Origin of the sequence: Photorhabdus kayaii (assembly GCF_025384895.1) — a bacterium.
In the GTDB taxonomy this organism is placed as follows: domain Bacteria; phylum Pseudomonadota; class Gammaproteobacteria; order Enterobacterales; family Enterobacteriaceae; genus Photorhabdus; species Photorhabdus kayaii.
Genome location: NZ_JAJAFZ010000040.1, coordinates 1 through 44,326 on the forward strand (window position 1 = coordinate 1; position 44,326 = coordinate 44,326).

A 44,326-nucleotide genomic window follows, 5' to 3' on the forward strand; every position below is an offset into this window, starting at 1 on the left:
GATTCATGGGCGAGTATTAAAAAGAAAAATAAGGAGAATGAGATCATATAATTACGGTTCATTCAAGGGGGGGTAAAAAAGTATGCTCGCGCCCTGGGGTGATGCCAGTTGCCATTCTGTTGTCAGGAATACGATAAGGTTCAGGCACGAATAGGAGAAATTCAGGAAAAAGCCAGAATGCAGGGGCTGGATTCCCTTACGCCGGCAGAAGTACGGGAATGGGCTGATTTACGGGGTGCGATGTTGAATATTGACGCATCTCGGAATTTGGTGATCCAAACCGTTTTGCTATATTTATATACCCTATGGATTTCAAGATGGATCGCGACGGCAAGGGAACGAATCCCCGGGAGCATAGATAACTATGTGACCGGGGTGAGTGAGTGCAGCCAACAAAGAGGCAACTTGCAAGATGACGAGTATACAATTTAAGAGGTAATTTAATAGGGGTGTTTATCGGACTAATAAGTTATTGTTTTATATATTATCACCTGTATGATTTACGTAAATTAATAATCAATCTTTGGATTGAGATGACTATTTGGAGAAATTTTATGAAGTGTATTAAATGTGAAAACCCAGTATTGCATGAATCAGATTTTTGTGCAGCATGTGAAGAGAAAGAACTGAGTAGAATTGGCGGGTTTCTCTATTTTCCGGCAATAAATATTATCTTTGTAATATTAAGTTCTTTATTTAGTTCATATAAAACAATGACAACCTTGATCTTTGGTTATGATTTTCTAGGTGAATTACGTATCCTTATAGGATTTGAATTTATTTGTTTTACTATTATTTTTGGAGTTGCACTTTATACATCTATTCTTTTCTTTAGAAAAAAGAAAAAAACACCTTTATTTTATATTATCCTTTTAGTTTTTACTTCATTATTTATAATAACTGATTTATCATTGGCTCATTATGTATATGAAATAAAACTGGATTATAATTATCTCTTCTTACTTTTTAGAGCTGTGTTTTATACATGTATATGGGTACCTTACTTTATTATATCTATCCGAGTTAAAAGAACATTTATAAAGTAACGATTAAAATTAAACTATTTTGCAACTCATATTTATTCAAAAAATATGGCAATTAAAACTAGCCCGGCTTTATGAATTATTTACAAAAGTCAGGCAATTTAAATCACTCGTTCATCAAGGTCTGAGTACTGTATTTTGCTGAGCTCAGACTATTTAATTTCTACTTGATTCGTAAGCATGCGGCGGAAAAGGGTAAGCTAGCGATAATACCCTTGCGAGATTACGATGGCCCACCTATCCAGTGAGCCATTTTTACCGTTATTGCTTAGCCTTATGGCAAGTTAAATCAGGCAAATTTTCCCTTGCCAATTATGGTGTCTGCCCACGCCGTCGTAATAGCCTCTTTCGCCTTGCTGTCCAGCCCTTCGATAAAACCGTTATCACCGGCTGTTGGGGAAAAACTGCTCATTGCCTGAATTAAGGTATCAACCGCATTGTCGGAAAGTGCCGTAAATTCACGCTCTCCTGATGTATCCTTATGCTCCATCTGTGTCACTAATTTGGCACGGTTACCATTAAAGTAATCACTAAAGGTGACTGAACCCACCGATTCAAACAGGCTCTGAGCAGTTTTATCCTGAGTAGGGCGATTCACTGATAAAACCAGATCATATCCACTGCGCTGGAACCACAAGTCTTGCCAGTCAATATCGTTAAAGGCAATCATATCTTCTGCATTAATATCATCAACCTGACTGTCAATCACCTTACCACTGACCACAAAGCTATCTACTCCTGCCCCTCCTTGGAAGTGGTTCTGGTATCCCCCCAACACCAGTAGATCCTGACCCTCTCCGCCGTCAAACTGGCTGAATTTCGAAATTGAGGCCGCTATCAGGTGGTCATCACCTTCTCCGCCATTAATTACCGCATGATAGCCCATCAGTTTAATGACATCGCTACCCATGTTGCCATCAATTCGGTTGTCATTACCAAACACCCTGCTAAAGTCATTGCCTTCACCTAACTCAACCCGGTTGTTATTACCGATGGTCACGGCATAATCTTGATCTTCTCCAGTATCCACCTGGTTGTAGTTACCAGAAGTGACAACGTAGTCCTGTCCATTACCGGCATCAATAATGCCGCCTTCACCAAAAACAAATGTCTGATCATTACCCTCACCCATGAACACATGGTTAATGCGTCCGGCTACCACTGCGGTATCATCGCCACTACCACCAAACATCCAGTTTTCACGTCCCATCAGAACGCCCAAGTCATCACCTTCACCACCGGTAAAGATGTTGGAAGTACCGATGGAGTAATAAACATCATCTCCGCGACCACCCCAGAAGTTGTTGTTATCGCCCAGATAAGCACCGAGATCTTTACCGTCACCGCCCCAGTTGAAGTTATAGTTCCCTAACGAGATATGGATATCGCTATCCCCTTGCAGATGACCGCTGTTACGCAGGAAATCAAACGTTTTCTGCTCCATATTGAGCAGATCTGCCGTGAGATTCTCTTTCAGATTGGTCACTAATGACTTCATCTCTTTTTGTTTATCTTTGCTGAATATCGTCGCAAACAGGTTAGGCAAATTCAGCGAATTAAAGCCCAAAGCACGCTCTGATTTGTCATTAGCCTGACTATCCCCACTGTTGATGGCACCCGGTATACTCTTTTCCCGATTTTTATCAGGCGCTTTCTCTTTCAGCCCATGACTGACAAAAAATGACTCAATACCATCAGCACTCATATCAGCGTTCTGTTTCAAACCATTAATCAATTTATCCGGATCAGTGAAGGCACTTAGTTGATCACCACCAAACTGCTTAATCACTTCCAACATCTCTCGCAAAATCACCTTGCCATCAACCGGCTTACCAGTACGGGCAACAATCTGTCCCTCCGGCGTGTAATCCACACAAAAAATATCCGCTAACGTGGTCTCTGCATCCACACCGGCTAACCGACCCTGTAGCTTGTTTTTAAGCTGACGCGGTAAGTCCTGTAGATTGTAAGTAAATGTTGTTTTCGCCAGGCCCGTTGTTGAATATTGCTGCGTCATCAGACCAAACAGAGAACCCAGGTTGGTATCCAAAATCGATTGAATATGGTCACCGAACATAAAGTTCCAACTACCGGTTGTGACCTGAATGTCCGCCCCTTGACCACCTACCGCAAAATTGAAAGCCAGTTTCTCATTGGCCTGACGAAATTTATCCGCACGGCTCATTTTACTGGTATCAATCTTTTTACCGTGACCACTTAACCAATGGTGGTATTTTTTATTCAATGCCGCTTCTGTGTCACTTTTCAAACCACGGCTACTGCGCTCGCGCTGCGAATCCAGATCAACCAATGTCTTGTAATCCACACTACTGGTTTGGTCTAAACCAGACATGTCCCGCACAAATTTTTTCGCACCAGATAGTGTCCACTGCTGATTTTGCACCGCCAACCAATCCCACTCTTCGCCGGAATGAGCAATAGATTTCAGTACACCGGTAATACGCGCAGCGCCATCAAATGGATTAACCAACGGTGGTGTAGGGAGGGATTTATCCATCATGACAATCAGGTCATTGCTGCGACCCTGGTTGAAGCTGACGTTACGGTTGCCAATAAACATCTGCGCCCCTTCAAATGCTTGATAACCACCCAGATTAACGCTGTGCTTACTGTCACCCTCCCCGATGTGAATCATCACATTGTTGTCGCCAAAGGCCAGTGATTTAAAACCACCCGTACCCACTTTGATACCGACGTTCGAGGTTCCCCAGTTGATCGCGGTAAATTCACCGTCACCCACGTTTACCTGTATATTCCCGGCGTAACTCAGCGGCTTCGATTGAGGATTTGAACCGAGCTCAACCCTGTTTTTGCGCTTCCCTGGCACGGTGAAAACATCATGGTTATCCGCAATTGCCCCTTTGGTTGTTGAATCCGCTTCCGTGTACCCCACCCGGGCAAGGTTGATATCGCTTTCAGCCACACCACGACGCAGTTTTTCTGTTGTAGCCGTTAGTTCATCCTGTTCATTCCAACGTAACACCAGTTTGTTATCGCCCAACTTGTTAACCCACTGATGATTTTTATCGCGGGTAAATTTACGACCTGTTGCATCAACGGCCACTGTACTACGACGCGCTGAAACCTCACTACGGATACCCTGTTTATCTAAAGCGGTAATAAAATGGTAGGCAAAACCGTGCTGCTTATCATCACTAATCAGTGAACAACCCACGATGCTGATACGATCAGGTTTACCCGCTTGGTTAAAGTTCTGACTGAACTGTTTTAGTTTTATTGCCAATTCATCGGCACTGTAACCACTCAAACGAGTGTTATTTTGTGCCGATTCATCACGGCCATGACCAACAATCTGCCAACGTAATTTGCCTGATAATCTGGCAGGATCACCATAAATGACATGATATTTGCCATCAGCATCAAATTTCACCACCACGCTGGATTCCCGGTGTTTACCCGCCAGATTGATCGCGGCTTTTGCTACAATCGGGTCATCTTCCATTTGAATAATGATCTGACTATCAAAACGTGTCCCATGATTGCCACTCTTTTGCAACGAGTTCTTCACCATATCCCGATTTTTATTTTGAAAATCGGAGAGCGTAGAGACAATCCTATCAGTATATTGGCTCATTAAAGCACCGCTCTCAACATGACCATAAAAGGTTTGTTCACCCGATACGCGATAACCAGAAGCGGTCAATCTTGCACGCAGCTTTTCCCCTTCATGCCCTAAACCTTGATTGTCAGTTAACAGCATGATCGGCGTATTGATCGGCAGACCTTTGAGGTTTTTTTCTACTGAAAATTGTCCGTTCATCGCTTTTGCCAATGCCCCAATCATGCCACCAGGGTTTGGTACGTCATGCGCGGTTATGGTTTTGGTTATACTCGATATTGGCCTGTCGAGTAACAGACCTGACACGGCTTGATTATTTTGCGCTGCATATCGAGCAAGATCTGCCGCCACCGGCCCACCAACGGAATAACCATGAAGGATAATATTACCCGGCTTAATACCGCGATCTTGCACCAAATAGCGAAACATCGTCCGGGCATCCTGATAGAACTCTTGCTCACCGGGACTACCATCACTACCACCATAGCCGCGCATGTTGACAGCCAGTATATCAATGCCCTGATTTTGATAGTGGCTTTGGATGTCATGAGCTTGCTCTTCCGCGGACAAACCTGAACCATGAAGGAAAAGCACGACTTTTTTCTCTGCTGCCGTCGAGATATCATCTGGTTTTATGTCACCTTGATGATAATATCCCGTTAAACGTCCCCCTTCGCCTTTTAGGGTGATTTTGCTTGAGCTGCCATTAGCAACCGCATCATTAAGCATAGTCTGCGTCTCATCACTGATATGGCGGCGCTCTTCTTTAAAACCATACAATTCGTTGTTAAAGAATCGGGTCACTGGGTTTAAAGAGTCTTTCTCCCGTGGCGAAGTACCATCATTCTCAATTAATACCGACTCTGACGCTCTATTTTTGCCCGATAACGCCTGTAATGCTTCCACTGAAGAGTCGTTCTGTTCTCTCTCAGGGGTATTTTCTCGATAAAGATGTTGGGTTTTCTCAAATGCGCTATTTAATGCCTGATTTATCCACAGTTTCCCTTTATCTCCCGCGATATCCATCAGATCTGTATAACTGGCGGTGTAGTTTTGCAGTACCTGCCGACGTTCATCACCAGCCGTCTGCAATGCTTTGTAGACCACCAAACTTTCATTAACTGAATGACCGCCATCAAACACCAGGAACGCCAAAGTATTAAGATATGCCTGCTCCGGCGAGAAAGTGGGATCTTGACTAGCAATATGGTTATTGAGATGAACCATGATATTAGTTGATCCAGATGCCCCCGTCACCACGGAATGCCCTTGTGCCAAGGCGTTACGCTCAAGCGTTGTTTCCTGTCCAGGCGTCAGTACTCTGCCCGCCGCCACCTTTCTGCCATACAGGAAATCTTCATATTGATCACCGGATGGCTGGTAAGGCAGTGCAATACCATAATCATTGGTTTGCTGTTCAGTTAATTTCACTTTATAGGTAACATCCGCCCTATTCGTTAATTTACTACTGGTGGAACGAGCCTTATAGATCTCATCCCGATAAAAAATATCCGCTTCCGCCTTCCATTGAGATAAATGTAACCCCATACCATCAGTGTTCGACATTTTTACTGCCAGAAACGGAATTTTGATCATTTCAAAGCCGCTATCCACCTTGGTCATCATGATCTTAAAGTTATCAAAGGTCGGTTTTTGCAGGAATGCGGTCAGTTCAGGCACCCGACTGAACCAAGGACGAATATCCTTTTTAATTTTTTCGGCAAAAGCTTGCATTCTGATAGCAATCTGTCCGTCGAGTACAGGTGAGCCCGGAGTACTTTGCATATACGACTCAAACTCCTGCACCAGAAACTGACCTATCCGTCTGGAGGTCGCTCTCGCATCCGGTGACGCGTTTTTCACCAACGTATGCGCCAACTCAGAATCAAAACGACGGCCAAATAAGTTGTCAATATATTGGGTAGTTGACTTTTCTCTGTGAGCATCAGCCTGTAATGACAGTACCAAAGCATGTAACTCAGGATATGCCTGTAACTGGCTAGCAGCATCATCAAATAACTTGATAGTTTCCTTCGATGTGACTTGTCCAGTGAGCCAGAGTCTTCTAGCCCGTCCAATCAAAAGCCTCGCTTCCGGGATATTCGCGGTTTCCAATCGGCTCATAAAAGCAACCAAACTTTCACTCTCGGTCTTAGGCGCTTCCCGTTTAGCGGTTGAGTTCGTTCGAGTCAACGGTGTAATTTTCCACTCAATAAGATGATTAATTTCGTTTTGTGTTACACCGTTTTTTAAACCGACAACACGTCCAGTTCCATCAAATATGACCCGCTGCTTAAGATGTTCAGCATGTCGAGGCGCCACGGCGATCCCAAGGACGCCAGCGGATTCAGCTCGCTGAGCCTGCAAGTGCTCTATCATTCGGCCCATTTTAAAACGTACTAAGTTCACCTGATTGGTGCGTAGAGCAAATTCCTTTGGGCTATGCTGTTGCCAATCAGCTATCGCCTGCTCAAGCAGCAATATATGCTCTTCATCGAAATGGCTCATCGTTTTATAGAACATATCACGTACAGCAACCAGCGCTTTACTAAGTCGCCTTTTCCGCCCCAATGTTCGTACATTAGGGTTGATAAATAGCTTATTTCCCTCTTTCAATACATTAAATTTTGCATTGTCAAATATTGCAGAATCTTTCTGTTCTACCTTGACATCATTCCCCAACGATTTCAGATTAATGCCTGAAATCCGCGGCACTCTTCTGACTCGCTCACCTGAACTGTTCGACGTTGGTATCACCCTATCGTCAGATTGTCCTTTGGCAAACTTTGAAGTAGTTAAAACGCCAGTATTTTTCGCGCGGATACTGGCATTTATCTGTAGACGCTCAACCGCTTGTTTAGCATCATCCAACGCCTGTAGCTCTTCTTCGGTCAATCCCTTGTAGAATCTTTTTTCAGCTTCCGGTATTAATTCGGGATCAATATAGCTACCGGTTTCTCCCGCGCCTGTCGATTCGTAGGCATTACCAGACAAACCACTACCACCGGCACCGGTACGATCAGGTTTGGAATCGCCCTGTTTTGCCCCTCTAACATCTTCTTGTACCTGGGCAATTTTATTTTCAGCCGCAGCAATATCACGTTTACCCCGATATTCCGACCCCTGATAGGCGATATTTGCGTCATTTTCCGCTTCTTTAGCCCGCTGTTGCTGCAATAATGCTTCTTCTTTTCTTAACTCTGCTTTCTTCTGAGCCTCTGCAATATCTTGTTTTGCACTGGCATGATGCTGCTCACTTTGCGCTACGCCAATCTCGGATTTCTTAACCGCTTCTTTTACTTGTTGTTGGTTATCCGTAATAGATCGTTGAGCATTAGCTAATTTTTTTTGGGTAATAAATTTGGTGTAATTCAGCTCGTCCTGGGTACGGTTCAAAAATTGGGAAGCAAACTGATTACGCCACTGGTCACCTGATTGGCCGCTGTAGTTGGCATAGTCACCAAGCACATCCAAACCTTGCGTCATGGAAACCAGTTTGTCAGTCTCCGCCTGCGCTTCTGTTTCTATCGCCTTACGCTGTGTCAGCCCATTTCGGCTAACTGCTGCCTGATCCGTTAATTCCAACTGGGATTGCGATTTCGCAATTTCTGCCAGTTGTTTCTCTTTTTCCTGTTCCAACAGTTGGCGATCTTTTTCTGCTTTTTCTTTATCGCTTAACGCATTTTGCGCCGCTTTATCCTGTTTCACCTGTTCGGTAATAATATTGGCTTGTCGTGAGCGCTTAGATTTTGCAATAACGTTGTCCAGAATATAGCCTATACCATCATTCAAACCAGTTCCTTTAAACTCAATTCGATTACTGCCCGCTTTTGCTGTCAGCTCTAGTGTTTTATTTTGCCATTTCTCGGCATCGCCAAAAGTCGAGAATACAAGTTTGCCGTTCCAGAAAACATCCATACCATTGTCAGCTGAATAAGCATTGGGACGATTGGCAAAATCAAAGCTCAGCGAAATCACTTCTCCCTCAGAACGGTTTTGCAGGTCCTGGTAAATTGTGGTGTTTTTATCAACATCAAGTTCACTGACTCGTTCGCCATAACGGGTATTATTAGGTTCATCAGTACTCACTGGGCTATAGGCCGCAATATCATTGGTTGATTGCCAACCCAATTTACCTTGCTCAAGGTCACTATTGACAATCAGTGACGTCTCAGATTTCACAGCGATATTGTCTAAGATATAGCTAAATCCATCATCCTGGCCTGTACCTTTAAATTCAATCCGGTTAGTACCTGCTTTTGCCATTAAATCGAGTTTTTGAGTTCGCCATATAGCTCCCGGTCCAGAAGCTGAGAATACAGACTTACCATTCCACAACACCACTATTCCGCAGTCACTCAGATCACGGTCCACCATCTCTAAATGACTCATAAAATCAAAAGTCAGTGAAACCACTTCTCCTTCAGACAAATTTTGTAATTCCTGCCAAATTACAGTGTTTTTATCAACATCAAATTTACCGGCTCGTTCACCATCACCGGTATTATCAAGACCATAAGCACTCGCTGGGTTATATGCCTCTATGCCATGAGTTGACTGCCAACCTTGATTACCTTGCTCAAAGTCACCATTGACAATCAGATTTTCATCCTGATCTGACTCCGATAGCGTTTTTTGACTCAAAACACTTTCTATTGAACTGACGTCAGGCGTCTCCACGGCTGTTATAGCACCATTGAAACTATGGTTTAAATCTGAACTTACCGACGCAATTTCATCCATCTGAAAGCCATCAATAGCAGATACTTCCGCTAAATGAATCGCCCCTCTGCCTTCATGGGTGCCCGACGTGTTAGCTTCCTGTCCATGAACCAAATAGTTGATTGCCTGACTGCCGCCCACACCTAATGTTGTCTGTTTGATATGCTCAAAGAGGGAAGAAAGTTTGTTGCCTTCTGTAACAGAGAAGCTGTAGAAATCACCATTACCAATCTTAACCACCACGTTATTACGTGCATAACAAGCGTTGATACCCAGACCATCACCCACATGGATATTGGCATTAGCTTGACCTTTCATGACCGCAACATTGAGGCCATTGCCCACTTTGGCATTAATATTGTGCTTACCCCACGCCAGGTTAACCGAAACGCCATTACCTACATGAGTGTTAATGTTAACGTCACTATGAGCAGCGGTGATATTTAAGCCATTGCCCACTGTTGTCGTTACGTTAGCTTTCCCTTTTGCCACCGTCACCTGCATACCGTCACCCACTTTGGTGACGGCATTGCCTTCGCTCCATAAGGCATTAAAACCGTCTCCTTTACCCACCTGAGTGACAATGTTAGCCTTACCTTTCGCCAGCACCACATTACGCCCGTCACCGACTTTAGTGATCACGTTGGCTTTACCCCAGGCACCGGTGTAATCGTCACCGTTACCCACATGGGTAATGATATTGGCATCGCCCTGCACCACCGTGACTTCTTGTCCCTTCCCTACTTTGGTAATGATGTTAGCTTTACCTTTCGCAAAGGTGTAACGGTCGCCATTTCCCACCTGAGTCAGGATATTCGCTTCACCCCAAGCCGCATTCACCCCGGTGCCATCGCCAATTTTGGTGATAAGATTGGCTTTACCTTTGGCAAACCCCACTGTCGTGCCCTCGCCGACATGGGTCATCACGTTACCGACATCGGAAATAAGCAGGCCGACTGTGGTACCGTCGCCCACTTTGGTCAGGATATTACCCTTGCCAAGAAGCACGCCCGCAGTTGTTGAATCTCCCACATGCGTGATGACGTTCGCTTTCGCCGCCGCAACCACCCCCATAAAATCATCACCCACCTTGGTGACGATATTCGCCTCACCCAGTGCTAACACCCCTGTTAAGCCATCCCCCACATGAGTCATAACGTTGGCTTTACCAAACATGGCCGCCAGTGTTGTCCCCTCGCCGACTTTGGTCATCACGTTCAGTTCACCGGCAAACAAACCAATACTGACGCCATTACCCACATGGGTAAAAATATTCGCTTTCCCTATCATTAAGGCGGCGGTCTGGTCATGACCGACTTTGGTCAGCACATTAATCCCGCCAATCAGAGCCGCAAAGGTATTGCCATCCCCAACATGGGTAAAGAGATTGGCTTTGCCGATCATCGCCGCCAGGGTCATGCCATTACCCACTTTCGTGGCGATATTGCCTTTTGCCAGCATCAGCGCAACACTGGTGCCATCCCCGATGTGCGTAAACACATTGCCTGCGGCTACCATCAATGCCAGCACATTACCGTCACCCACTTTGGTAAAGACATTCACTGCACCGCCCATTAATCCCCAGGCATCCCCTTTGCCGACATGAGTAAACAGGTTGCCCGCGCCAATCAGGGCCGCAATTGATGTACCCTCCCCGACTTTAGTGAAGATATTGCCTGCCGCGGCCATCACGCCCAGTGTCAAACCGTCGCCGACATGGGTCAACACGTTGCCAACACCAAACAGGATGCCGGTCGTGTCGCCCTTTCCGACTTTGGTCAAGATATTCGTGCCACCCAGCATCACGCCCGTGGTATTGCCGTCACCGATATGCGTGAGGACGTTCGCACCGCCGCCCATGACCGCCCGCGCATGGCCTTTCCCTTTTTTAGTCAGGATATTGGCGCTACCCAACGCTATTGCTGTGGTGTTTGACGCTTCAATCTCCTCACTGAGATGGGTGATAATATTGGCACCGCCAAACATACCGGCAGCCATATCTCCCGCACCAAGCTTTGTTAGCACGTTAGCGCCCCCCCCAAATACGGAGAAGATATCCCCTGTTCCGGCCTGGGTGATAACGTTAAAACCACCCGCTCCGGACCAGTTCGCGCTACCATCACCTATTTGGGTATGAGTATTATATCCCCCCAACATCAGTACCCGGCTGTCACCGTTGCCTTTGTGAATCGAGATATTGCCATAGGCCAGAAGATGAGCCAGATATTGTCCATTCCCGACCCGTACGAGAACATTTACCGCACCACCAGCATCAACATCCATTTTCCCGTTCTGGCTCTGGTGAAGCAGGACATTGGCTAAACCCGCACCACGAAACGATAGATTGCCCTCTTCACCCTTTTTCACAATGACGTTAGCACTCCCGCCCCCTTCAAAATACGTATTACCGAATGTTGAACTGTGCAGAATAATATTAGCCACCCCCGCTCCTGTGAAATTAATATTACCGTGCGACACATTAGATGTAATAACGTTTCCACCACCAGCACCGATGAAATAAATATTACCGGAACTATCACCACCATTCTTTGATGATTTGATAAGATCTTGCTCAGAATAACCGTCAAGATCCGTCAAGCAATCAGCAACATCATCTGATATATTTAAATCATAGTGAAGTTGACTTAACGTATAACCAGCCCCAATTGATCGATAACCGCGAGGATAGGAAAAACTTTCATCCGCTAAACGGCCAGTATGGTCACCTTTTTTATACCAAGATCTTGCAATATATTTCAGCTTTCCTGTTTCATCATCATTCGCCAACTTAACCTCAACCACTTTGGTATAAGGATCCAAGAATACTGCATATACATAAGTATCCGACTGCTCGTTTGATTTCACCGGGGAGACATCGATTTTCAGCCCATTAGAAGAGATCGCGTATCCCCCCATTTTGGCACTACCCAGTGTGACATTTTTCGCTTCAATGTTAGTACCATCGGAATAATTCACCCATCTATCGGTTAATAATGCCTCCTCAACGCCCTGTATTGTGGTTTCTTGTCGATATACAAGATTAATATTGGCAAGCGTAATAGCACCTTCCCTTTTAACGGGGATAAATCCATTATTTACGTTGATATTTTCCTTAGCAATATCCTTAAGATGATTACCTTCCTTATACCAAGAAGTGGCATAATAACGGAGCTTACCGGTATCAGGATTATTTTGCAGCCGCACAGAAACAACTTTAGTATTAACATTATTGGCAATGGCAAAGAGATAAGTATCAGGCTCTACCGCGGATTTAACCGCGTTAACTTGCTGGGATTGTTGAATCCAGCGTCCTTCCATTGTGGCTGATGTCATCACAATATCTTTAGCCTGAGCAAATTCTATTTCATTTTCCATCCCTGCTCGGGTAATTTCGTTATAAGCCCCTGCACCAGTAAAATGAATATTACCGTGAGCAACGTCAGAATAGAGTTTGTTATATCCCCCCGCACCTTTAAAAGTAATATTACCCTGTGTCTGTCCATACCTATCTTCACTGTGGCGTATACGTTCAATGCGATTCGCTGCCCCCGCACCACGCAAGATAATGTTACCTTCTCTACCTTTACGTACAATATGATTATCAGCACCAACCCCATTCAAAATGACATCGCCGCTTTCTATCCGCGAATCGATACTATTTGCAGCGCCTGCGCCGTTAAATGTCACATCTCCTTGAGTACCCTCATAATGATTAAACCAGGTACGGTCAATTTTGTTAGCCGCTCCTGCGCCAGCAAAATAAACATTTCCCTGATCAGTTTCATGCCATAACTGATTATATCCACCAGCCCCTTTAAAACTTGTATCTCCAGATAAACCTTTACGAACCAGTTTGTTATAGCCGGCAGCACCCGAATAATTTAAATTTCCAACTTCACCCGTGTGATTAATAATAGCCGCACCGGCTGCACCGGCAAATGACAAGCCGCCATTTCCCGTTTTACTAATACCGGTATAACCTGAGGCTCCCTTTACCGAAAGTTCACCATTCGTATGGTATACACCGACCTTTAATGAACCAACAGTAACATCATCATCTCCGCCATAAGCATAAACTTCACCACCAATACCAATAGCAGTAATACTGTTACCGTCATTATCGTCATAATATTTCCCAGTAAAAAAGTACTCTGTACTTCTATTTGATGATTTCCCCATCAATAGTCCTTTAATTTATTATTGAAGTTAAGCAGAAAACCACTGCACCTAACAGATAGGGCAGTTATTTTGAATATTCAATCTCTCACGAAACAGTGAAATCTTCTGAATTTTTAATAGCAAAAAATCAAATAAAGAAAAAACCGCCATTAAAATTAACATCAGATATTGTTTGCATGAATTTATCAAACATACTTTTTCCAAAAAGTAATTTATTAATAACACGGATATAACAAAGAAAATATTAAGTTCAGAAAAGTTTCAATTTGATTGATTTACAAACACCTTAAAACAAATCCATCGAATGAGATAAATAAAAAATTCAAAAAGATCGTTAACACAGATGTTTTTTCCGCGATAATATTGAAAATACAGAGAAGATAATAAAGTAACGACTAAACTAAGATATAAAATTTCATCAATTACTTTATTCCATTCCCATAAATAACCACACAGATTATAGCTATTAAAACAATATAAGTAAATGAGATAATAATATCCTACTTTTTTAGTCAGGAAATAATAATGACAAATGAAATTAATAAATAAAAATAACCATTGGTCAGTGAAAAAACTATAATATAACGAACATTTGTTATTCAGCGAAAAAAAAGCTCACCGATTCTGTGAGCCTTTTTTATTATTCATTTTAACTTTTATTTTTGAGAATTAATTACGCAAACTGCGCCTTACCCACCGTGGTATCTGCCCACGCCGTTGTAATGGCAATTTTCGCCTTACTGTCCAGATTTTCAATAAAACCATTATCACCCGCTGTCGGCGCAAAACTGCTCATTGACTGGATCAAAGTATCAACCGCATTATCCGATAGCGCCGTAAACTCACGCTCTCCCAATGTATTCTTATCTCCCGTCCGCGCCACCAGTTTGGCGCGATTACCATTAAAGTAATTGCTAAAAGTGACCGAACCTATTGATTCAAATGCCCCCTGAGCAGTTTTATCCTCAGTATGGCGGTTTACTGATAATACCAAATCATATCCGCTACGCTGGAACCACAGGTTTTGCCAGTCAATTCCGTCAAAGACAATCATATCTTCTGCATTGATATCATCAACCTGACTGTCAATCACCTTACCACTGACCACAAAGCTGTCTATCCCTGCGCCCCCCTGAAAGTGGTTCTGATAACCGCCCAACACCAGCAAATCCTGCCCCTCACCGCCGTCAAACTGGCCGAACTTCGAAATAGTCGCCGCTATCAGGTGGTCATCACCTTCTCCACCATTAATCACCGCATGGTAGCCCATCAGTTTAATCACATCGTTACCAGTGTTGCCGTCAATCCGGTTATCATTACCAAATACTCTGGCAAAGTCATGGCCTGCACCCAATTCAACCCGGTTGTTATTACCAATGGTCACGGCATAATCTTGATCTTCTCCAGTATCCACCCGGTTGTAGTTGCCTGAGGTGACAACGTAATCCTGGCCCTTATCGGTATTAATTAAGCCGCCTTCGCCAAAGACAAACGTCTGGTCATTACCTTCCCCCATGAACACATGGTTAATGCGTCCGGCTACCACCGCGGTATCATCGCCATTACCGCCAAACATCCAGTTTTCACGCCCCATCAGTACGCCCAGATCATTACCTGCACCGCCCGCAAAGATGTTGGAAGTACCGATTGAATAATAAACATCATCTCCGCGACCACCCCAGAAGTTGTTGTTATCTCCCAGATAGGCACCAAGATCTTTACCATCACCGCCCCAGTTGAAGTTATAGTTCCCCAACGATACATGGATATCGCTATTCCCTTGCAGATGACCGCTGTTACGCAAGAAATCAAACGTTTTCTGCTCCATATTGAGCAGATCCGCGGTTAGATTTCCTTTTAAATTGGTCACTAATGACTTCATCTCTTCTTGCTTATCTTTGCTGAACATCGTCGCAAACAGGTTAGGCAAATTCAGCGAATGAAAACCAAGTGCACGCTCTGGTTCGGTGCTCTCCGCTTTTTCATTTTCATCAGGCTCTTTCTGTTTCAGTCCATGACTCTCAGCAAAGGATTTAATGCCATCCGTCCCCATATTGAGGTGAGATTTCAGGCCGTCTAGCAATTTATCTGGATCAGTGAAAACTTTCAGTTGTTCACCACCGAATTTTCCAATGACTTCAATCATCTCTTTTAGAATAGCCACACCATCCACTGGCTCGTCTCCACGGGAGACAATACGACCATCCGCAGTGTAATCCACATCAAAGATATCCGCTAAAGTGGTATCTACATTCACACTGGCTAACCGGCCAAGCAATTTATTCTTAAGCTGGCGAGGCAAATCCTGCGGATTATAGGTAAACGTGGTCTTCGCTATACCGGTTGTCGAGTATTGCTGAGTCATTAAACTGAACAACGAACCCAGGTTAGTATCGAGAATCGACTGGATATTGTCACCAAACATAAAGTTCCAGTTACCCGTGGTCACTTGAATATCCGCCCCCTGTCCCCCTATCGCAAAGTTAAATGCCAGTTTCTCATTGGCCTGACGGAATTTATCCGCACGGCTCATTTTACCTATATCAACGCTGCTGCCATTATTACTTAGCCACTGGTTGAATTGCTTATTCAGCGCGGCTTCCGTATCACTTTTCAGACCACGGCTACTACGCTCATGTTGAGAACCCAAATCAACCAGCGTCTTATAGTCAACGCTGCTGGTTTGGTCCAAACCAGACATATCCTGAACAAATTTTTTCGCGCCAGCGATTGTCCATTGCTGATCTTGCACCGCTAGCCAGTCCTGCTCTTCACCAGAATGAGCAATGCTTTGCAACACACCGGAAATACGGGCTGCACCATCAAATGGATTAACCAACGGCGGCGTTGGCAGGGATTTATCCATCATCACAATCAGGTCATTACTACGGCCTTTATTGAAACTGACGTTACGATTGCCAATAAACATTTGTGCCCCTTCAAGCGCCTGATAACCTGCAATATCGAAGCTGTGTTGACTGTCACCATTGCCGATGTGCACCATCACATTATTATCCCCGAAGGCCAATGATTTAAAGCCACCAATACCTACTTTGATGCCAACGTTCGATGTTCCCCAATTGAGCGCAGTAAATTCACCATTCCCCACATCCACCTGAATATTACCTGAGTAAATTAGTTGGTTATTCGATACATGACTTGAATCGGTTTCAATTTTATTTTTGCGCTTCTCTGGCGCAGTGAAAATATCTGCATTATCCACAATTGCACCTTTAGGTGGCGTATCAGTATCCGCGACACCGACACGAGAAAGATTGATATCGCTTTCAGCAATATTGCGACGCACTCGCTCTGAACGAGTTTCAAGTTCACCTTTTTCATTCCAACTCAAGACGACTTTGTTATCAGTCAGATTATTGATCCATTGATTATTTTCATTCTGGGTAAATTTACGCCCAGTCACATCAACGGCAACTTCACTACGACGAGCCGAAACAGTTGTGTGAATACCTTGCCCTTTTAAGGTGGTGATGAAGTGACGAGCAAAGTCATCTCGTTTGTCATCATTAATCAGCGAACAACCCACGATGCTAATATGGTCTGGTTTACCCGCCGGACCAAAGCCTTGAGTGAATTGTTTGAGTTTTATTGCCAGTTCATCGGCACTGTAACCACTCAGACGCGTGTTATTCCGCTCTGATTCGCTACGACCATGCCCCACAATCTGCCAGCGTAACTTGTCCGATGGTGTAAATTTAGATGAATCACCATAGACAACGCGGTATTTACCCTCAGAATCAAGCTGAACAACTACGCTGGAATCCGGGTGCTTACTCGCCAGATTAGCCGCTGCTTTGACTGTTACAGGATCATCCTCCATCTGGATAATGATTTGACCATCAAAGCGGGTCTCTCGACCATCGGTTTGTGGTATTACCTCTACTGTTTGCCAGAGCTCAACGGGCTTATGAACTAACTCTACCGCTGATGTGGCTTGCAAACCATTAAGCAATTGAATACGCAGCACATTGGCAACATCGTCATAACGCTTGCGCAGGCTAATATCATCCGCCTGAGCTATGAAACGGTTATTTGCATCCACTTTAAGGGCCGGCAAACCGAGACGATGAGTCATGCCAGGTACAAAATGATCAATACCTTCATGGGATTGCAGATGAGCATCACCATAAATGGCAACAAATTTCTCTCCCTCAGCTAATTGTCCCAACTGCCCAACCGCCACATTATTAGCTGCACCAGCACGATACATCAGGCCATGTTGTGATCCCTCTATTGCCGGACGAGTCGTGCTGTTGTCATCCAATACAATAATTTTGATCCCTTTACTTTTAGCCCGCGCAAATAAGTCAACAGGCAAATGTTTGGTCTCAATCATAGCGGCCAGTTCAGCGGGCATATCTCCACCTGCCAAGAACTTATCTATCAACGGCTGAGCCAAATCCGAACGCAAATGCTCCAATCCAATAACCGTCACGCCATGAGCTTTCAACGCATCCATCTGCTCATTGACAAAACGCAATCCATTAAGATCTGAACCATGACTCTCACCGATCAGCAACCCTTGGCGATCCTTAAGTAGCACCGATAACTGGTTATTCAGATCTACCCCGTCACTAAGCTGACGGTTGAGTTGTGTCAGGGCGTCTGAGGAATATTGTTTGTCCCAAGCCGCGACATCTGTTTGACGGGAGCTGTGATATATCGCTTCTATCTGTGCCAACCTACCCCGCTCCAACTGAACCAAGTAGGCAGGATTAGCAAACCGATTAAGTAAAATCGCTTCGTGTGAACCAGCAAAATTTGGATCCGCTTGTTTAGCGACTTCCTTAAGGAAATAGACCGCCATCTTCACATCTTCAGATCCCGTCATATCCAGCAGCTCATTATAACTGTAGCCGAGATGAACCCGCTTATTCCGCTCATCAATCCGAGCATGAGTCAGCAATCCCTTATCTTGAGCTCGACTCAGGCATTGTTTGAAATCATCAAACTGATCACCTAAATCCACATGGAATTTAGGATTAAAAGCGAGATCGGCGGGAATTTCCCCCTGATATCCTAACTTAGCAGCAAGATAAGGATCTTCCTTCACCCAACGCACCATCAGATCTGTCAGTCCTGGTGTATCACCACGAACTTCATTGCTGGCAATCTGGTAGATCCGTAATGCCATCTCAGGTCGAGTTTGAGCTATCTCCAGCAACGGGCCACGCACCTCCTGTAATGCACCGCTAAACATAATATCCCCCAGTTGCGTCTGTACGTTGCTCAAGGCGGTATTACGTTTGGAATCAGGATGTGCATCAAGGTAACGGGTAATACGTTGATATAGTTCGAAGCCTGCGGCTAACTGCTCGTTTCCAGTCAGGTTATGAATGCGGTCAAGTTCGTCCAGAATTACCTGATAAGAAGGACCTATCGGTTTAGCAAAAACTTTGGCCTCCTTACGCAAACCATCCTTGGTAATAAGTTCATTCAATAATGGAGTGCTATCATTCTCCATGACGACTGTTTCTAATGCCTTATTTTTGCCAGATAACGCAGTTAAATCTTCCACAGGAGAGTGGTTTTGTTTTTTCGCTATTGTTTCAAGCTGAGCTTCCTGAAGTGCCTGAGCATAATTAAACAACTCAGTTGGCGTCCAGGTACCAAACTTTGGTAGCCACTTATGACCGACAAGTTTATCCGCACCCCCTGCTTTTAATACTCTGGCAACAATGCTTGAACAGTTATTCGTCAGCAATTGATAATGCTTATTAGGGTCGCTACTGATTTTATTCCATTCCGCCTGCATTGCCGCCACATCCAGACCTTCAAGGTTAATGCGGAATACGCGCCCTTGATCGGCTTCGCTAATTTTAAAGTCCCGAATATTCTCCAACTCTCGCTCTTTAAATTCACGAATGACATTAGCAACACGTTTTTCTGCCAGTTGAGGATCTTGTACATTTTTATCGGCTTGATATCGCAATTCTTCCGCAAAAAGTCTGCCAACATCGGCCATCTCATATTGATGATCATTCCACATTTCAACAAATGGCTGGTATATCTGCTCAGGAATGTCGGCTGATTGCAACAACGTAGGATTTGCCAATGCCATCATGGCAAAGCCTTCAGTAACATCTTTGAAGGTTATATCTATCCCTCGTGCCAATTGCAGCTTTTCAATGAAACGTTGTAATTTACGATCACCATCTTTCAGGCCGAACTTATCATGCTCTTCAAAGGCTACATCTGCTTCAAGAGTTTTATGGTTCAACGACGGCCACCAACTGACATAATTTTTCTCATTGATAGCACCCGCGTCGTCAGTATTAATATGCGCACGTCCCTGACCAATTTGCATGGCGACGTGACCCAATTCGCTATGATCGCTTGGTTTCCAAACAAACAGTGTGGCACTTATCGGAGATAAATGCTGCTCAATCGCTTGATGGATTTTTCCTAAACCAGAGACATCAATGCCTTTACCATCCATCGATAAATCGCTGGCTTTCAGATTCGAGAAGACGGCATCTGAGACATCTTGACCATATTCTTTAATAACCGCCGCCTTGACTTGCTCAACCGCTTTATCAGAACTCTCCGCTTTCTGGTTAATATGAATATTTGCCTTACCCCGAGTGACAAAATCACCATTTTCATCAATATAAAGATGTTTTGAATCCTTGATATTCGCACTGTCAAACTTATCGTACAGACTACTGAAATCGCCTTGCTCTGGGATTCTCACCGTGGATTCAGCAAGCACCATCGACTCTTCGAAACGCGTGTCAATTTGAGACAATAAGTCCTTCATTGCTGGTACACGACCTGAGTCAGGATGACCTAAGAGATATCCTTCAACCTGTTGGCGCAAATCGGATAATTTTCCAATCACATCCAATTCATAGTCTTTTCTTCCTTGTCGGGCATTGTGATAACTCTCTAATGCATCAATCACTTTTTGATAACTGTCACCACGAATTTTACCTGCAACAGATGCGGCTTGCTGGAACTCACTCACCGACATCAATTTTGGTATGGGCTTCCAGATGCCATTCACTTTCTCAGTAAGAATTCGAGTATGTCCTTGATGATGAGATATAATCCGATCTTCAATGAAATATAACTCATCAGGTAACTGTGCATAATTGTCGTAATTAGCAAGAATAAAACGTTCAACTGCTTTAAGCAGATTATTGCTAGTGGTATTTTTTACAATAATTCTCTTAAATTCATTGCCATTACCTGGCCACGAACGCACCTCAAATCCTTCATCACTCTTTTGCACTAATATGTTACGTTCTGTACGTAATCCATAAAACGGCAATGCTTGATTCAGCATCGTGTCGATAGCACTAAGCTTAATATCGAGATCAACAACGGTATCGGCTTTATAGCCGCCGGGGTTAGCTAACAGCCGTTTTTTCTGTTCTTCAATAGTCAAAACATCAAACCGCGCCTGCACAGCAATACCCGCCTCTGTTAATTTGCGGCCAATCGACTCGGTAGGCAACCCTTTATATTCACTTGCCGGCTTATCCAACAATCGAATATCACCGACTAATCCTTCACGTTGTAGTTTACGCAATACAGGTAATTCAACATTCCAGAAATAGTTGCCAAGACGTAATCCCCCCTCAGAGATCAAATAAACATCACCACGTGATCCCGCGGCATAGATGGAACTCCAGAAACCAGTGTTGCTATACGTAGCAGCATCAATTGCCGATCTTAGCGCTTTATGTTCACTATTTTCAGGATCGGCGAGGTACATAATTCCCCAACGCATGAGTTGCTGATTGAGTTGAATCGCAAAAGCGTTTCCCTGCACATCAACATCGTAAACAATTTTCTTACCATCCGGTTGAGCGGCCTCAAGAACATCTCGATGCCTTCTAAAACTCTTCCCGGACCAGAATGAAACAATACTTTTGTCATCGCGGGCAGGTTCAAAGCCATAGCCATAACTGTCTAGTTTTGTAATAAACTCAACTCGTTTATCCCAGTCATAATCTAATGTGGCGTCAACAAATAGTTTCGCTAAAGATGTGATTTCATTTTCAGGTACTTTATTTTTGGCATTGGGATTCTTGAGATGCCGTTCAACAAAAGTCACTATCCGTTGCCTGGTTTTATCAGAAATATCTGCATTAACACGCTTAAATCCGGGAACAGGAATATATTCGTCCGATGCATTATTGTTACCATTATCAAGCCAACGGTAGATATGGGCGATTTTTTGTGCACGACTGAGTACGGAAGAATCGACTGCCCTCTTCTTGCTGCCACCCAATCCTTCCAGATTAATACCAGAAATTATCGGCGCTTTTCTAACGAGTTCACGCGTCTCATGTGAAAGAGGAACCACAATGCTGTCAGATTGTGTTTCAACAGACCGAGGAATAAACGAAACACCAGTATTTTTTGCACGAATTCCCGCGTTGATCTGCAACCGGCTAACAGCTTGTTTAGCACTCTCCAACGCTTGCAATTCTTCTTCGGTCAGTCCTTGATAATATCTGTTTCTCGCTTCTGGCATCGATTCAGGATCAATATGGCTGCCGGTTTCTCCCGCCCCCGTTGACTCATAGGCTTTTTCTCCTGACAAGCCACTGCCACTTGCACCAATACGAGCAGGTTTAGAGTCACTTAGTTTCGCCCCTTTAGCATCAGTTTGGGTCTGAGCTGCTTTACTTTCCGCCGCTACGGTATCACGCTTACCACGGCTTTCTGCATTCTGATACGCAATATTGGCGTTGTCCTTCGCCTTTTCTGCCTGCTGCTGTTGTGAAAGAGCTTCTTCTTTTCTCTGATCTGCTTTGAATTGTGCGTCTACACCATCAAGAATCGCCTTATCACGATTTTGTTTACCTTTTTCAGCACCTGCTTCTGATAGCACCACAGCATCTTTTACTTTTTGCTGTGTATCAATAGTATCCCGATGTATCTCTGCCAGCCGTTTTTCTAATGTCGGACGGATATCATCCAACCGCTTCTGGATGTCCTCAGAAATTCCACCCACGTAGTCGAGATAATGGTTATCCAACTCACGACTATCATCAGTTTCATCTTTAAGTTGTTTAAATTTGTCAGCGATTAAAGTCAGTTCTTCAGTCGCTGCCTGAGCTTCTTCTTTTATCGCATCACTCTGTACTTGCCCATTTTGGTTAAGAGCTTCCTGATCCGTTGATTCCAATTGAGATTTCGATTTTTCAATCGCTGCCAGTTGTTTCTCTTTTTCTTGTTCCAGAAGCTGGCGATCTTTTTCGGCTTTATCTTTATCACTTAACGCATTTTTAGCCGCCTGATCTTGCCTGGCATATTCAGTAACACTATTGGCTGGCAATGTACCTACAGATTTTGCAACAACGTTATCCAAGATATAACCAATACCATTATTATCGCCGATACCTTTAAATTCGATACGGTTAGTACCTGCTTTAGCGATTAATTCCAGTGTTTCACTTTGCCATGCCGTATCACCATTAGTAATGGTAAATTTACTTTCACCATTCCAAATAACTTCCATGCCTTCATTAGGCATAACATTATTTGCACGTTTTGCAAAATCAAAGCTTAATGAAATGACTTCACCTTCAAACCGGTTTTTCAGATCCTGGTAAATAGTGGTACTGACATCCACATCAAGTTCACTGACCCGTGAGCCATGACCTGCGTTATCAAGGCCGTAAGCACTTGCCTCATAATATGCTTCAACACCATTGGTTGATTGCCAACCTTGATTACCTTGTTCAAAATTACCATTGACGATCAGATTTTCGTTCCGATCTGATACCGACCGCGTTTTTCGATTCAACGAACTGGCTAAAGAATTTTCTATTGAGTCAATATTAGGTACTTCTACCGCTGTTACAGAACTGCTCAGATGATTATTTAAGTCCGAACCAACTTGATCAATTTCATCCATCTTAAAACCATCAATGGAGGAAACTTCAGTTAAGTTAATCGCACCTCTGCCTTTGTGGGTACCCGATGTGTTTGCTTCATCCCCATGCACCAGATAGTTAATCGCCTGGCTGCCACCCACACCGAGTACAGTTTGTTTGATATTGTTGAAGAAAGAGGTAAGTTTGTTGCTTTCTGTATTACTCGATGCCACAGCCAAGCTGTAAAAATCACCATCACCAATCTTAATCGCCACATTGTTGCGCGCATAAGAGGCATTAACATATAAGCCATGACCAATTTGAATATTGGCATTACCTAAGCCTTTCATTACCGCAACATTGAGGCCATCCCCAACTTTGGTATTGACGTTATATTTCCCCCACGCCACGTTAACCGAAACACCATTACCTACATGAGTATTAATGTTAGCGTCACCATGAGCAGCAGTGACATTTAAGCCATTGCCCACTGTCGTCGTGACGTTAGCTTTGCCTTTTGCCGCCGTCACCTGTATACCGTCACCCACCTTGGTGACGGCATTGCCTTCGCTCCATAAGGCGTTAAAGCTGTCGCCCTTCCCTACCTTGGTGACAATGTTAGCCTGACCTTTAGCCAGCACCACATTACGCCCGTCACCAACTTTAGTGATGATGTTGGCTTCGCCCCAGGCTCCGGTGTAATCATCACCGTTACCCACATGGGTGATAATGTTGGCATCCCCCTGAACCACTGTGACTTCTTGTCCATTTCCCACTTTGGTAATAAGGTTAACTTTACCTTTCGCGAAGTTGTAACGGTCGCCCTTTCCCACTTGAGTCAGGACATTCGCTTCCCCCCAAGCCACATTTACGCCGGTACCATTACCAACCTTCGTGATGATATTGGCTTTTCCTTTGGCGAAGCCCACTGTCGTGCCTTCGCCAACATGGGTCATCATGTTACCGACATCGGAAATAAGCAGGCCGACTGTCGTGCCGTCGCCCACTTTGGTCAGAATATTGCCTTTGCCAAGCAAAACAGCCGCCGTCGTTGAGTTGCCCACGTGGGTAATCACGTTCGCTTTAGCCGCCGCAACCACCCCCATAAAATCATCACCCACTTTGGTAACGATATTGGCCTCACCCAGTGCTAACACGCCGGTTAAACCATCCCCCACATGGGTCATCATATTGGCTTTACCAAACATGGCCGCCAGCGTTGTGCCATTACCGACTTTGGTCATCACGTTCAATTCACCGGCAAACAAACCGATACTGGTGCCATCACCCACATGCGAATAGATATTGGCTTTCCCTATCATTAAGGCGGCGGTCAGGTCGTTACCGACTTTGGTCAGCACATTGGCACCCCCAATCATGGCGGCAAAGGTATTGCCCTCCCCGACATGGGTAAAGATATTGGCTTTGCCCATCATCGCCGCCAGGGTCATGCCATTACCCACTTTCGTGGCGATATTGCCCTTTGCCAGCATCAGCGCAACACTGGTGCCATCCCCAATATGCGTAAACACATTGCCCGCCGCTACCATCAAGGCCAGCGCATTACCGTCACCCACTTTGGTAAAGACGTTCACTGCGCCCCCCATTAACGCCCATGCATCCCCTTTGCCGACATGGGTAAACAGGTTGCCCGCACCAATCATGACCGCAATTGATGTCTCCTCCCCGACTTTGGTGAAGATGTTCCCTGCCGCAGCCATCACGCCCAGCGTCAAACCGTCACCAACATGGGTCAACACATTGCCAACGCCAAACAGGATGCCAGTCGTGTCACCCTTTCCGACTTTGGTCAAGATATTCGCGCCACCCAGCATCACGCCCGTGGTATTGCCGTCACCGATATGCGTAAGGACGTTTGCACCACCGCCCATTACCGCCAACGCATTGCCTTTCCCTTTCTTGGTCAAGATGTTGGCTCCGCCCAACACAATGGCGGTGGTGTTGGCGGTTTCAGTCTCCTCACTGAGATGGGTGATAATATTGGCACCGCCGAACATACCGGCAACCATATCTCCCGCACCGAGCTTTGTTAGCACGTTAGCGCCACCTAAAAGTACAGAAGAGATATCCCCTGCTCCGGCCTGGGTGATGACGTTAAAACCGCCCGCTCCGGACCAGTTCCCATTGCCATTACCTATTTGGGTATGAGTGTTGTACCCGCCCAACATCAACACCCGGCTGTTACCGTTGCCTTTGTGGATCGAGATATTGCCATAAGCCAGAAGATGTGCCAGATATCGCCCATCCCCGACCCGCACAAGAACATTTACCGCACCACCAGCGTAAACATCCATTTTTCCGCGCTGGCTTTGGTGAACCAAGACATTGGCTAAACCCGCGCCACGGAATGTCAGATCGCCCTCTTCACCACTTTTTACAACGACGTTAGCTGCACCAGCACCATCAAAATTGGTATCACCGAATTTTGAGCCGTGCAAAATGACATTCGCTGCTCCTGCGCCCTTAAAATTAACATTTCCCCGCGTGACATTAGATTTAATAACGTTTCCACCACCCGCACCGTTAAAATTAACGTAACCACTGCTTGTGGGTGACTTTACAAGGTCTTGCTGGCTATATTCTTCGCTATGTACTAATCGATGGGAAGTACGGCGCACCGTATTAACGTCATATTGAAGCTGGCTTAACGTGTAACCGGGGCCAATAGAGGTATATCCGTTAGCATAGGAAAGCTCTTCATTAGCCAAATTACCCGTATGATCGCCTGCTTTGTACCATGCTATTGCTTTGTATTTCAGTTGCCTTGTTTCAGGATCGTTTTTCAACTGAACTTCAACAATTTTGGTATATCGCCCCATTACCTTGGCATACACATAAGTATTGGGCTGCCGGTTCGATTTGACTGCGGAAACCTCAACTTTGCGGCCATCAGAGAAGATCGCATATCCCCCCATTTTGGCATCGCCTAGCGAGATATCCTCTGCTTTAATTACCATGCCGCCCGCATAGGTTACCCACCGATCTATCAATAGGCTTTCCTCGATAGCATGAATCTCGATAGGTTGCTGATGCTCAAAAACCAAACTGGAGAGACGGTAAGCCCCATTAGCGTTTACCGCGATAAATCCATTGCCTGACGAAATTTCTTTCGCCGCAAGATTTTTAAGGTGGTTACCTGCTTTATACCAAGAAGTGGCATGATAACCGAGTCTACCTGTGGTGGGATTATTCTGAAGCTGGACTTTGCTGATTTTAGTGTACATTTTGTCAGCAAACGCAAAAAGATAGGTATTCGGTTCGACGGTTGATTTAATACCTGTAACTTGCTGAGACTCCTGAATCCAGCTTCCTCCCATCGTTGCCGTCGTCAATACGATTTCTTTAGCTTTAGCAAATTCCAGTGTCTCACCATCGGAATCGCTATTCATGCCTATTCTGGTGATTTCATTGTAAGCACCCGCACCGGAGAAATTAATATTGCCATGCGCGACATCAGAATAGAGTTTGTTATACCCCCCCGCACCTTCAACAGTAATATCACCGCGGGTCTGTTCATACTCGTCTTTATTTTGGCGTACACGCTCAATGCGATTCGATGCCCCCGCACCACGTAAGATAATATTACCTTCTTTACCTTTACGTACAATGTGATTATCAGCACCAGCCCCATTAAATGTAACGTTACCGCTCTCCACTCGTGAGCTGATGCTGTTTGCAGAGCCTGCGCCATTAAAAGTCACATTTCCCTGTGAATCTTGATAACGGTTAAACCAGGTACGGTCAATGTCGTTGTATGCCCCTGCGCCGGCAAAATCTAAATTTCCCCGGTTAGTTTCATGCCATAACTTATTGTATCCACCAGCCCCTTTAAAATTTGTATCACCAGACAAACCCTTACGAACCAGTTTATTGTAGCCGGCAGCACCCGAATAATTTAAATTTCCCGTATCACCCGTATGATTAATAAAAGCCGCACCGGCGGCCCCCGCAAATGACAAGCCACCATTTCCCGTTTTACTAATGCCGGTGTAACCTGAAGCTCCCTTTACCGCAAGGTCACCATCTGTGTGGTATACATCGACTTTAAGTGAACCAACAGTAACATCATCATTTCCGCCATAAGCATAAACTTCACCACCAACACCAATAGCAGTAATACTATTACCATCATTATCGTCGTAGTATTTTCCTGTAAAGAAGTACTCTGTACTTCTATTTGATGATTTCCCCATCAAAAATCCCTTTAAATCATACAAAAATTAAACAAAAAACCACTGTACCTGACGAATACAGCGGTTATTTTGAACATCCAGCTTCCCGCGGACAGTACAAGCTTTCTGGCCTTTCCACGGCAAAAAGACACGGCGGCGCAAATCCCTGGCAACTTCACGCCCGTGACCAAAAGGAGCAATCATTTCGGGAAAAAAGATATGTGGACCTGAGCGCCAGTCGGTGTGGATAAGCTCTCTTTCTCCCGAAAGAAGCTCATCTCGATTCTGCTCAGATAAAAAAGCCCAATTACAAAAGGCGATTGGGTGCCCGTGTTCATCTTCGTAATAGCAAAACTGATTCAACTCAAATGAAGGCAAGATACGCTGTTGCCACTCGGACACCAGGTATCTCCGATGCAGAGGAGAATGCTGACTTAGCAGCATTACTCCTCCAATCATTGCTTGAATTTCTGCGTTATTCAGTTTCACTGGTTGATGTATAATCGCCATCCGCTAATCAACCATGAGATCTTATTTTGTATTTTTAGATAGGCGTTTTTTAGCGTTAGCAGGTTCTTCCGCTATAGATTCCGATGCAATTTGCTCTTCAGCCACTTGTGGCGCAGGTAAAAACCCGGCTGCAACCAATTTGTCAAATTCAGCCGCCATTCGTGGATCTTCCAACATATTTTTAACCATCGAAACCATATACATAAATCCCGATGCTGGCATATGGATAACTTGCTTTAATTCAAGTTCATTATCATTTTCTGCCATTATCCCATTCGCCATACGATTAGGTTCTTGACCAACGAAATAAAGAGAAAAAATCCCTTTATTATAATTAACACTAGAGATGGTTTGTACGAATTTTTCAGACATATTTTTATTTACCAAAAATAAACAATTTATTAATGAAGTTACACAATGTTTACAACAAAGAAGACATTTGATTCACGGGTATCTTGAATTTTTATATCTATAAATACATTAAGAGTAAAAAAACCAATGAAATAATATAGAGAAAAAACTCAAAATCAACATTTACACCCAAAAAGTCCTTTTACCCCACATATATAGTCCCATTTACCCACATCGATAATGACAATAAATATAAGATAATAAGCAACACTTAAATGCTACACAAAATTAATATAACCATTTGTTTTAATTCATATTTTGTGGATTTTAAAGATATTTTTTCATGAATAAAATTGAGAAATTGACCATAGCATCATTAAAATTAATATTGATGATATATAATAGAAAAGAAAACATCACTGACATTGATAAATTAAAAAAATCTAATTGTTATTATTCATCTATAAGTAATATAGAGGAAAAATTTAATTTATCGATTTCAAGTAAAAATTCCGTAGGCAAAAAGCACCATAATATACTTCTACCCGCAATCTTGTTTGATAATAATGGCCTACCCTTTGTTTTAGCCAAATCGAATAAAGAAAGCTCACTAATACAGAGGGTTGATAAAGAAAATCCTGAAATATGGTCCGAAGAAAGGCTGATAAAAGAGTGGAATGGAAAATGGATTAAAATAAAACAGAAACAAGCTAAATTTAACATCCGTTGGTTTATTCCAGAATTTCTGGCACAAAAGAAAAATCTATGTGAGATACTGTTATTTTCCTTTGTGTTACAGATTCTTGCGCTAATTTCTCCCTTGGTTATTCAAGTGGTAATGGATAAGGTCTTAATCCATCAAGCGCTATCAACACTTGATGTATTAGTCTTTGGCTTAATCATCGCCGGCATCATCGAGGTGATTTTGCGTGGATTACGAGAATACCAATACGCTCACACCGCAAACCGCATTGATATCAAACTGGGATTAAAACTAGTCCGGCATCTGTTCGGGCTACCTTTACTCTTTTTTAAATCCCGCCAAGTGGGCGCTATTGTTACTCGGGTGCGTGAACTGGATACCGTTAGAGAGTTCCTGACCGGCTCAATGTTCACCTTATCTGTCGATGTTCTATTTATGTTTATTTTCATCTACGTGATGAGCCTGTTATCCGGCCTACTAACTTGGGTTTTTCTCGCAACCTTCCCTTTTTATGCCATTTTGGCATGGTGGGTAACGCCTCGTATGGAAAAAGCGGTTGAACAACAATTCACCCATGCAGCAATAAATACCTCTTTTCTGACTGAAACGGTTTCTGGTGCTGAAACCCTGAAAAGTCTGGCGGTAGAGCCCAAATTCGTTCGCCGTTGGGATAGCCAGACTGAGAAGATGGTCGATACTAGTTATGCAGTACAGCAACTGGGTAATCGCTCAAACCATATTGTTATGCTACTGCAAAAAGTTACCAGTGCGGCAATTCTCTGGTTAGGCGCATCAGAGGTTTTATCACTGCAAATGACCATCGGTCAGTTGATCGCCTTCAATATGATGGTAAATCACACGGCCCAACCATTAGCCAGATTAGTGGAACTATGGGGACAATTTATCAGAACACGGGTGGCCGTCGATAAGTTAGGAGATATGTTAAACCTGCCAACCGAGCATCAATCCGGCCAGCAGCAAATCACACTGCAAGGAGCAGTCTCATTTAACCATGTTGTTTTTCGCTATCAACCCGATATTCCACCAACGATTAAAGGATTGACGCTCGATATCAGAGCCGGAGAAACCATTGGCATTATCGGTGCCTCTGGTTCCGGAAAAAGTACATTGGCTCGTTTATTACTCCGCCTTTATACCCCAGAAATAGGCGCAATTACCTTAGATGGAATCCCATTACAAAATATAAATATTGAAACACTCAGACAGCAAGTCGGTGTGGTTTTACAAGAAAATTTCTTATTTAACAAAACGGCATATGAAAATATTGCCCAGTCAAAACCTGACGCCGACCTGGAAACCGTGATTAAAGCAGCTAAGCTGGCGGGTGCTCATGAATTTATTCTCAAGCTGCCGATGGGATATGACACAACTATCGCAGAAGGCGGACAATCTTTATCCGGCGGTCAACGTCAGCGGCTGGCTATTGCCCGCACTCTCCTGACTAACCCCAAAATTCTCATTCTTGATGAAGCAACCAGTGCGCTTGATGATGAATCACAATCACTCATTCAATCCAATATGGCAGAAATTGCCCAAGGCAGAACGGTTATCACAATCGCACACCGCCTTTCAACTGTACGTCATTGTGATCGCATCATTGTTCTTAAACAGGGGGAAATTCTCGAACAAGGCTCCCATGAACAGCTACTTAACCACGGTAGACAGTACCGGAAGCTCTGGCAGTTACAACAAGAATTAAAACAGGAGATGCCTTGTCATGATTAAAGCTTTTAAGAATAAAATTAAAACCTGGTTGCGCCCTTGCCCACGGCACTATGACTTTTTACCGACACATTTAGCGTTGTCACAACGACCACCGTCGCCTTTTGCCCGCTACACTGCAATAATGCTCAGTATCGGCATTATCATAGCCTTGCTCTGGGCCTATCTGGGTAAGTTGGATGTTCAGGCAACCGCAACCGGTCGCCTAATTGTCTCTGGCCGTTCTCAGATAATTCAGGCATACGAACAGAGCAGAGTAACCGCTATCCATGTTCAGAATGGGCAGCAGGTAAAGAAAGACGCCCCACTTCTGACACTCAATACACTCGGTGTTAACGAGGATATCATCCGGTTATTAAAGCAGATCGAATATCAAGCCCACGAAAAAATTCGTTATCAGGCTTTGACAAAAGAGCAGGAACCGACAGAACAGGAACTGTTTCAGGCGTTGCCGGCATCTCAACAAACACAAGTTGCTGACAACTATTCCCGGGAGAAAAGAGAATACGAAGCTGTTGTAACAAATCTGAAAGCAGAGATGAACGTCAATCTCTCTTCTCAACAATCACGAAAAAGCGATATCAATGCGCTCACTAAGCTCCGGCAAAATATCAGCCAGCGTTTAAAAGCACGTCAAACCTTAAGTCAAAAACAAGTGATCAGTAAAGTTGAATATCTTGAACAGGAAAAAGAATTTCTGGAAACAGAACGCCTGATTGCCCAACAAAATGCGGAGCTTCATGTTCTGCAATCGCAATATATTAGCCTGGAAGAACGCTTAAACAGCCTGAAAACACAAAAAGAGCGCGAATGGTTTGATAAAAGAAAACAGGCCGAAGTTCAATTGGTCGTTTTAGAGCAAGAGCTGGCAAAAGCTCAGGTACGGGAGCAACTTGAAGTCATTCGCTCCCCCGTTACAGGAACAGTTCAACAACTCAGCGTCCATACATTAGGCGCGGTACTGCAACCAGCACAAAACTTAATGGTGATCGTCCCTGATGACAATGTGCAGTTGGCGGAAGTGCAAATTTTAAACAAAGACGCCGGGTTTGTTTATCCAGGCCAACTAGTCACCGTTAAGGTAGATGCTTTCCCTTATACACGTTACGGCACGATTGACGGCGAACTGCTGAGTATATCCAGAGATTCAACCACCGATGAACGGTTAGGATTGGTCTTTCCCGCTCAAGTGAGCCTTAAAAGTAATAGCATTGCCATAGACGATACCCAGGTTGAAATTACCCCAGGTATGTCAATCGTCGCTGAAATCAAAACCGACCAACGCCGCGTTATCGATTATCTCTTGAGCCCTATCAGAGAGTATCAATCCGAAGCATTGAGGGAGAAATAATCGTGAACCTATTACCTTCTTCTGCCACTGATTCCAGTAACTACACTCATAATCAGGCGCTAAATTGCATCGTCTATGTGGGGAAACAATTTCATAAGTCAGCTACTGTTGATCAACTTCAGCACAGCCTGGGTTTTGACTCCTTATATCTGAGTGATTTACAGCTGCGTGAAGCCGCCAACACTATTGGGCTACACAGTAAAATTGAGCAATTAACTGTCAACACAGGGCCAACATTACCCTTACCGGCATTGATTGAGCTGGAACAACAATGGTGGGTACTCATTAAAATCGAGAATGACAATGTTACCATTCTCGATCCTGTGACTGAACAAACGCAATCGCTTTCCTTATCTACATCTACGGGTAATAAAGAGAATGTATATAAGATTCTTTTAATCGCAGATCAGGAATTAACTAAAAAGCATGTCAAATTCGGCTTGAGCTGGTTTTATCCCTCCATTTTCCGACAGAAAAATCAGATAAGAGATCTGTTTTTGTTTGCCATAGTTCTCCAGTTATTTGCCCTGACCAGTCCGATCTTATTTGAAAACATCATCGATAAGGTATTAGTAGGACGAAGTTTATCTAGCCTGCATGTATTAGGTATAGCCATGCTAGCTATCGCCCTTGCCGAACCCTTGTATAGCTTTATGCGCAACACCGTGTTTGGGCACATGGCAAGCCAGATAAATTCTGAGCTCTCCGGCCGACTGTATCGTCATCTGGCAGGATTGCCGCTGCAATATTTTAAGCAACGGCAAACAGGGCAGATCATTGCCAGAGTCAGAGAGATGTCTCAAATCCGCCAGTTTCTGACAGGTTCTACCCTGATGCTGTTGCTGGATTTAATTTTCGTCATCATGTTTATTGGCATCATGTTTTATTACGCCTGGATACTAACCTGGATTGTTATTGGCTCACTTTTTGTTTACTTCGTATTCTGGGTAATCGCCGGGCCGGTTATTCGCCGCAAAGTAGAAGCAGAATATGAAACCGATGCAAATGCAACAAGCTTTCTGACTGAAGCCGTCACTGGGATTGAAACCATCAAAACCACCGCGACTGAAAACCGTTTCTTACATCAGTGGCAACGTATTCTCAGCCAACAGTTGACTAAAAGCTTCGCGGCACAGAAAAGCGGTTTAATCGCAGGACAGGGAATCGATTTTGTCCAGAAATTTACCGCCGCGATCCTCCTATGGTGGGGGGTGACAGAAGTCTTACGCGGTGAACTGACTCCGGGGCAACTTATCGCCTTCAATATGCTGGCCGGACATGTCACGCAACCTATCCTCCGGCTCGCACAGGTTTGGCAGGATTTTCAGCATACGTTAATCGCCTTGAAACGTGTGGGGGATATTCTCGATGAGCCAATGGAAAACAGTAAACAGGGATTAGCTTCTGTACCTGAGCTGGAAGGCCAAATTGAATTCAAAAATATTCGCTTCCGCTACCATGACGACACGCCAGAAGTTCTGGCGAACCTGTCATTATTGATAAAATCGGGTCAATTTATTGGTATAACTGGACCGTCCGGTTCAGGTAAAAGTACTCTCACCCGTTTGCTACAAAGGTTGTACATACCTCAACATGGACAAGTTTTGATTGATGGCATGGATTTGGCTATTGCTGATCCCGTCTCTTTACGCCGCAATATGAGTGTTGTGCTCCAGGAAAGTATCCTGTTTTCTGGCAGTATCACCGATAACATTCGGCTGTGTAAGCCCAACGCAACAGATGCAGAAGTCTATCGTGCCGCTGAGTTAGCGGGGGCCATTGAATTTATTCAATCCTTCCCTCACGGTTTTGCGCATCCAGTTGGGGAAAAAGGAGTCAATCTTTCAGGTGGTCAAAGACAGAGAATCGCATTAGCAAGAGCGCTCCTGGTCAACCCAACTATTCTGATCCTTGATGAAGCCACCTCAGCATTGGACTATGAATCCGAAGCGGCAATCATGGCAAATATGGACGAAATATGCCGTAACAGAACAGTGATCAGCATTGCTCATAGGCTCAATACAATTCGCCACGCGGATAAAATCTGTGTGTTAGATCAGGGACAAATTATCGAATTTGGCTCGCATGACCAATTGCTCCAGCAAGGCGGCTTATACGCGCATCTGTGGCATCAACAAGTTGGCGAAAATTAAATGACAATTCAGCCAACTCTAAACAAAGACGGAATAAGTTTTGGCTGAAATTATTTTTTATTTTACTTATTTGTTCAAAAAAAATAATTCAATGTAATTAACTTATTTAAATTGTTACAATAAGTTATTAAGATGTTAGGCAATGAAATATCTTGATACATCTTAATTTTTAAGTTGGAGAATTCTTATGGACAGGAATCCAGTTTCTTTAAGCGTGTTAGTATTTTCAGGAGGATCTCTGACTTCTATTACTGGCCCAATAGAAATTTTAACCACTGCTGCTCGTTTAGCCGGAGCGCCGGAGCCAGAAATCAATATTGTCACACAGGATAATCAGGATGCTGTCGGGATGGGGGGTATTCGGCTAAAACCTAATAAACTCATAGGAGAAATAAAACAAACAGATATTGTCCTGGTGGGTTCAATTGGGGCCCCTTATTGCGATTTCGATCTTTGTACTCAAGAAACCTTAGATTGGCTCCAGATGATGGGAGAAAAAAATGTTCCTATCGTCTCCGTTTGTACAGGTTCTTTTATACTGGCTAAAGCTAATTTACTCAATAACCGCAAAGCCACCACACACTGGCTATTTACCAAATTATTCAAGGACATGTTTCCGCAAGTACAGTTACATTCAGAAATAAAAGTCACCAGCGATAACAATATTTTTTGTACTTCTGGCACCTATGAATACAACGATGTCATGATGCATATTATTGAACAGATATATGGTCAAAATACGAGGGAAACCTGTAGTCAGTTCATATTTGGTCATAATATGGAAGGTCTCCCCTCTCATACTCTCGCAAGTTTTGTACCCTATCGCCAACATTCAGATACATTAATCCACAAACTACAAGACTGGATGCATTCTGCCCCATCAGACAGATTATCAGTTGGCAATTTGGCCGATAAAATTCATCTGTGTGAAAGACAGATGAAGCGGCGCTTTAAGACTGCAACCGGCCAGACACCTATTCAATATATCCAACAGATTCGACTATCTCTGGCGAAATGCCGGTTGGAAAAATCGAATAAGACCATAGAAGAAATCAGCCATGAAGTTGGCTATGAAGATACTCGCTATTTCAGAGAGTTATTCAAGAAACTTAATGGGTTAACACCAATAGAGTACCGTAGAAAATACCAACACCGCTAAAACGGAAACTCAACCACAATCCTTTACAGATAAGCAATGACGCCGTTTTTATCTTTGTCAGGCAGTAGCGATACACTAGAAGCTGGGGTATCATGGCGTGCTATATTTTATGGTATACGCCCTTTACTAATTGAATTTATGGCAAAAGAACAAATGGATCGCACCACTCTGGATTTGTTCGCAAATGAACGCAGACCGGGGCGCCCAAAAACCAACCCACTTTCCAGGGATGAACAACTCAGAGTCAACAAGCGTAACCAACTTCGCCGTGATAAGGTGCGCGGTCTGCGTCGTGTGGAGCTGAAAATAAATGCTGATGCAGTAGATGCGCTTAACTTTCTTGCACAGCAACGCAACATCAGCCGCAGTGAACTCATCGAGCAAATTTTGCTGGCCCAGTTAGCAGAAAGTAACATCACGACTTGATAGCATTGAAGGCACGAAATCACACAAATTTGACAGAATTGTCCTGACTGTTTAGTCAGAATAGGATTTTGTTTTTTTATTAATACAATCAGAACCTTTTCTACTGATTTTTAACATTTTATACGTATATCTCATACAGAAATACACAAATAAAACAAGAGGTTATATTATCCTATGGCAATTATAGGTATATTTTTTGGCAGCGATACCGGCAACACAGAAAATATTGCCAAAAAGATCCAAAAAATTCTGGGTTCCGACATTGCAGAAGTTCATGATATTGCCAAGAGCAGCAAAGAAGATATCGAACAGTTCGATATTCTGCTGCTCGGCATCCCGACCTGGTACTACGGTGAAGCACAGTGTGACTGGGATGATTTCTTTCCTACTCTGGAAGAGATCGATTTTGAAGGGAAGTTGGTCGCCCTTTTTGGTTGTGGTGATCAGGAAGATTACGCGGAATATTTCTGCGATGCTATGGGAACTATCCGTGACATTATTGAACCCCGCGGCGCCATTATTGTTGGTCATTGGTCAACCGAGGGCTATCACTTCGAAGAATCAAAAGGTCTGGCTGATGATAGCCATTTTATTGGGCTTGCTATTGATGAAGACCGCCAACCAGAATTAACAGAAGAGCGTGTTAATGCCTGGACTAAACAGATCTACGAAGAGCTGAGTTTGTCAGAAATTCTTGCAGGATAGCGGCCTATCCCAGTAAGCGTAATTGGTGCAGGCCATTTCTTATCAATAGTGAACCCACGGTAGGTTGAGAAGTGACTCGCTTCACTCGCCCTGTGGGATCGCATTCAAAGGCTATTACTTTTGTCAGAACACTGCTTAAATCCGCTTTTTATTACGAAGAATGGCAAAAAACAGCCTAAGCATGATAAATAGTAAGGTTATTCCTGCGTTTTATAAACGATTATTCTGGCAAAATGTGTAATGAAAGTTAAGGTTAACGTGGTTTTCATTTTCATTAGCCATGCCTATAATCATAATCTGATAACTAACTGGTACTTTTTGAAGTATCACTAAGTTCACTTTACTGAGTAACAGGACTGAATCCGCATGACCGACAACAATAAGGCATTAAAAGATGCTGGACTTAAAGTTACACTTCCTCGTCTGAAAATATTGGAAGTGTTACAGGAGCCTGAATACCACCATGTCAGTGCGGAAGATCTCTACAAGAAACTGATTGATAACGGTGAAGAGATTGGACTTGCTACTGTCTACCGCGTGTTGAATCAGTTTGATGATGCCGGTATTGTCACCCGCCATAACTTTGAGGGTGGCAAATCGGTTTTTGAACTCACTCAACAACACCACCACGACCATTTAATCTGCCTGGACTGTGGTAAGGTCATTGAATTCAGTGACAAATATATCGAAAAACGCCAGAAGAACATTGCTGACCGTTATGGGATTAAGCTTTCAAACCACAGTCTTTATTTATATGGTCACTGCTCTGCCGGTAATTGCCGCGAAGATAGTAGCGCACATGACGAGAAATAATTCACGCCTGAACCACTAATTTTTTATCTACCTAGAGAGGAGAGAGGAACCCATCAGGGTTCCCCTCTTGCTACAACATTATCATGCCTTTACGTTATCAATTCGACTATAACGTTTACCATCCGGGCTGACAGAACGGATCAACACATCACCCCTCACTCTTGGACGTTTATGGTTATTATAAACTTCCCAGTGACGACCGCCATCCGTCGAATACTGGATTACCAACCCAGGCAGAGCAACATTAGCCCGCAAAATGCCACGTTTTACCTTAGCCCCCGGCACCGGTAGACGGTAAGCAATGCCGGCTTTATCCAGTTTACTAAGCTCACGTTGCCCTATCAGGTTAGCGAACCGGGTCCAGTCACGATTAAGCGCATCTATATCGACTTTATACGTTTCTCCACGCTGATATACCTGGCCCGGAACATAATCCAGCTCCCAACTGGCCCGGTGCCATGCCCGTTCCGCCAGCGGTAACAAGCGCGGATAAATCATATATTCCATCTGTTCATCAGTCCGAACCGTTTCACTCCATCCTTGACCTGAAAGCCCATAAGCGCCCGGCCACGGTTTATCACTTTTCGCACGGAATGCATTACCATCACGGTCAACGGAAGTTTCAGCATTTTGAGGTATGTTATTGGGTGCAAAACTAAAGATCTTAGCTTCATCGTTAAAACGAGCCGCCCAATAATAGCCACGCTCCTGTGGATGAACTTCATATGGCATATCCAGATAAATATAATCTGGGCTAGATATCACCACTTCATAGCCCTTATTCGCCCAATCATTGACTGAATCAAAGCCGCCATCGTAGAGAGCGTCCCAGAAATTCACCCCAACGCGTTTGGTGGCAAAATCTTTAGCGCTGCCAACATGTTTAAAACCATCCTGCCACGCCTGCATCCTTTCGATGCCATTAGCATTCACAATTTTGCTCACTTCAATTGCAAAGTCGCTGGCAAGATGATCAATGTCTTTCACAACCCCCTGTTCTATCAACTTCTGACAAATCTGAGACTTAGCCCATGGTTTATCTTCCGCATTTTTATCAATAATGCCCTTACCCGGTACGATAGGACCATTTTTATCCTGGAATCCGTCTCCCAAACGGATATTCTTCGCTTCATCTCCCCCGAAATGCCAAGTCTCCAATGGTGAGCCTGCTGCTTTATGCATAGCGGCAATTTCACCAATGACTTTCTCAACAAACCGTTTTGAAGAATCCATACACGGGTTCAAATAACTGCGACGATCATAGAGCTGAACAGATGTTGCTCTGGTGGTATCTGTTGGGTCCAGCAAACGATATTCATTCGCCCCTTTCACATTTCCCTGAGCGATTAATTTCTTATAGCGGGCTTCCATAGAAACAACAGCGGCACGAGCATGGGCTGGCATATCAATTTCAGGAATAACGTCGATATAACGGGCTTTGGCATATTTCAAAATATCAATGTAATCTTGACGGCTGAAATATCCGCTACCCATGTTGTTATCGGGGCCTGAACCCAGTTGTGGTAACAAACATTTAGTTTCACTTAAATCATGACACCGCTGGCTGCCAACTTCCGTCAACTCAGGTAATCCAGGAATTTCCAAACGCCAACCTTCATCATCAGACAGATGAATATGGAATTTATTCAGCTTGTAACTTGCCATTTGGTCGAGCAAACGCAGAACAGCCTGTTTACTGTGGAAATTACGCCCTACATCAAGGAGAACCCCACGATACTCAAAGCGGGGCGCATCTTTTGCCGTCAAAGTAGCAATCTTCCTATCGCCATCAACAGGAATTAATGACAACAGAGATTGAAGACCGTAAAACACTCCTGATTGGTCAAAAGCAACAATTTGTGCCCCATGTTGGGTAATATTTAGACGGTAAGCTCCTTTAACCTGCAAATCACCAGTAAAATCTGAAGAGACAATCTGGGTCGCAACGAGATAGCCACTATTCTCTAATTTAATTCCTTGATCAGTAAAACGTTTTCTGACAAGAATAACTGCCTCGTCATTTAAACCACCTAATTCCAGCCTTACCCCGCCAGATAAATCAGCATCCCCGGTAAAAATCTGAACCTCTTTTGGTGTCGGGATAATTTGCCCACGCAACTTTTTTGATCCAACCTTTTTGACCTGCAAATTCTTCATATAACGATTTTCAGGTGTCATCAAAATATTGTTATCTGTCTGTGTGCGTTTCCATTGATCACCGGTGAAAGCAGATAAGAATTGACTTAGATCTTCTGTATCTGTACTAACAAGCACTTTAGGTTTCGCATCACCCGACGTTGCATACCAGCGAGGTAGAAAATCAGTGCTGTAAATCTGCCAGTATTCTCCAATAAACGGCAGTTTTACCTGCTCATTAGCTTTAATACCGGTGAATTTTTCGGTCGGCTCCAGTCTATGTAAATCGCCCGTGATACGCGTGACTTTGAACTGTTCATTATCTACGCTCAGGACTTGGCGAATACTATGGAAATAAATCGCCCAGTCAACAGAGTCAATCGCCTGATTACCATTGGTTAAAGTAATATCCACTCGATTACATTTAGCCCAGTCAGCCCCCAACACTGCGCAGTTAACACCGTGATCTCCCGCCTGATTATCAATGACCTTATAATTAACTTTTAATTGACTCAGTGCATCAACCACTTGCTGCGCTGTTTGGGAAGCATACACAGAACCCATAAGTCCAACTGTTGCAGTCAGTGCTGCTAATGTATGCAATTTAAATTTCTTCATTATTACCTCTTTCAAACACAAACGTTATGTAAGGTAAGCCGCTGCCCAGAAGCACTAAGAACAGCAACAATGAGCCATGAGAAGACAATAAACGGCATGATGACGTTGAATTTAATCGCTTTCTCGTTTTGGAAAAAAATACCAATCTTTACGCCATATATAACCATAAAATTACTGCCAAAAATGTAAATCGATTTATAAAATAAAAAACATTACATTAAGAAATAAAATTAAAATCATCTAATCGACATCTATAAAGATTATTTTTCGCACCACAAATTATCAATAGTGAAAAAAGGATTTTTTTGTAAAACATGACAGAGAACACATTAAAAAGGAACGAGATAAAAGTTATATGCCTCATTGATATAAAAATGTAAAATAATACAAAAACGAAAGATTAACAATATAAAAAACATACTGGAAAATAGATTGACTAATACAAATGCTTTCCAACTAAAATAGATATAAAATTATTTACCAATGATAATATTTAAAAAAATAAACTACCAATTGTGATTTGTTTTTCTATTATAGAGAATCATTAAATGATCAGAGTTTAACTGAATAAAAAATTCAATCATTGAGATGCAATTAATATATATAAACCACCGGGATACTGCTAATAACCTCTATCCCGGTGAAATCATTATCTGTTTTTAAATACAAATCTATAAAACCTACACTTACTTAAATTCAAAGCTCTTCACGAACAGCAAGACCTAAGTTTTGCAACATTGGCGCATTCTCACATGCAATATAGAATACTTCATCAATAGCACCACTATTAACATGTTGATGCCATGCCCATACAGGAATATAGATCGCATCACCGGCTTTCCATGAAATATGTTGTTCACCAATGAGTGAATACCCCTCCCCATTAACGATATATATTATGGTTTCATAACTATGTCTGTGTTTACGGGTCGATTGTCCAGGTTGTAACCCTCCCAGAGTCATACTGAGAACTTTACTGGGTAAATTAACCATAGCCACTTTATGGCGCCTTTCATTTGAGAAATTCAAATCTTGACTCACTTCAGAGTTCAATACATTTTCATGAATCAATTGAGTAGGCTTATCTTCAATTAACTCTCCGGGAACTTTACCAAAGTCTCCAGATGAGAAAAACGTTTTTTTCACTATAATTACCTCTAATATTGTAGTTTATTGTAAAATTTGTATTTTTTAACCATCTTGAAATAATACTCAACATATTTTATCTTAGTTATCATTTCTGCCTATCTTCTCTAATTATCTTAACAATACCATGTCATATGTCCGTAATTTCTAACAAACGCACAAGAAGTGCCATCAAAATTACCGATAAGTTTTTTTATAATATTAACTGCATCATTCTGCGTAATAACAGTGGTGGTTGAACTATATTATCGTTCTATACCCGTTATCCTTCAAGTTGCCTCTTTGTTGGCTGCACTCACTCACCCCGGTCACATAGTTATCTATGCTCCCGGGGATTCGTTCCCTTGCCGTCGCGATGCATCTTGAAATCCATAGGGTATAGATATTACCAAAAGGGCTGTTACCTGCCATAAAAACATCCGCCTTAACCATCATATTGTGATCCCTATTTCATTAGCGTTAATATCTTCATCCCAGAAAATCATCCCTTTACTTACCTACCGACAATTTTATCCAATATTGAACCTATGTTGCTAGGAACCCTATCACCTCTCCAGGCAATATATTGGTCAGGACGCACTAAAAGGAGCCTAGTTTGATATAATTGCCAAGCATCATGGCCGGGAAGATCAATAATCTTGACCGGAATTTTACGTTGATGTGCCTGAGCTAATAATTCAGATATATCGGGAAAATGCGATCCTACCCGAAGCAAGCTAAATCCAGTGCCTAAAATATCGAACAGAGATACCCTTGTGCCAGGAATAGGTGTGAGCCATAAGTGCGGCAATCTCCCTCCGGGTACACTACTTGGTTTATAATTAAGCCAATCATCATCCGGTACGGGATCGCTATTAATAATATGAGGAGAACTATCATATCGGGCACCAAGTTCCACTCCGATAGAAGTAAATTGACAGCGAAAATGACTTAGCTCAGTATTAATCTTTTCACGCGCCAGCTCACCCGCATAATCCGCATCTTCCAAATTTGCAGGCACATATAGTGATGCTGTCTGCTGGGTATAAGAACGAGCAACGGCAGTATTTCTCCATGCAATTGGACGACGCTCGCTTTCATAAGAATCCATTAACGCATTACCTGCCCAACCATTTATAGACGCAACAATTTTCCAAGCTAAATTGCTAGCATCGTCGATCCCCGTATGCATGCCAAAACCACCGGTGGGAGCAAATAAGTGAATAGAATCTCCTGCTAAATATACCCTACCCTCAGAATATTTATCAGCAACGAGAGCAACACCGCCTTTCCATATCGTATTGCCAAGGACTAATACCTCAATATCTGAACCTATTCCTGCCTGAGCTATGCGAACGACTTCCAAATCATCGATAACTTTCCCATCCTTACTCTGGGTCACAAATAAAAAATCATCTTCACCGTCCAGGCAGATAAATAACATATTTTCCCTAGGTGAGACAATATTATACATCCAGGATTTTTTGTCTCGTAATAATCCCTGGTGAATTCCGGGAACACGGATATAACTGGAAACCATTCCACCCGTTAGAAAACCTGCCTTAGCTTCAACGGTTCCTTCGTAAACTATACCAAGTTTAGATCGAACAAAGCTCTGTCCGCCATCACACCCAACCATATATGCTGCTTGCCAGACTTCATCAGCATACTTTCCATCAATATGCTCCGCATAAAGTTTTACTTCATCTTTATATTGGATAAAATCTTTAACGCGCCAGCCATATCTTATTATGATATTTGGACGACTCTTTGCATGTTGTAGTAGAAACCTTTCAACATACATTTGATTTGCACGTATTATTGGTTCTGGAACGGAATTTGTCGAAGCCGCATTTTCGCACATAGACATTTTCTCCATTTCCGACGGTAACGTAATCCGTGCAAGCTCCCATCCATTAAACTTAGTAAAATATGATACGTCCAAAGGGAACTCTTTTGGCACACCTAATGACCGAATAGGCTGAGATATACCTACACGACGAAAATGCTCCATAATACGGGCACTATGGGTACTGCCTTTAGGTTGCCATCGGGTCTCTTCCTCCAAATTAAAGATAACGGAACGAACACCATATAAATCCAGGAATAAAGCCAACATTAGACCAACGGGTCCACCACCAACGATAGCAACTGGTAATACAGAAATATTTTCCGAAGTCAAAATATACTCTCCTTAATAATGATTAATAACAATAAATATTTCATACCAAATATATTAATTAAAAAATTTATATATCTGCGAATTATTTCCTTTTCCTCTCTCCTCATATAAAACAAAATAGTTATAGCCATGCTCTATGCATCATTCACTAAACACCGTTTCATTTCCCTGGCGGTTAAGCTCCACAACTCTTTTTCCTGAGTAATTGTGATACTTTCTCATTTCTTTAAGGAAACGCTTATATATTATATATTGTGTTTCGTCAAACACATGATAAGTTTCCCTTTTAAAAGAGTCACTTTCAAGAATAAATAAAAAATTAAAGTTCAAAAAAAACAACATCAAATTTTTCACTATTTTTTAATATTTAAAATAAATCGCCATATTTAACAGAAACGAGTTCATTTACCTTATATCACACTATACTAAACAAGGTATTCTTTATCGTTTCCTTAATATAATAAACAATAATCTGATAATTCCTCTCTCATGCTGTCATAAAAACAATAACTCTTACGCCGTAGCTTAATTCCAAAAAAGAGGTATCCTAAATTCTTAGTAAAAATACCGGTGGACTGAAAGTAAGTTGGTGGGAACACATCTTTGTGAATGTTAAAGAACCACTCCATGCGTTCAAACTCAGAGACATCGGGAGATTCAGCAAGAATTAATCTTTTTATAGCTGCGATAACAGTATTTTCATAAAAACCTCCATTCACAATATTTTACCTTCTCCATAATCAACTCTAATTACTGGAT

At 43.2% G+C, this 44,326-nt stretch carries 18 protein-coding genes; 9 read left to right on the top strand and 9 right to left on the bottom strand.

What is annotated here, in order from left to right; all coding sequences use genetic code 11:
- The first annotated feature begins 108 nt into the window (after positions 1–108).
- Both LGZ98_RS14830 and LGZ98_RS14835 read left to right on the top strand, forming a co-directional pair.
- The gene (locus LGZ98_RS14830; protein WP_113040950.1) at positions 109–432 is read left to right on the top strand and encodes a hypothetical protein; all 324 of its coding nucleotides are present in this window, start codon (positions 109–111) and stop codon (positions 430–432) included.
- Between the two features lie 122 nt (positions 433–554).
- Positions 555–1,046, top strand: a complete 492-nt coding sequence (locus LGZ98_RS14835) for a DUF2569 domain-containing protein (RefSeq protein WP_262978233.1) — start codon at positions 555–557, stop codon at positions 1,044–1,046.
- Positions 1,047–1,332: 286 nt separating this feature from the next.
- Here the strand turns inward: LGZ98_RS14835 and rtxA (LGZ98_RS14840) are convergent, their stop codons facing one another.
- The 4 genes from rtxA (LGZ98_RS14840) to rtxH form a co-directional block, all read right to left on the bottom strand.
- On the bottom strand, positions 1,333–13,545 hold the full coding sequence (rtxA, locus tag LGZ98_RS14840) for an MARTX multifunctional-autoprocessing repeats-in-toxin holotoxin RtxA (RefSeq protein ID WP_262978234.1): 12,213 nt from the start codon (positions 13,543–13,545) through the stop codon (positions 1,333–1,335).
- Between the two features lie 673 nt (positions 13,546–14,218).
- Positions 14,219–27,613 (bottom strand): MARTX multifunctional-autoprocessing repeats-in-toxin holotoxin RtxA, encoded by a 13,395-nt coding sequence (gene rtxA / locus LGZ98_RS14845; RefSeq protein WP_262978235.1) that lies wholly within the window; start codon positions 27,611–27,613, stop codon positions 14,219–14,221.
- A 27-nt stretch (positions 27,614–27,640) separates the two neighbouring features.
- The gene (gene rtxC, locus LGZ98_RS14850; protein ID WP_228901297.1) at positions 27,641–28,102 is read right to left on the bottom strand and encodes an RTX toxin-activating lysine-acyltransferase RtxC; all 462 of its coding nucleotides are present in this window, start codon (positions 28,100–28,102) and stop codon (positions 27,641–27,643) included.
- A gap of 21 nt (positions 28,103–28,123) precedes the next feature.
- Positions 28,124–28,474: a protein RtxH gene (rtxH, locus tag LGZ98_RS14855; protein WP_113040945.1), complete on the bottom strand. Its 351-nt coding sequence runs from the start codon at positions 28,472–28,474 to the stop codon at positions 28,124–28,126.
- A 322-nt stretch (positions 28,475–28,796) separates the two neighbouring features.
- On the opposite strand from rtxH, the gene LGZ98_RS14860 reads away from it, so the two are divergent.
- From LGZ98_RS14860 to fur, 7 genes are all read left to right on the top strand, one after another.
- Positions 28,797–30,902 (top strand): peptidase domain-containing ABC transporter, encoded by a 2,106-nt coding sequence (locus tag LGZ98_RS14860; protein ID WP_262978236.1) that lies wholly within the window; start codon positions 28,797–28,799, stop codon positions 30,900–30,902.
- A complete protein-coding gene (locus LGZ98_RS14865; protein WP_262978237.1) occupies positions 30,895–32,250 on the top strand; it encodes an HlyD family type I secretion periplasmic adaptor subunit in 1,356 nt (451 codons plus the stop codon). Before LGZ98_RS14860 ends, LGZ98_RS14865 begins: the two co-directional genes overlap by 8 nt.
- A gap of 2 nt (positions 32,251–32,252) precedes the next feature.
- Positions 32,253–34,403, top strand: a complete 2,151-nt coding sequence (locus tag LGZ98_RS14870; protein WP_113040942.1) for a type I secretion system permease/ATPase — start codon at positions 32,253–32,255, stop codon at positions 34,401–34,403.
- A gap of 187 nt (positions 34,404–34,590) precedes the next feature.
- Positions 34,591–35,562: a GlxA family transcriptional regulator gene (locus LGZ98_RS14875; protein WP_113040941.1), complete on the top strand. Its 972-nt coding sequence runs from the start codon at positions 34,591–34,593 to the stop codon at positions 35,560–35,562.
- A 138-nt stretch (positions 35,563–35,700) separates the two neighbouring features.
- Positions 35,701–35,988 (top strand): LexA regulated protein, encoded by a 288-nt coding sequence (ybfE, locus tag LGZ98_RS14880; RefSeq protein ID WP_049583800.1) that lies wholly within the window; start codon positions 35,701–35,703, stop codon positions 35,986–35,988.
- A 174-nt stretch (positions 35,989–36,162) separates the two neighbouring features.
- A complete protein-coding gene (fldA, locus tag LGZ98_RS14885; RefSeq protein WP_112878100.1) occupies positions 36,163–36,693 on the top strand; it encodes a flavodoxin FldA in 531 nt (176 codons plus the stop codon).
- A 366-nt stretch (positions 36,694–37,059) separates the two neighbouring features.
- Positions 37,060–37,506 (top strand): ferric iron uptake transcriptional regulator, encoded by a 447-nt coding sequence (fur, locus tag LGZ98_RS14890; protein WP_113040940.1) that lies wholly within the window; start codon positions 37,060–37,062, stop codon positions 37,504–37,506.
- An 81-nt stretch (positions 37,507–37,587) separates the two neighbouring features.
- Here the strand turns inward: fur and LGZ98_RS14895 are convergent, their stop codons facing one another.
- The 5 genes from LGZ98_RS14895 to LGZ98_RS14915 all read right to left on the bottom strand — a co-directional run bounded on the left by LGZ98_RS14895 (position 37,588) and on the right by LGZ98_RS14915 (position 44,286).
- Positions 37,588–40,260, bottom strand: coding sequence for a beta-N-acetylhexosaminidase (locus LGZ98_RS14895; RefSeq protein WP_113040939.1), 2,673 nt, complete (start codon positions 40,258–40,260; stop codon positions 37,588–37,590).
- 696 nt (positions 40,261–40,956) lie between these two features.
- On the bottom strand, positions 40,957–41,406 hold the full coding sequence (locus tag LGZ98_RS14900) for a cupin domain-containing protein (RefSeq protein ID WP_113040938.1): 450 nt from the start codon (positions 41,404–41,406) through the stop codon (positions 40,957–40,959).
- 240 nt (positions 41,407–41,646) lie between these two features.
- Complete coding sequence (locus LGZ98_RS14905) at positions 41,647–41,841, bottom strand: hypothetical protein (RefSeq protein ID WP_158536473.1); 195 nt, start codon at positions 41,839–41,841, stop codon at positions 41,647–41,649.
- 58 nt (positions 41,842–41,899) lie between these two features.
- A complete protein-coding gene (locus LGZ98_RS14910; protein WP_158536472.1) occupies positions 41,900–43,567 on the bottom strand; it encodes an FAD-dependent oxidoreductase in 1,668 nt (555 codons plus the stop codon).
- A 452-nt stretch (positions 43,568–44,019) separates the two neighbouring features.
- On the bottom strand, positions 44,020–44,286 hold the full coding sequence (locus tag LGZ98_RS14915; protein ID WP_113026470.1) for a hypothetical protein: 267 nt from the start codon (positions 44,284–44,286) through the stop codon (positions 44,020–44,022).
- Positions 44,287–44,326 lie beyond the last annotated feature (40 nt).

Excerpts from the sequence above, each read along its gene's own strand:
- rtxC (WP_228901297.1), bottom strand. The coding sequence starts at position 28,102 with ATGGCGATTATACATCAACCAGTGAAACTGAATAACGCAGAAATTCAA.
- LGZ98_RS14860 (WP_262978236.1), top strand. The coding sequence starts at position 28,797 with ATGAATAAAATTGAGAAATTGACCATAGCATCATTAAAATTAATATTG.
- ybfE (WP_049583800.1), top strand. The coding sequence starts at position 35,701 with ATGGCAAAAGAACAAATGGATCGCACCACTCTGGATTTGTTCGCAAAT.
- LGZ98_RS14905 (WP_158536473.1), bottom strand. The coding sequence starts at position 41,841 with ATGATGGTTAAGGCGGATGTTTTTATGGCAGGTAACAGCCCTTTTGGT.
- LGZ98_RS14835 (WP_262978233.1), top strand. The coding sequence starts at position 555 with ATGAAGTGTATTAAATGTGAAAACCCAGTATTGCATGAATCAGATTTT.
- fldA (WP_112878100.1), top strand. The coding sequence starts at position 36,163 with ATGGCAATTATAGGTATATTTTTTGGCAGCGATACCGGCAACACAGAA.
- rtxA (WP_262978235.1), bottom strand. The coding sequence starts at position 27,613 with ATGGGGAAATCATCAAATAGAAGTACAGAGTACTTCTTTACAGGAAAA.
- LGZ98_RS14865 (WP_262978237.1), top strand. The coding sequence starts at position 30,895 with ATGATTAAAGCTTTTAAGAATAAAATTAAAACCTGGTTGCGCCCTTGC.
- LGZ98_RS14895 (WP_113040939.1), bottom strand. The coding sequence starts at position 40,260 with ATGAAGAAATTTAAATTGCATACATTAGCAGCACTGACTGCAACAGTT.
- rtxA (WP_262978234.1), bottom strand. The coding sequence starts at position 13,545 with ATGGGGAAATCATCAAATAGAAGTACAGAGTACTTTTTTACTGGGAAA.
- fur (WP_113040940.1), top strand. The coding sequence starts at position 37,060 with ATGACCGACAACAATAAGGCATTAAAAGATGCTGGACTTAAAGTTACA.
- rtxH (WP_113040945.1), bottom strand. The coding sequence starts at position 28,474 with ATGTCTGAAAAATTCGTACAAACCATCTCTAGTGTTAATTATAATAAA.
- LGZ98_RS14875 (WP_113040941.1), top strand. The coding sequence starts at position 34,591 with ATGGACAGGAATCCAGTTTCTTTAAGCGTGTTAGTATTTTCAGGAGGA.